Here is a 55,968-nt window from a genome sequence, read left to right on the forward strand (position 1 = left end):
TGTAGAGCCTCCTTGCTCACAGCCCTCGGAGAGCTGCCTCTCGGCGGTCTCGGTGGTGGCTTGTTCGGTTATGGCGGAGTCAGCGCACAGGCGCATGGCGGCCGATCAACCTGACTAACTTCGTCGGCCCCGTAAGCTCGCCCATCTGCCGGACGATGGGTAGTGGGTTCACCTGGGCCCACCATTCGGCGATCCTGCCGTCGACGACGGAACATCATCATCTCCTCCCATTCCACAAGCAACCCCGTCGCGGGATGACCGTAGTACTCGCCCCGATGCGTCCCCCGCGCGTGCATCCGCGCAACGGCCTTGTCACCCTCGACCACGAGGTCATCGATCGTGTAGTGCACATCTGGGAACACACCCTGAAGCCACAGGAAGAACTGCCTGGCATTCTCGGGTCCACGTACAGGCCCGTCTTCCTCCGGAGACACCTGGAACGTCTCAGTAACGAACTCGTCCAAGTGATCGAGGCTCCACCGATTGACCACATCATCAAACAGCCGGCGCACAAGAGCCCTACTGACCTCTGGCAACATCCCAGCCCCCTCCTCGAGACGCCACCACCACGACGTGCCGTCAACCGCGCGTACCCCCGGATGTCCCCTGCTTCGCCGCGTCGTCGTCGAGCACCTCGGCAACCGTGCGGCATGATCAGGGCCGGCCTGGGTTGCTGAGTGCAGCGCCGAAGGCTCCGTCTGGCTCGAGAGGTCCTTTGACTTCAATGGTGCCGGCTGAGATGGCCTTTTCGACCTGCCTCCAGTCGGGGTACTCAATCGGATCACGGGGGAACGCGCCAGACATGAAGTCGTGGAAGACACCGGCGTGGCGGACGCCGGAGACCGTCTCGCCGGGTACCCCGATGAGAAGATCCTCCCCGTCATCGGGGTAGTCGTTACTTAGGCTCACGATGGCGAGGGAGGCGCCGAACTTGTCGCCGGTCTCTGCGGCTCCCGGCACCTCGGCGGTTGCCTGGCTGACGAGTACTTCTGCGTCGTCTCCTGTGGCGCTGGGGGGACCGGTGTGGGTATTCAGGAAGATCTGGACCGCCCCGGCACTCGGCACACCGCCAGCGCGGTCGCCGGGAACACCGACAACGACGTCCTCAGCCTTAGGAGGGAATCCCGCGCCCCCACCCACGATCAGCCCTACCGCGACAGCGAAGCCGAATTGGTCCCCGGCCTCGGCAGTTCCGGTCATTCCCGGGGTGTTCTGCGACCAGTACTGGTTCCCCGCTGCCGTCAGGCCGGTCGCCGAGCCGAACAGGATCGCGATCGCCCCGCTGCTGTGGTTCTCACCCGGGATCCCGACCACCAGGTCCTCGCGGCCGTCTAGGGTGACACGACCCGCGTCGAGGGCTGTGCCGAATCCGTCATCGGGTTCGGCGGCCCCGATGACGCCGGCGCTGTTCTGCGACCAGAACCTTGACCCCGTACCAGTCAGGGCACCACCGCGTCTGCCAGGTACGACGACCACCCCGCCGGCGTTTGCGTTCTCCCCGGGGATCCCGATCGCCAGGTCGTCGATCCCATCCCCAGCGAAATCGCCCACCGTCAGGCTGGCACCGAACCGGTCGGATGCCTCGGACGCTCCCGGGATGCGCGGCGACGACTGGGCCAGGCGCACCGCATGAGTCGGTCCCGCGTTCAGCCCAGCGGCGTTGCCGTAGACAACGAACGCCGCACCAGCGGCGCCGCCCTCGCCGGGTGCGCCGATGGCCAGGTCGGTGATGCCGTCGTCGTTGAGATCACCGATCGCCAGCGCCGAACCGAACCGCTCACCCGCAGTGCGCGGACCGGGGATGGACGCGGTTCCCTCCAGCAGCATCGTGTTCCCGGTGGTGACCAGAAGCCCAGTGCCGGGAGCGCCGTAGAACACGTTGACCGCACCAGCGGAGCCGTCCTCGCCCGGGACACCGACCGCGGCGTCGGCGCAGTCGTCACCGTTGAAATCGCCGGTGACCACGGCCGCCCCGAACCGGTCGTTCGGCTCGGACCTGCCGGCGACTCCGGGCGTGTCCTGACTGGTCCACTGGTCCTCGTACCTGCCGGCCGTGTCACCGGCGGTGGCCCCGTCCGTGCCGTGGAAGACATGGATCCCACCCGCGGCGTGGTTCTCCCCAGGTGCGCCGACCACGACATCTCCGTGGTCGGAGCCAGTGGGAGTACCGTTCATGTCCTGGTTCGGCAAGGCCAAGGTCGAACACTCCGTCACCGCCGCGTCGGCTCTCCCTTCACCCACAGCCGGAGACGCAGCTCCGAACGTGAGGGATGCGGCGAGGGCAAGTAGCCCTATGGCAGAAAACGCACGCATGAGGTCTCCCCTCAGGCCAAAAGCGCGACCACTAGGTCGATGTGGGTCTCCCAGGTCGATCGGAGTTGGACCGTTGCCGTTCGCCGTATCCGATGGCCAGGACGGCGAAAACTCCGGCGATCAGGCCGGGTCGAAGGGACGTGCCCTAGAAGCCGCCGCGCCAGGTGCTTGTGTTCATCTGATCATTGACGGAGCCAGGCCCTTGTTCATGGCGCTGGCGCTTGGTGGTGATGGGTTAGTTCAGGCGACGCAGCCACGTCCTCCATCGCCGCTTGGGACCCTCTCGCTGCGGCCGTTGATCGCGCTCATAGCCGACAAGGTGACAGCGGCCGGCCCTGCCGTCAATGACGCGCGCGGCCACCCGCAGACCTGCCCCATAGGTAGTGATGCGTACGCCGACGCATGCCTGGATCCTCGCACCAAGCCAAACCATGGACCGCTGAGCACGCGGCCAACCCCAACGGCGGCTGCCCCACCGATATCGGCGGAACGACGATCGTGCGGACCGCGCCGCAGCCGTCTCGACTGGTCTCAGACGTGGTCTCATTCGCCTACGTTCGCGCAAGATCGCCGATAGTCCCGGATCGCGCTGACCTGCGCAGACGTACCCAGGCGGTAGATGGTGAACGTGGGTCCGTGGCCCTGAAAAGCGGAAGGTCGCCGTTGGACCCCGCCCCTGCCCCCCACATATCCGCAGGTCAACGGCCTGCAAAGCCTCCGACGGGTGCACGTCGGAGCCGGAACAACTGAGACCACGCGCCCCGAAAGCTGAGACCAACGGCGGCATCGCGCCTGGTCAGCGGCCTGCGCGTGGCCGACTTGGAAGCGGAAGGTCGACGCAGGTTACGTCCAATGCGTCCCGCGCACCGCCGGCAGATGCACAGCGCGACAAGCCAGCGCCCGACGATCCGGCGTAGCCCCTGCCTGCCCCGGCTGCAACTCCGCCGCATCGTCCAAAGCTAAGCCCACAACCCCTCGACCGTCGCAGGGTCTCGACGAGTTGATCCGTTTCGACGACGCCCTGAGCGTCTGCGAGCCATCATGAGATCTTGTGACGGACGACCGGATGGGTGACATGCGCGAGCGTCGCGGGTTCAGGGTTCGAGCGGCGACCTTGGAAGATGTGCCGGCGATGGCTCGGGTGGGTGTCGACACGTTCCGGGCCGCCCATCGTGGCCAGATCCCCGAGCACCTTCTGCTGGACAACACTTACGAATCGTCCGCGCAGGGGTGGGACCGGACGTTGCGCGAGATCGCCGAGGCCGAGGAGCCGCAAAAGTACGTCTGCGTCGCCGAGAACACGGCCGGTGGGATCGTCGGCATCGCCATGGGCGGTCCGCCAAGGGACTGGCCCCTCGACGATGCCAACCGTGCCGCCCACCCGACCGGTGAGTGCTACTCGCTGTACGTGGCCACCAACCGTCAGCGCAGCGGCATCGGCCGGGCGCTGCTCAGCGACCTTGCCGGCTTCTTGGTCCATCGGGGACGCAGCCGCCTGGTGATCGCCGTGCTCACCGTCAACGCGCCCGCCCGCGCCTTCTACGAAAGAATCGGCGGCACCCTGCTCGGCGAGCGAACCATCGACGACTCAGGTGTCCTCCTCGACGAGGTTGTCTATAACTGGGACAACGCCACCGCCCTGGCACGCGTCGAACCCGCGGGGGCCGTGGATGGCGTCCCAATGCCGCGACTAGCGCGGCCTGGCTGAGCATCGAAATAGCGGGATTCCGCAATCGGTGGCGCACATCCGTCGTCGGACAAGCGGAACCGCTCAGCCACGGCACAACACAGCTTGCGATCACTCCGACATCACGACGGCCGCGACCTCCTCTCGCTGCCCTGTCATACTCCAGTGCGTGGACGACATCGCCGCCTTCCCTGTCTCCGAGGTCGAACCACTTGTTTCGGCTACTGAAGTACGCCGCCTAGCGCCGGAGACGCTCCCCGAAATTTTCAGAATCGGACAGGGCGCGGACAGCACGGCTTACCGAGCGGGAGACCTCGTCATCCGAGCTTCACGTCGAAGTGAGGTGGCAGACCACATGCGATTCGAGATGAAGCTTCTCGATCGACTTCGCGGTCGGCTGCCTCTGCGGGTTCCAGCCCCGGTGTGGCTCGAGGTGCGCGATGGCGTCGCGCTCATGGCGCACCGCTATGAGCCGGGAGCGCCCTTCGAACGCTCGACGTTCGACGGGCTCTCCGGTCCAGCGCAAGGTGCTGCGCTTCAAACAGTCCGCGAGCTCTGGGGCGAGCTGCACTCCTACACGGCCGAGGCGCAGGACCTGGGAGCGGAACGGGCACGGCCCTTCGATGACGCGGAGGTCGTAGAGGCTCACGTGTTCCCACTCTTGACCAGTCACGAGCGTCAACTGTGCCTTGAGGCACTGCGATTTGGCGATAGCGGCGAAGCCGAACTCGTGCACCACGACTTCGCCCCCGATCACGTTCTGCACGCCGACGGCACTTTGGTTGCGATCATTGATTTCGGTGACGCGTGCCTAAGTGATCCAATCGCAGAGATCGGCGGCCGGTTGCTCAACGCATATGGAGAGGACTTCGCCTTGCGGATCCTCAACGGAGACCGGGACGCATTGTCAGCGGCGGTCGCCTACGAGCTTTGGGATCGCCTCGCTGGTGCTGCCAACCACATCAAGTCGACCGGTCCCGGCGGCAAGGAACTCGATTGGGTGCGTCGCCGGCTTGCCTCAAGCTGATAGGTCCTGATCTTGGGTGCCACCGTATTCGCAGCGTTGGGCACCGAGGAGGTCAGGATGGCGGGTTCAGGTCGATGTGGGTCGCAGCGATGCCGCCCGTCCACGATGTGTGCGGGCTAGGACCTGGTCTCAGACGTGGTCTCATTCACCTGCGTTCGCCGGCGTCTGGTGGGATCCGTGGGTGGCGGTGACCTGCGCAGACGTATCCGGGCGATGGCTGGTGTACGTGGGCGCTTGGCCCTGAACAGCGGAAGGTCGGCGGTTCGACCCCGCCCCTGCCCACCACATTCCCCCAGGTCAGCGACTCAGAGGCTCCCGGCAGATACCTGTCGGGAGCCGTCGTAACTGAGACCAGCAAGCCCGGAAACTGAGACCACCGGCGGCATCGCGCCTGGTCAGCGGTCTGCGAGGCTCTGCTTCGGAAGCGGACGGTCGGCACAGTGTTATGGCCATTGCGTCCAATGCGTCCGCGGTCGCAGCGTTTCCTTCATCCTGAGCGGGTCGTCGTTCGGCGCGGGCCTGCTTGTCTCGACCGCTGGGACCGATTCGGATCGCGCAAGGGCGGACACCAGCAGGCAAGGCTCGGAGATTGCCAGCGAAGACTGATCACTGCGTGGCTAGGCGTCGGCGACCGGGCATCTGATGACCATCGACTTGAGCACGTTGGCCGGGAAGGTCTCCGCGGTCTGCGCGTCCAGTTGGGTGCCGAGGCCGTCGAGCACCCGGTGAAGAAGGCGCGCGCCGCGGCAGCGAAGACGACATCGGCGATGTCCGCAGCCGACAGCCCCACGTCGTGCAGAGTGTCGACGTGGGACTGATGGACCGACGCGGCGTCCCGCGGCGACTTTGGCCGCGAACTGGTACACCGCCCAGTCCTGCGGATCAAGCGCGGACCCGTCGGGATGGTCGGCGACCGCTCGCTCCGACACCTCGTCAGCACACGTCTCGCAGGAACGACGCATGCGCAACGGTGCAGTACGTCGACCGCAACGCCCGGGCCCGACGCGATCGTGGCGATCTCGAACCGGCGGCGGTCCGTCCCCTCCCGTCCCGTCCCGAACGGTACTGTTCAGCGTGTTCCACGCTGCCGCCGCCACATCCGGGCGCGACGAGAAGCAGGCAGCGTAGTTCGGCAGGAACAGTGCTCCACCCAAGGCGTCGCGGCGGTGCTGTCGGTCAACCTCCGCACTCCCCACGAGGGAGTCGGCGTTTTCAACCTCGACACTCGTCGGCCCGATGCGTTCGGACAGGACTCCCAGACGGAATTGACGTTGGGATATCAGCCAGGACAGCGATTGCCCGGCGTGCATGGGTAGTCCTCTTGATCAAGCCAATCCCTGGAGTACACGGTTCGGCCGTGCACTCGAAGCGGTCCAGGCGTCGCGGTGGACAGTGAAAACCGTTTCGATCCGGTCGCAGTCGAGATCTCGCGCAAGACAGTTGATCAAAGGCATGATCAGTAGAGCTTGATAGGTGCCCTCCCGCGCGATACCGGGAGGGCGTGCGCCTGCAGCCGTGCCACGCCCCGACGCGCCAGGCTCAGTTATCGGTTCCTCTCGGGATCGTCGCCGCCGCATGGGTAGAGGGCTTGGGGAAGTGCCGCGAGGAGCGGTGTATACCGGCTCATGTGAGGATCAGGCGGACGGGGGCACGCCGAGTGCAGCCGCTTTGGAAGGCTCGAGCATGGACGCGCGGGGCCTTTGCGACCTTCATTGCCCAGCTCGCCGCCGTAGGGTTCGCGTACTACGCGACAGGCAGACTGGGACTTCTCGTTGGGGTACTCCGCGGCGAGATCAGTCCTCTGTGGCCCCCAAGTGGGATCGCATTAGCCGCCATGCTCGTCTTGGGGGCTCGGGTATGGCCGGGGCTCTTGGCCGGCTCCATCTTGATCAAGGCCGAGCTCATGCCGTTGGCCCCGGCACTGCTCAGCGGAGTTGGATCACTACTCGGCCCAGTGTGTGCGTACTTTCTCCTCCGCCGCATCGGCTTCAGCACCAAGTTGGAACGACAAAAGGACGCGCTCGCCCTGGTCTTCCTGGGCGCTTTGGCAGCAATGCTGGTCAGTTCGACTGTCGGCACCATCGTGATAGTGAGCGCCAACGTCATTCCGGCGCACCAGTTTCTGGTCGCCTGGTTCACGTGGTGGACCGGCGATGCGATGGGTGTCCTCGCATTCACCCCTCTACTCCTTCAATTTCGCCATCGCCGGTGGCCCCGTTACGTGTACTGGCGAAGGCTGGCAGAGGCGATAATTCTCCTATTGGGCTCTCTCGTCTGCTTCCTCGCGTCACTGCATCTACTCAACGCCGCCTTTGTCGCATTCCCGCTCATCGGTTGGGCCGCAGTACGCTTCGGGCTCGCCGGCGCAGCACCCGTCGGCTTGGTCATCTCCGTTATCGACACAGTCACAGCGGTCCACGGAGTCGGACCGTACCTGGATGAAACTCTCCTCACCCGCATGGTGGTGCTGCAACTGTTCAACAGCTCGGCCGTACTCGGCGGACTGTTCCTCGCCGTGACCATCATGGAGCGCGAGCACGCCCGATGGACCATCGAGCAGACTGCCGACAGGCTAAATGAAGTGATCAACCACCTGGAGCAGAGCAGGACCACACCCACAGTGGCGGACCGAACCCCACCTCCGAAGCGGGGAAGATCTGACTAGCCTCGGCTTCCTCTACCGGCGAAGCGAACTCCGCCACACCGCCTCCACACCCACTCCGACAACATCGCGGACATCCGTCGACCACGAAGGCCGCACACGGCGCGGCGTCAAGCACCTACCGGGCCAGGCGGTGGCCGGAGATGACACTCTGATTGGAAGGATCGGAACTGCAGCCGGGACTGGCCCGCCTGTACAGGCTGATAGCCGGCTCGTTGTGTGGCCATACGTCGAGACTGACCTTGTGAGCGCTCTGCGATCTCGCCCACCTAATGGCCGCTGCAGGGAGCGCGGTTCCCTTTCCGAGGCTCCGAGACGCAGAGTCGACGAACATTCCCAGTGCCGCTACGCCGCCGACAAGATCAATCGCGATGACGCCATCGATGGCGTCCACCGACTCGGTCACCAACACGGTGCTGTGCAGCTGACGGATCCGGGCCAGGTAAAGCCGCCGTCCCTCAAGGCGATCTTCAGGTGACGACTCAACAATCCACCTACCCTCGGCGGCAACGCACTCACGCAGAAGGACAATGGCAGAAGTGCCCTTCGCCCGACAGCACGACCCGGCGACGACGAGCGCCTGGCCGACGACCTCCGAAGCGCTGGGCGAGCTGTCCGTGATCACGGAGTCTGTCCCTACGGGTACGCCGTTCCACGCGTGCCATGAGGACGAGTCCGCACCGGTCATGAGCGGTCTGTCAGGGGTAGCCACTATGCAAGACAGAGCCCATGGCCAGGGCGCGCGCCAGTCTTCCGAGCTGGTCGCCTGAACCATGATCTGGCGCCGACTTTTCGTTTTCGGGCCGCACGTTTTTCAGGTCAGAGGCGTAGTGCCCGCCGGGCATCCCAAGGCGAGATCATTTTCCGGTGAGTTTGAACAGGCTCATGCCGGTCAGGCCGAGGGTGAACCAGATCGGCGTCAGACTGGGGCCCTTCCGTTCGAGAAACCCGATGGCATCGGGGACCATGACTTCGGCCGCGGCGGTGATCAGGAAGCCACCACTGGCTGCGACCAGTGTCAGGATGACGGTCTCCGGCTGGTTCTTCAGTACCAGGTAGCCAAGCAGGACGCCCACGGCGATGATCGCGAAGAAGACCATGATCAATGATCGACGCCGGCCGGTGGGCATGCCCTGGGCCTTGGCGGTGGCGATGGCGACGAAGGCCAGGGGTGCTTGGGCGATGGCCATCCCGACCGCCAGAAGAAGTCCAGTGCCCAGGTCCAGGGCCGCTCCGATGCCGATGACGACAGCATCGATCAGGAAGTCACCGACAATACCCACGAACAGGCTGGCCGAGCCTGTGGCCGGCTCGCCTCTCCCGTGCCGGCCCGTGTGCCATGCGGAGGCGTAGTCGAACAGCACGAATAGGGCGCTGCCAAGGAAGAACACGAGCACGACTCGGCCCAGCGCCAGGCCCCTCACCGCCGGTGGCAGCAGGTCAACGAAGACGATGGCGACCAGCACACCCGCGGCGAGCTGCAGGGCGCCGCTCACAACGCGGTTGGACAGCGTCAACAGCTCGCCCAGAACAGCACCCACACCAGTAATGGCCGCCGCCAACCCAGCGATCCCGAGGACCCGCAGCACGCTGCTCACTTGGCGTGACTACCCGCATGAGAGGTCCACGCAACAGCGGCGTGACAACCAACTGACAGGCCATGCCATGCTCGGGCTGACCTCAGCGTTCAGAACACTCGCGGCCGTCGCCGCCCGACGTGCGTGGTCTCGGACGTGGTCTCATTCGCCCACGTTCGCCGTCGTTCACCGGCCTCCTTGGATGGCGCTGACCTGCGCAGACGTACCTGGGCGGAGGCCGGTGAACGGGCGTCCTTGGCCCTGAAAAGCGGAAGGTCGGCGGTTCGACCCCGCCCCTGCCCACCACGTTCCCCCAGGTCAGCGAGTTAGAGGCTCCCGGCAGACGCCTGCGGGGAGCCGTTCAAAACTGAGACCAGCGGGCCCGGAAACCGAGACCAACGACGGCATGGTGCCTGGTCAGCGGCTTATGAGGCGCCGATTCGGGAGCGGAAGGTCGGCGCAGGGTTCTGGCCATTGCGGCCAATGCATCCATAGTCGGTGCGGCCGTTCATCCTGTCCGTCACGTGCGCCCACAGGCGACAACCACGTGCGCTGCAAGCTTCGAAGCTCTTCCCATCCAGCCGGGGCAACGCGCGCTGTGCGTGGCCCCGGCGTGTCTGGCCTCGGCAGTCAGCGGTTGATCCACTTCTGCATCTGTGGCGGGTAGCGGTCGGTGTGGACGTTGATCTGCCCGGAGGCATCGTCGAGTTGCTTGAGGTCTTCGGAAGTGAGTTCGACGTCGCCAGCGCTGGTGTTCTCCTGCAGGCGGTGGAGCTTGGTGGTGCCGGGGATGGGCACGATCGATGGGTGCTGGGCCAGCAGCCAGGCCAGTGCCACCTGCGCTGGCGTGGCTACGGTACGGGCTGCGATCACCTGCACCTGGTCGACGAGGGCCTGGTCGGCGGTACGGGCCTGTTCGCTGAATCGGGGCAGAGCGTTGCGCACATCGGTGTCGGCGAAGGAGGTGGTGTCAGTGATCGTCCCGGTGAGGAAGCCCTTGCCGAGTGGGCTGAACGGGACGAACCCGATGCCGAGCTCGATCAGGGTGGGCAGGATCTCGGTCTCGGGTTCGCGCCACCACAGGGAGTACTCGCTTTGCAGCGCGGTCACCGGTTTAACGGCGTGGGCGCGTCGGATGACGTCGACACCGGCTTCGGACAGGCCAAAGTGCTTGACCTTGCCGGCGGTGATGAGGTCCTTGACGGCGCCGGCGACCTCTTCGATCGGCACGTCGGGGTCGACCCGGTGCTGGTAGAGGAGGTCGATGCTGTCCACGCCCAGTCGGTGCAGCGATGCCTCGACGGTCGCCTTGATGTGCTCGGGCCGGCTATTGAGACCGGAGCGCTCGTCGGCGTCGAACGAGAAGCCGAACTTGGTGGCGATGACCACCTGCTCGCGCACGGGGCCCAGGGCCTTGCCGACGAGTTGTTCGTTGGTGAACGGCCCGTACACCTGAGCGGTGTCGAAGAAGGTGACACCGAGGTCCACGGCGGCGCGGATGAGAGCGATGCCGTCGCGCTCGTCGACGGCGGGACCGTAGCCGTGGCTGAGTCCCATGCAGCCGAATCCGAGCGCGGAAACCTCGAGTCCGCTGGTGCCGAGACTGCGCTTGATCATGCTGTCTGCTCCCTTGCGAGTCCGAGTACCCGGTCGACGTTAGGACTCGGCCCGGCGATGAAACAGGCACTGGCAGTACTCGTCACGCGGTGACGGCCGGGGCGTCGAGGGGTGTACTGGCAGTGCCTTCCTCGCCGCGGTGGGCGGCCCGTAGCGTCGAGGTATGGACCGCCAAGCCGTGCACGACTTCCTGGTCAGCCGCCGGGCCAAGATCACCCCGGAGCAGGCCGGGATGCCGACCTACGGGCAGAAGCGCCGGGTCCCGGGGCTTCGGCGTGAGGAGGTCGCCTCGCTGGCGGGAGTGAGTATCGACTACTACGCCCGGCTTGAGCGCGGCAACCTGGCGGGGGTCTCGGACTCGGTACTGGAAGCCCTGGCACGGGCCCTGCAACTGGACGAGGCCGAGCGGCAGCACCTGTTCGACCTCGCCAGGTCGGCGTCCGCCCCGGCAGCCCGGAAGCGCCGGCCCAGACAGCCGGTGACTGGCGTCCGTCCAGCCCTGCTCAGCATCCTGAACGGGATGACCGGCACGCCCGCATACCTGCGAAACGCGCGGATGGACCTGGTGGCCGCCAACGAGTTGTGCCTGGCCCTCTATGACGGCGTGCTCACCCGCGAGGAGATGCCGTTCAACCTTGCCCGGTTCGTGTTCCTCGCCCCTACGCCAAGGCGTTCTTCCTGGACTGGGACACCATCGCCCGGGACATGGTGGCCGCACTGCGCAGTCAGGCGGGCCGGGACCCTTCCGACCGTGGGTTGAGTGACCTGATCGGGGAGCTGACCACCCGCAGCGACGGCTTCGCCAGGCAGTGGGCCCGCCACGACGTGCGGCTGCACCGCACCGCCCGCAAACGGCTGGGAAGCCGGGTGGTCGGGGAGATCGAACTGACCGGTGACGCCTTCGAACTGCCCGGCGACGGCCTGACCATGATCGCCTACTCCGCCGAGGCCGGCAGCCAGGCCGAAGACCAGCTGAAACTCCTGGCCACCTGGAACGCCACCGCACGTTCCCAGACCAAACCCGCGGACGCAGAACCGCCAACCTGAGCCGCCCGGCCAGCGGCCGGCAGGTCATCACGCACACGAACTACCGGCCCCGGTGGGGTCGACCGGAAAGGACATGACGAATGGAGTACCGCCGACTCGGATCCTCCGGGCTGAAAGTCAGCCGGATCGCTCTTGGCTGCATGAGCTTCGGGGATAGCTCCCGGATGCCGTGGGCATTGAACGACGAGCAGGCCGAGCCGATCTTCCGACAGGCCGTCGAGCTCGGCATCACGTTCTGGGACACCGCCAACATCTACGGCTACGGCTCATCGGAGGAGATCACCGGCCGGGCCATCAAGTCCTACACCCGCCGCGAGGACGTCGTTCTGGCGACCAAGCTGTTCCAGAAGATGGGTGACGGCCCGGGCGGCTCCGGCCTGTCCCGCCGCGCCGTGATGGAACAGGTCGACGCGTCCCTGACCCGGCTCGGCACCGACTACATCGACCTCTACCAGATCCACCGCTTCGACCCCGAAACGCCGGTCGAGGAAACGATGGAGGCGCTGCACGACGTGGTGAAGGCCGGGAAGGTCCGCTACCTCGGCGCGTCGTCGATGTGGGCCTGGCGCTTCGCCACCATGCAACACGCCGCCGACCTGCACGGCTGGACACGGTTCGTGTCCATGCAGGACCAGTACAACCTGCTCCACCGCGAGGAAGAACGGGAGATGTTCGGGCTCCTCGCCCACCAGGGCGTGGGCAGCATCCCCTGGAGCCCGCTCGCCGCCGGCCGAGTGGCCCGACCGTGGGGCGAGAAGGGTACGAACCGTTCGGAGACCAACCCCGACGTCGACATGTACGGCCGACCTCTGTATCTCCCCAGCGACCAGGCGATCGTCGACGCAGTGCAACGCATCGCCGAAGTACGAGGCGTGTCCATGGCCCAGATCGGAATGGCCTGGGTGTTGAACAACCCCGTCGTCACCGCACCCATCATCGGAGCCACCAAGCCCCACCACCTCACCGATGCCGTCGCCGCACTCGACATCAAACTCGCCGACGACGAAGTAGACGCCCTCGAACACCCCTACGTGCCACGCCTGCCCACCTACTTCTAGAGGCTCCTGAAGCCCTGGGCAGCCGCCATCCGCCCCTCCGGCCAGATGGGCGGCTACAGCGGTCATCGTGGTCTCAGACGTGGTCACATTCGCCTACGTTCGCCGGCGTCGGCAAGGAACCCCGCACGCAGACGGAGCTTCATGGCCTTCGTTCTGGCAGTTACGTCCAATGAGTCCAGCATCGTTCGCGGCCAAGAACGCGACCGCCAGTAGCGATGACTCGCCTGCCGGCCACCCGGCCTAAGGGCTCGCCGCACCTGGACCACCGCCCTGATCCGCTCCCTCATGCCGAGCGGGCCCGCCCAAGGCACCACTTCCCGGTCCACCACCTCGTCGAGCTCGTCTGGACGTCCTTAGCGTTGGTGGCGAAGATGAGTGCGCTGTGGCTCGGTCACCGATTGGGGGTGGGTGGTGACTGCGATCTGGTCCGTGGGCGCCGAAGGATGGGTCCCGTTGTCACCAACCGGCTTCCCGAACGAGAAGGCGCTCCACGAGTTGGTGGCCAATGCCCCGGACCTGTTGACCTGAGCGATCAGGCCGGCAGCGGCGGCCGAGCGTACCGAAACACCTGCCGGAAACGCTGGACGTCGACCTCGAGGAGCTCGGACTCAACCAGATCGTAGGTTTCCTCGATCAGCGTGGTGAGCGTAGAGGCGGCCTGCGGTGGCTTATCGGTGAACACCGATCCCAGACGAGTAGTCAGATCCGCCGGCGCGAGCTTCAGGTTCGCCGTGATGTGGGCCTGCCATTTCTCTGGCTTCGGGCCGTAAACACCGTTGAGGGCCATGAGCATCTCCAGCAATTGCTTCGCTGCCGTGCTCAACATGTGCGCCAGCTGCATCGAATTGCCGCGCTCGTGGGCCACTTCCCACCGGGTGAAATGGTCGATCATCCCCGTGGCACCCACGACCGCGACCGCCAGCTCCCGCGGATAAGGCGTCGCCAGCCGCTGCCACCGCTCGATCACCGGCGCGCCGTCGACGGCGATCCCATCGACGATCCCGGCCACGACGTTGCGTTTCATCGAATCGGGATCGAACCGAGCCGTGACGTCCTGGACGAATGTCTCGGCATCGGCGGTGAGCATGTGTACCACCTCGGCCAGCAGGCCCTCGGGCTCCAGATCCAGGTCATCCGCCCAGCACTGCTCGGAGTCGTAGTAGTCGAACAAGCGGCAACCACGCGCTAGGTGCGCCAACTCTCGACGCCGAGCTTCCGAAGGTGGCTGTGACCAGAAGACGCCGATCTCAACATCCGACCAGCGATCAGCCTGACCACGCGCGGTCGAACCGCTAAGGATCACCGCATCGACCTCAGGAGCCGCCACGTAGGAGCGCAGCAACGGCTCCACAGCCGCGCGACGCATGCAGCTTCCACTGCTCACCTGCTGCTCCCCACCCATGCTGGACATCTCATCAGGAACCGCAGCACCGAGCCACCGGATATCCACCGCGGAGAACCGCGTCATCTCGCGCCCGTAAGGTCGCCGTGGGCACCCAGATGCTCGTAAAGCGCTGCACGAGCCGTACATGTCCACGCGGGACGACGGGACTCGCTCGGTGCCCGGTCGGCTGGCGCCCATGATCGTTCAGGTCTCCTGTTAGCAACGCCGTTGCCAAAGGAGCCCCGGCTTCTCGCCTGACTGGTCGGCTATCAATAGCCGAAGTGTGGCCGGGTCGGTGCGGTCAGCGCGGACACGAGGGCACGGTCGCGGAGATTGAGCTCACTTCGCCAGGAGGTGTCCTCGCGGACGGTTATGTGGTCTGAGCGCCACAACGCGGGATTACCGCACACCGCGTGAGTCGGGGAGAGGACGGCAGTACGGTTCGGCCTCAACGGCAGCTCGTTAGGAAGGTCGGCGAAGCCGGAAATCTCGGCGAGGCTCTCCCACGGCCGTGCTGCGAAGTCCTCATACCGAATACGCAAGGTCGGCACTCCGCGGCGGGCAAGGATTGTCAGAGCGGTATTCTCCGCGTTCCACTGCACGGCCGCGCGGCCCGGCGAGTACCGGGCCATGTCCTTTTCCTTGCTGACGCTGGTCGCCATTGGACGGGCCTGCCGTTTCGCCCACGAGTAGGCGACTGCGCGCGGATCTCGGACAACGTGCACCACCCGCAGGTCGGCGCCGTACCGATGGCTCAGGCAAGCAGCCATGGACGCGTGTTTGCTGCCATCCACCACCACCTGACTTCCATCCACCCGCGCCGTCGCGGCATACAGCCGGCCATACGTCACTGTGTACCGATCCACCCGCTCCGCAAGATCCGCCGGTAGGTCACGCCGAAGGAGACGCGGCAGGAAGCGCAGGCGGTCTACCGACCCCTTCAGTCGCAAAATGTCCGACGCCCGGACTCTGGACCACCCACCGAACGCCTCCTCACCGACCTCCCGCCAGAACGCGCAGCGCAGGAATGGCTCCCCGCACCCGCAGGCTTCGCCATCGATCAACATCCGCTGCCACAGATGCGTCACTTCACCCACAGAGCAGACGCCGGGAAGTTCACCCAAGAGTCGTTCGATCACCGTTGAGCCGGAGCGGCCCAGTCCACCGATATAGACAAGCCGAAAGTCCGACACATCCCACGACTACCCCTGTTCTACCCGTCCACTCGCATTCACGATCTACGAACTCTGCCTCACCCTTGACAAGGGTTGGTAAGTGTCGCCTCATGCAGTCGATGTGAAAGTCGCGACCGATCCTGGTGACAGGGCGGATATCCGGTCCGGGCCCGGTCGCGACCATAGATCGCACCACTGCCACCGAGCTAGTTTCAGGCTCGAAACGAGGGCTCTTGAGCATCCGAGACCCGCAAGGACCCACCGGCATCTGGCCCGCGTATGGCCCGCAAACACCGAGAACTGGCCGGATGCAGCAAGCCACACCGAGCCTTGCCGAGCATGATCGAAAAGGCGTCTCAGAACCACGTTTCCGCTGGTCAGGACGACTAAGAGGCAGGTGAGCGCGGAGGGCATGGGATTCGAACCCATGACCGAGAGGGGTCCCTCGGTAGCGGTTTTCAAGTGCGCGAACCTTGATGTCCTCCTGGTCATCCTTTCGAGTCCGTCGCGCTGGCGCAGACCACCAGCTAGGTCGGTCAAGCTAGGTTGACCGACGAGCGGAGTCAAGCTAGGTTGACTGCCATGACGGAGGTCCTTCCGAGCGAGGTGACCAAGTTGGCGGACGCGACGCGCAGCCAAGATCCAGAAGTCGGCCTCGCCGCCGTCGCGGCGCTCCGCGGGCTTGTCGACGTGCTCGAGGCGCTCCAGGTCGACAACGCCCGAACCAAGGGCTGGACCTGGAAGACCATCTCCGAGCAACTCGGCGTCACCAAGCAGGCCGTGCACCAGAAGTACGCCAGCGGCCGGCTGTTCGGACGCGGGAAGTAGGCCACCATGCTTGACCACTGGCCCCCGCCGGCCCGCCAGGTCATGGAACTGGCGAACCAGGAATCGGACCAGATGCGGCACAGCTACGTGGGCTGCGAACACATCCTGGCCGCCCTCGCCACCTACCCGGCACACGCCACCGACGTGCTGATCAGGAACGGGCTCGACGTCGCCTCCATCCGCAGCGAGCTCGACCGCCTGGTCGACGAAGGCGTCCTGCCGCCGCCATGGCGCAACGACGCCGATCTCCTCCGAACCCTCGGCGTCGACCTGGACGCTGTACGCCACAACCTGGAGGCAGCTTTCGGCGCCGACGCCATGGAACGAGCAACCCGCCGCGCATCGCGTCGAACCGGCTGGCACGGACTCGCCGGCAAACCGCTCCTGATCAAACGAGCTTTCCAGTTCGCCGGCGAGGAGCGACGGCGGCTTGGGCACACGCAGATGACGTCCGAGCACATCCTCCTCGGACTCCTCAAAGACGCCCAGGACCCTCTGCAGAAGCCGCGCTGCTTCAACAACCCCTGGGCGCGTCGCCGCCGCACCAACCTCGGCCTTCCCCACCGCGGACCAAGCCCCGTCCGACGCATCGTCCAAGCACGAGGCGCCAGCCTCAGCGACCTGTACCAAGCCGTCGAGGCGCAGCTGCGCGCAACTGCATAGAAGTCGACCGTCGATCCTCGACCGACCACCGCACGACAGTGGCCGACGCCACTCGTGACACCATCAGCCCCGGACGAGGACGGTCGACCGCCAGCCGAGCATGATCATCGCAAGGGTCAGACTGTCCCGCTGCCCCGTCTGCCTAGACCTGAAAAGCGGAAGGTCGGCGGTTCGACCCCGCCCCTGCCCACCGTATTCCCCAAAGGTCAGCGGCTCAGAGGCTCCCGGCAGACGTCTGTCGGGAACCGTTGCAACTGAGACCAGCAGGCCGGAAAACTAAGACCCCCGGGCGGTATCGTGCCTGGTCAGCGACCTGTGAGGCTCCGCTTCGGAAGCGGACGGTCGGCAGCAATGAGGTGCCGGCCCCTCGGCGATGCGCGGTTTCTGTAGTGCAGCACGGTCTACAGTTGAGTCCATGACAGCGCAGCCGGTCTTCGACGAGCCGGGTCCCGACGACCCGGCGCAGATCTTGCGCGTCCTCCCGGAGCAGTACCACGCCGGGTTCCTGGCCGAGTACGCCGACGCGGTGGACAAGGCCCGCCGTCCAGAGGGGTACGCCGCGCTCGCTGCACTGCTTCGCCTGTGGCGGCTACGTGCTGAGGCCTATGCGGATCCAGGTTTCCGCGAGCGCCTCGTGGCCGTGCAAACGGGAAACACCAACGACGACGTGCCAGTCGAGCAACTGGCTGCGGAGTGGCCGCCAGCGTGACGTATCGCGTCGCATTCGCCGCCGGCGCAGCCGCACAGTTCCATAACCTCCCAGAGCCCGCGCGCGATGCCGTTGTTCGCCGGGCCGCGGGCCTCGCCGAGCGTTCCTGGGATGACCGCGTTCGCCGACGCCGGCAACGCACCCGGCGCATGGACAGACCTGCGCCGCCCTCTCGGCCAGGGCTACCTGACGGGCGTGCATGCCTACTCAAGAAACGAGCAGCTCCAGCCGTCCGAGCCTCGCTCTGGCAGTTGCGTCCAATGAGTCCAGCACCGCTCGCAGCGAAGAACACGGCGCACTCGCGTCATCACCCTGCCGCGACTGTTACCCGAGAGGTCCGGCCTTCTCACGCGGTGGGCGGACATCAGGCGGCATCCGATCGACCAGATGTGGCGTTTCGGTTTTTGAACGCCGAGCACGCGGGGCGCTGGTCCGGGACCGGCCAGCCGAGCCGATCGCGTCCTCGCATGCTTGACCAGGCCGGGCATACCTGCAAGCTTTCTTCGGCGCCCGCACGGTGGCGGGAACGGGGAGGGACACGTGCACCGACACACCGAGGCGATCCGGCGCTACGTACTGCACGCCCGGTTGTTGTGGCGGGCCGCGCCGGTGCATTCCGTGCTGAGCCTTTTCCTTGTGGTGGCCGGCGCGGCGTCGAGCACGTTCGCCATCATCGCAACCGGACACCTGGTCGGCGCGCTGCCGGCGGCGGTGAAGGCCGGCGTCGGTTCACAGGCCGCGGACCGTGCGTGGTGGTGGCTGGCGATGGCTGCCGCGGCGTACGTCCTCGGCCCGCTTGTGAAGGCGGCGCAGAACGCGGTCGCGCAGGTGGTCTCCGCCCGCTACCTGCGGCTGGTCTTCGGCATGGTCGCCGACGTGGGAACGGCGCCGCACGGGATCGCACATCTGGAAAACCCGGAGGTCGCCGGCCGCCTGGATGCGATCAAGCGGGCCATGCGGGACTGGACGTTCGTCAGCGGAGTGGACTGGACCTGGAGCCTCCTGTCCATCCGCCTGGGCGGGGTCGGTTCGCTGATCGTGGTGGCGACCTGGAACTGGTGGGCCGCGCTGCTCGCCGCCGGGTCGCACGCCCTGCTGGCAAAGGTGTACGGCGCCTGGATCGGGACCATCTTCGACGACCTGCTGGAGGTGACGGGCAACCAGCGGCGGCAGGCGAGCTACGTACGTGACCTGATGACGGGCGCACCGGCGGCGAAAGAGCTCCGGTTGTTCGGGTTGGCCGACTGGCTGGTGCACCGCTACTCGACCGCCTGGCGGGACGCGATGACGGTCGTGTGGCGCAACCGCTACCGCAACCTGCGGCCGATCCTCGCGGCGTGCGCGATCATGCTGGTGGTGAACGCTGGCGTGTTCGCGCTGCTGGCCCGGGACGCGTCGGCGGGCACGGTCTCGCTGGCCTCGCTGGTCACGGTGGTGCAGGCACTGCTCGCGCTGGAGGCGTTCGGGTCGCTTGGTGACGGTCAGAGCGCGCTGGCCCGCAACACCTCCGCCACCAGCATGCTGGTCGCATTGCGCGGCCGGATCGGGTTGTCCGGTCTCCCCCCGCGCTCCCCCGCCGAGCCGGTCGGTGCCGATCCCGAACCTCTCCGGACCGCGCGCACCGGCGCGGCGGAGATCGACCTGCGTGACGTCGCCTTCCACTACCCGACCCGCACCGAGCCGACGCTCGATCGGCTGTCCCTGCACGTTCCGGCCGGGCAGTCGGTCGCGATCGTCGGGGTCAACGGCGCTGGCAAGTCCACGTTGATCAAACTGCTGTGCGGGCTCTACCCGCCCGACTCCGGGACCATCCGCATCGACGGCGGCGACCCGTCGGCCGACGAGGCGACCCGCAACCGGGTCGCGGTCATCTTCCAGGACTTCGTGCGCTACCAGCTTCCCCTGCGCGACAACGTGGGGTTCGGTGCGCACACCCGACACGACGACGAGGCGGTGCTTGCCCGTGCGCTGGGCGACGCCGGCGGCACCACGTTGCTGGACCGGCTCGACCACGGCTGGGACACCGTGCTCAGCGCGGAGTACGCCGAAGGCACCGACCTGTCCGGCGGCCAGTGGCAACGAGTGGCGCTGGCCCGCGCACTGGCCGCGGTCGCCGGTGGCGCCGGCGTCCTGGTGCTGGACGAACCCACCGCCGCCCTCGACGTCCGGGCCGAGGCGGCCTTGTTCGACCGGTTCCTGGAGGTCACCCGCGGGATGACCACCCTGCTGGTCAGCCACCGGCTGTCCAGCGTGCGCCACGCCGACCGGATCGTGGTGATCGGTCCCACCGACGACCCGGCACGAACCGGCACCGGCATCATCGAGGACGGCAGCCACGAGGAACTCATGGCCGCAGGCGGCGCGTACGCCCGGATGTTCTCACTGCAGGCCGCACGGTTCGCCGCGGCCGGCGCGAGCGAGACGGCGGTGGACCCGCGATGAGAAAGTCACTGCGCGGCATCTGGCTGGTCCTGTCCATGTCGGTCCGGGTCAGCCGGCGTCTCCGCGTGGAGCGCTGGACCGGTTCAGTCGCGCGTGCTCGGGGCCACCTCGCGCACCATCACGCAGTTGCCCTGGCCCTTGGGCCGGTCGTAGGTGAAGCCCTCGCGCTCGTACATCGTGCGGGTGCCGTTGTAGAGGAACGACGAGTTCTTCTTCCGGACCCCGCCGGTGTCGTGCGGGTAGCCCTCGACCAGGCCACCGCCGGCCTGCGCGATCAGCTCAACGGCTCCGCGCAGGGCGATCGCCGCCAGGCCCTGACCGCGAAGGCCGCGCTCGACCAGGATGCAGGTCACCCGGTAGTCGGGCAGTCGCTCGGCAGTGGCGAGGTACTCCTTGCGGTGATGGATGTCAGGCAGCTCCTCAGGTGATCCGTACTCCGCCCAGGCGACGGCCCGGTCGCCGTCGTAGACCAGCGCCGCGTGCGCGATCCCGTCGGCCACCAGACGTTGCTTGAACGCCCGGTTCCCCTCGGCGCTCTGGCCCTTCTCCGCGCAGTCGGGATGGAACTTCGTGCACCAGCAGCCGGCGAACATGCCCTTGTTCCGCTCGACGAGAGCAGCGAAGTCGTCGAACGTCTCCGGCGTGAGCGCCTTGATCGTGAAGTCGGACATGCCTGGGAACGTACACCGGAATGCGGACGTTCAGCGTCCGGAAGCTCACGCTGCCAGAGCGGCGTGCGCGTCCACCGGGCCGTCGACTGCCGTCTCCTGATGTCGCCGGCTCCTGGTCGTTCGGCCTTTTGCTGGGAAGGATCAGGCCGTGCAGCAAAGCGGTAAGGACGGTCCACGGGACCGACGAACTGAGCGGCCGATGCGGACGATTGGGGATGTACTGGCCCGCCGGGTCGAAGCCGGACACGAGATACCGTCGCGTTGGGCCGAGACGATGCGGCAGCTGGGTTCGATGGATCATGCTCTCTACGAGACCGTGGCTCGTACGACGACACCGAATCTCGACGTTCCTGTGCGCCGGCTCTCCGATGCGGCGAACTATTCGCGGATCTGGCTCGTGATCGCAACCGGCGTAGCCATCGTCGGGGGAAAGCGAGGCCGTCGTGCAGCCTTGGAGGGGTTGCTGTCGATCGGGGTGACCTCGGCAGTGGTCAACCTCGGAGCCAAACCACTCCTTCGTAGAAGGCGTCCGGATCGCAGCCGTCGGGACCTCTTCGGGGCCCGTCACACTCGGATGCCCACATCGGCAACATTTCCGTCCGGCCACGCGGCCTCAGCGTTCGCGTTCGCGCACACTGTCGGCCGGACCATCCCCGGGCTGGCTCTGCCACTGGGCCTCCTTGCCGGTGCCGTGGCCTACTCGCGGGTTCATACCGGCGTGCACTATCCCGGTGATGTGGTGGTGGGCTCCATCGTTGGAGCGGGAACGGCAGCGATGGTCACGGGCGCACTCGAGCGCGAACGAACTCGTCACGGCCGTCGGTAGCCGGCAACTCCGGGCGGGTTGTGTACGAGCGGCCGCGTGAGCCGGCTCGCTCGTACCACTGTTGAAGGTGGCGAAGGAGCGGGTCAGCCCGTGCCCGCCGATGCGGGGTGGAATGAGGCCAGTTGCCGCAGCGTCGGCCAGTCGAGTTGAGGCTTGGCGCTGCGGACTCCGGGACGGTTGCGTGGCACCCGGACCCGCAGCGCCCGAGGCTGGATGGTGCAGCGGACCGGGGTGGGCATCGTGACGGTTTCCCCGTCGATCCCGACCGGGATCTTCGGCGCGTCGGCGTTCACGACAACTTCGTCGGCGGTGAGGACGGTCACCCCGCGGCCTCTGAGCAACTCGGCTGCCTGCGCGGCGCTGTCCACTGTCACCGCGATCACGCCGAGTCCCCCGGTATCGAGGCGCGGGCGGCGGCCGAGCCCGGCGATGTCAGACGTCGCGTAGGCGTTGTTACTGACCAGCAGCGCCTGGGGAGCGGTAACCGCGACATCGCCGGCGTGGGCGGACAGCTTCGCTCCACGATGGCCGGTCAGCAGGTCCGGCAGCATCGCCAGGGTTGTGCCACGTTTGTCGTCCCGGTAGGCGGGGCTCTCCACCACTTCGGCGTAGGCGCCGAACGAGGCGTTGTTCACGAACGTCCGCTCGCCGGCCAGGCCGAGGTCGATCCGCTGTTCGACGCCATCGATGAGTGCGTCCAGGCACGCGGCCGGATTGTCCCGGTCCAGACCTAGATCGAGTGCGAGGTGGTTGCGGGTACCCGCACTGATCACCAGGAACGGCAGATCGTGCGCGGCGGCGACCCCCGCGACCAGCGCCTGCGTCCCGTCCCCTCCGGCCACACCGAGGAGGTCCGCCCCGGCAGCGACCGCCTGCCGGGCCAACGCCGCCACGTCCACGGTGCCCGAGTCTTCCAGCAGCGCCACTTCGGCCCCGAGCGCCTCGGCCTTGTCCTTCAGCCCGAACCTGGTCACCTTGCCGCCCCCGGACCTCGGGTTCATGATCAGGAACGCGTGCTCGGGGGGCGGAACGTCACGGGCGGGGATACCCGGATCGCCGACCGCCGGAACCAGCGCCAGCCGGGCGGTAGCAACGGCCGACAGGACGAGCGCGACCGCCACCACAGCCACCCAGAGGAGATGGTGCCGGGCGAAGATCCCCAACACCGCAAAGGGTGCCATGATCACCACGGCAAACCCCAGCCACCGCAGCACCCGCCGGTGGGCGAGAAACACGTACCCACCAGCCAGCACCAGGCACGCCCCGGTCGCCCCAATGATGACCATCGCCGGGCCTGCCCGTCCGGCGAAGCCAATCATCATCGCTGCCGCGGCGAACACGAGCAGAAAACTGATGCGGGCAAGCCAGCGAGCGGAGGGCACCGCCATCCCGCTCTCCATGGAGTTCGACTCCCCACCGTCTGGCCGTTCGCGTCAGCGTCCAGTTCGGGCGGACCGAATCTCTCCGGCACGCTTGAAATGCGCGTTCAGGAAAGAACCTTCGACCTGGCCTGCTGGTATTCGGCTTCGGAGCTGTCGCCGCGGTCTCTCAACTTGGTAAGCCCGGTCAACTCGTCTGCCTGGGAGGGGATCCGTGCGGTCTTTTGGGCGTAGTCCTGGAGGGCGGCCTGTTGCTGCTCCTGGCGAGCCAGGTGGTGCTCACTCAGGACGTGACCGCGTGCCAGGAAGATCCACAAAATGGGCAAGAAGACACCCACGAGTGGATAGTTAATTGTTCCCCGGATGTTTGTGCGACGCGAATGATGGTGTTCGTGTGTACTTGCCCCTCAATATTTGCCGGCGTCGGCACTGCAACTCTAACGCGCGGCACCGCCTCGGTAACGGCGCAGATTGACGACTCGTTGGATGGAGAGGAGTCAGGCCGGCGCACCGATCGGGAGGCGTTGTGGGCATGGGTGACAGACGATGGGAACGCCGCGAGCCGCGGAGCGGTGGCGGCGGCGCGAAGTACCGAATGCGGCAGCAGTTGATCTCGCTCGGTCACGACTTCTGGATCGAGGACGAGCGAGGCGAAAGAGCCTTCAAGGTCAACGCAAAGGCCGTGCGTATCCGCGCCACGATGGTGCTCGAAGACGCGTCAGGCCGAGAGCTGCTCAAGATTCAGGAGCGCAAGCTACGGCTCCGCAACACCATGGAGATCGAGGACCCCGACGGCAACACCATCGCGACCCTGAAGAAGGCCATGATCACCCCGCTGCGGGAGCGGTTCGACGTCCTTGTCGAAGCCGGCGAGAATCTAGAGGTGCAGGGCAACATCGTCGACCACGAGTACCGCATCACCCGGGGCGATGCAAAGGTCGCCGAGGTGTCGAAGGACTGGTTCCGCGTCGCCGACACCTACGGCGTCCAGATCGCCGAGGGCCAGGACTCCGTGCTGATCCTGGCCGTTGCCGCAGCGTTGGACAGCATGAGCCATGAAGGTCGCTGACCCGACCGCGGTGACGGGCGGCCGGATGGGTGAGACGCGCGAGCGCCGCGGGTTCAAGGTCCGAGCAGCGACCGTGGCGGACGTGCCGGCGATGGCTCGAGTGTTCGTCGACACGTTCCGCACCGCCCACCGTGGCCAGATCCCCGAGCACCTTCTGCTGAAGCGTACGTACGAGTCGTCTGCACAGGGGTGGGACCAGACGTTGCGCGAGATCGCCGGCGTTGCAGAGTCAGAACACATCAGGCACATCTAACGACGCGTTGGCGCCACAGCCGTGGATGGCGCCCCCTCTGCTGCGACCAGTGCGGTCGGGCAGCATCGGCCCTGCCGCAAGGGCAGATTCGCACCGAGGCCTTCTCCTGGGACATCCTCACCGGTCACTCGCCTCGATCGGCGTGACCACCACGCGGCCGGGTCCGTACCGAGCGCTCGGGTCGCTGTCGTCGCGGAGCCGGTCCAGGACGTACTCCGCCGCCTCCTGGTAGCTCGACCACCCAGGATCGTCGCGTTCTGTCACACCGTTCCCGCGAGAGAGCCGAGGACTAGCCAGGCACTTGGTAACCGTGGTTACAATCCCTACATGATTGATCGGGATTCGGGTTCAGGTGAGTGGGTGTTGCTCACCTACCGGCTGCCTCGGGAACCGTCGGCGCCGCGGTTGGCGTTGTGGCGGAAGCTGAAGCGGCTGGGTGCCGAGCAGCTGGCGGACGGACTGGTGGCGCTACCCGCCGACGCCCGCACCCGCGAGCAGTTGGAGTGGGCAGCGGCGGAGGTCGAGGAGGCCGGCGGGTCAGCGGGCGTGTGGCTGGCGCGGCCCGCAACCGGGGCTCTGGAGCGCGAAGTGGCCGGAAGCATGAACGAGGCCCGCGCCCAGGAGTACGTGGAAATCACCACCCAGGCCCGCGAAGCGCTGAACGCGCCACCGGTGGACCGGCTGCAGGTGCTGCGTCGGCTGCGAGCACAGATGCGCAGGGTAGAGCGTCGCGACTTCTTCCGGCCGCCGGAGCGTGAGCAGGCGCGTCGGGCGCTGCGTGACCTGACACAGCAGGCGACCTCCGACGACCAGGAGGTGCGGGCATGAGGTGGGCAACCCGGGCCGGCGTGCACATCGACCGAAGCGCGTGTGCGTGGCTGATCCGGCGCCACGTGGACACAGACGCGGAGTTCGTGTTTGTCACCGACCCCGACCAGGTGCCCGAAGACGCGACCCCGTTCGACATGCGCGGTGTGGACCTGGGCCACCACGGCAGCGACTGCACGTTCGAGACCATCCTGCGCCGCTATCACCTCGCCGACCCCGTGTTGTGGCGCATCGCCGGCATCGTGCACGAGGCCGACCTCGAAGACGACCACTACGACGCCCCCGAGGCCCCCGGGTTCGACGTACTCCTCCGCGCCCTGTCACTCGCCCACGACGACACCACGGTCCTCGCCATGACCGCGCCCATCTTCGACGCCCTGTACGGGTACCTGCGCCGCGAAGTCCTCACCCCCGGAAGGACCCCCGGATGAGCCTGATCAGCCGGGAACACGACCTGGTGCCCCTGCGAGCCGCCACCAAAGCCTGGTTCAAGATCTCGCTACAGACCTTCGGCGGACCCGCCGGGCAGATCGCGGTGATGCAGCGAAGCCTGGTTGATGAGCACCGCTGGATCGGTGAACGACGGTTCCTGCACGCGCTGTCGTACTGCATGCTGCTGCCCGGCCCCGAGGCCCAGCAGCTCGCTGTCTACGTCGGCTGGCTGCTCAACGGCACCGCCGGCGGACTCATCGCCGGAGTCCTCTTCGTCCTCCCCGGCCTGCTTGCGCTGCTGGTGCTGTCCGCGCTCTACGTGGGGCTGGGCGACACAGCGCTCATCACAGCGCTGTTCGCCGGGCTTGCCCCCGCGGTGCTGGCGATCGTGACCCAGGCCGTGATCAAAGTCGCCGGGCGGGCCCTGCACCACCGTGTCCTGATCGGCCTGGCGGTCGCCGCGTTCATCGCACTCGCCGTCTTCGCGGTGCCCTTCCCTCTCGTGGTGCTCGCCGCGGGCATCCTCGGCTGGGTGATCGGCCGCGCACGCCCGCAGATCATGGCCAAGCCTCAACAAGCCAAGCAGGACGACGGACCGGAGCCGCTGATCTCCGACGACGCCCTTCACCATGCCGCACCCACACCATGGCGCGCGGGCATCATCCTCGCCATCGGCATCCCGCTCTGGCTTGTCCCGGTCGCCATCGCGTTCGCGCTGACCGGCGCCGAGTCGGCGTTCACCCAGCAAGGCCTGTTCTTCTCCGGCACCGCCCTGGTGACCTTCGGCGGTGCGTACGCCGTACTCTCCTACGTCGCGCAGAAGGCTGTCGAGACCTACCACTGGCTGGCACCCGGGGAAATGGTCCGCGGCCTCGCCCTGGCCGAGACCACACCCGGCCCACTGATCATGGTCGTGCAGTTCGTCGCCTTCCTCGGCGCCTTCCGCGACCCCGCCGGCCTCAGCCCCTGGACCGCCGCCGTCATCGCATCGCTGCTGACCACCTGGGTCACCTTCGTGCCCTGCTTCTTGTTCATCTTCGTCGGCGCTCCCTACGTCGAACGCCTGCGCGGCAACAAGTCCCTGTCCGCCGCACTCACCGGCATCACCGCCGCTGTTGTTGGCGTCATCGCCAACCTGGCCATCTACTTCGCCACTGCGACCCTGTTCGCCAGCTCACACCACTACGACCAGGGCCCGCTACACCTCAACCTCCCCGTGGTGACCACCCTGAAGCCGGCCGCCCTCATCATCGGCGCCATCGCCATGGTCCTCACCTTCAAACGCAGATGGCCCGTGTTACGCACCCTCGGCACCTGCGCACTCCTCGGACTCGCGGCCGAATTCCTCATCTAGACGTTGCCCACCCGACACCGAGGCCGTGAACGACGAGCGAGGGCGGTCCGGGCTCGGGTTGCCACGACCGCTCGAGGACATGCGCGGGGAGGCACAGCCCGAAGGGCGCAGCGAGACCGCGATGATGTTCGTCGAGACGGATCGAGATTGGTGGAAACGACATGACCAGCAGCCCTGCGACCGAGCTCTCCACTGCGTACACGCTGCCCACGGACGCTCGGACCCGATTCGCCGAAGACGGCTTCGTCCGGCTGCGGGGCGTGCTCAGTCCGGACACCATCGCGGCGTACGAGCCCGAGATCACCGGCAAGGTGATCGAGCTGAACACGATGCATCTGCCGATGGCGGAACGCTCGACGTACAGCAAGGCGTTTCTGCAGGTCGGCGGCCTGTGGAAGCACAGCCGTCCCGTCGCGGAGTTCGTGTTCTCGAGCCGCCTGGCCAAGATCGCCGCGGATCTGATGGGCGTGGACGGTGTGCGCCTGTATCACGACCAGGCGCTGTACAAGGAGGTCGGCGGCGGCATCACGCCGTTCCACGCCGACCAGTACTACTGGCCCTTCTCGTCCGACAAGACATGCACCGTCTGGGTGCCGCTGCAGGACACCCCACTGGGGATGGGCCCGCTGTCGTTCAGCGTGGGCAGCCAACGCTTCTCCCATGGCCGCGACCTGCCCATCAGCGACCACTCCGAGGAGGAACTGCAGAAGGTACTGGGCGAGCAGGGGCTGCCACTGTCGCAGGAGCCGTACGCCCTCGGCGACGTCAGCTTCCACTCGGGCTGGACGTTTCACCGTGCCGAGCCCAACACCACCGACGTACCCCGGCGGGTCATGACCATCATCTACATGGACGCCGACATCGTCATCCACCAGCCGGTGAACGACGCCCAGAGGAACGACCTCGCCGAGGTGATGCCCGGCAAGAAGCCCGGCGACGTCCCCGACACGCCGGTGAACCCCGTCCTCTACCGCCGGTAGTCGACGGCACGAACACCAGCCGACGGTGTGCTCGATGCACCCACCGAGCACACCATGTTCGAACGCGACGCCGAGGCGTCCCCACCCGCGGTACGGCCACCCATGTGGTCTCAGACGTGGTCTCATTCGCCCACGTTCGGCGCCGTTCGGAGTTCCGGGTCGGCGCTTAGGTGCCGGGAGTGAGGATCTCCATGAGGTGCCGGTTGGGGTCGCGGAAGTAGGTGCCCCTGCGGCCTTTGTAGCTCTTGCTGCGATAGATCTGCCCTTCCTCCTGGCAGGCGGGATCGCCGTAGTAGGTGATCCCGCCGTCTTGGATGCGGGCGAGGGCGGCGTCGAATTCCTGCTCGCTGACCATGAACGCGTAATGGTGTGGCTCGAAGGCGTCTACATGGTCGTAGTCCAGGGTGACTTGGTTCGCCAGCGTGACGGGCGTGAAGTGGGCCACCGGCGGATCGACAGTCAGTCCCAGGATTTCGGCCAGGAACTTGGCCGAGGTTTGCGGGTCGTGGGCGGGGACGATGGTGTGGTTCAGTTCGACAGCCACGGCGAGTCCTTTCCAGTGTTCGGGTGCTACGAAAAGCATCAGCCCAGCCTGACAACACCACGTTCGGCCACGCGTCGTCCCGTCGAAGACAGTCACCGTACGCCTCCTGCAGTACACCCAGCCGGTGTCAGCCTCGGCGGACCGGACGTCACCGCCGTGACCATGACACCGAGGCGGATGCGGCGCAGCATCAGACCGCGCCTTCCAGGTGCCGCTGTGGCCACGACCCAGGCCGGCGCCATCCTCGCCCGCTCCCTCCCCCGCCTCTTCAGCCCATGATGCGATCCGGGTCGTGTTCACCGCTTCTCGACTGAAGGCAACGGCAGGCGACACAACGCCAGAGGAATCCTTGATCCAACGAGTCCTGCCGTTCCGAAGTGGTCTCGACCCATAGGTCCGCGGTCTCACCCAGAACGGGTGATGCGCCGCCGCCGACGCCGCCCAGATTCTGATCCTGTGAAACCAGATAGGCGAAGGGCGATCTACGCAGGAGCGGCTCCGAGGTGACGACATGACCATGTCCGCGGTCCTACCGCTGGCGTTCGTCATGATCGCCGGCCCACAAATCGTGTCCGCCTTCTTCTTGGCCACCAGAAGCGACTGGGGCAAGACCTCGCTCGCCTACCTGGCCGGCGCCGCGATCGCCATCACCGCCGTGGTCTCGCTGGCCTATCTCATCGCGAGGGGTGCAACCAGCGCAGCAGGCCCCGCCGAGGCAAGCACTGTCGGACGCGTCATCGACGTGATCGTCCTCGCCCTGGTCCTCGTCCTCATGGCTCACGTCTACCTGACCCGGCACACCAGCAAGCCCCCGAAATGGATGAGCCATCTGCAACAGGCCCGACCACGCTTCGCGTTCATGCTCGGCCTGGCGTTGCTCGGACTCTTCCCCACCGACATCATCAGCTCGATCACCGTCGGCCTGCACGTCGCACGTCACGGAGGCGCCTGGTGGCAGTGCCTGCCGTTCGTGGCACTGACCCTGCTCCTGCTGGCACTTCCGGCCATCGGTGTCGCCGTACTCGGCGGCCGAGCAGAAAGGCTCCTGCCGCGCATCCGGGACTGGATGACCCAGAAGTCATGGGTCGTCAGCGAGATCGTCCTGGTGTTCTTCGCACTCATCACCATCAAGAGCCTGATAACCGGCTAGCCGGGCCAGGTGTCCACCGCCATCATGAGTAGCGGCATCCACACCCGGTCAGTCGCTGCCCCTGTCGATGCGGGCGGCCGGCACCCCTGCCCGGCAGGTGACCTGGACGTGGACGTCGGTCCTGTCGTTCTCGAACGTCAGGCGGGCTGTGGTGGCGGGACCGCGCCAGACGTCATCGGTGTCGTACCCCTGGGCGGGGCTCCAGGAGATCAACGTCGCCTGGTCGTCCGAGCAGCGTGCGATCACGCTCCCGCCGGGGGTCCCGAGCGCGCGCGTGGTGCCCTGGCCGGGAGCTGAAGCTGACGTGGTCGAGGGCACGGTCGGGTTCGCGGTCGCGGTCGCTGCCGCGAGGGCGCGGGCGACCTGGTCCTGGCTGAGGGCATCATTGGCCCCACCAAGGATGCCTGAGCTGGCCGCGTCGACCACGAACGTGCCCATTGTCGCGGCGCCGGCCGCTGTGGCCAGCCAGCCGACGACGGCGAGCAAGGAACGGGCACGACCGGACCGTACGTTCACGTTCGTCAGTCTGGCAGCCGGGACGCTAACGGTTGGCTAAACGAATGGTAGGAACAGGCGTGGGCGAATGGCCTTGGCCGGCCGGTCGGTTAGCGTGCTGGCGTGGCGCAGGTGCTGTTGGTCGAGGACGACGCGACGATCCGGGTCGCGCTCGTTCGCGCGCTGTCCGAGAGGGGTCACGCGGTGGCCTCGGCCGCCGATGCGATGTCCGGGTTGCGGGCCGCGCTGGACGATCGCCTGGATCTCGTGGTTCTCGATCTCGGGCTCCCGGACATCGACGGCGCGGAGATGCTTCGCATGCTGCGTGCGGTCAGTCGTACCCCTGTGATCGTCGCGACCGCCCGGGACACGGAGAGCGAGATCGTCCGACTGCTCGACCGTGGCGCCGACGATTACCTGGTCAAACCGTTCAGCGCGGGACAACTCGACGCTCGGATCCGAGCGGTGTTGCGACGCGCGCCCGGGCCGGACACCGAGGACCGGGCGGTCGAGGTCGGCGGCCTGCGGGTCGACCCGCGATCCCGTGAGGTCTCGTTGGACGGGCGGGCGTTGACGTTGAGGCCACGAGAATTCGATCTGCTCCTCTACCTGGCCATCCGTGCCGGGACAGTGGTGAGCAAACGCGAACTGCTCACCGAGGTATGGCAAATTCCCTACGGCGGGGCGGACAAGACCGTCGATGTCCACGTGGCCTGGCTGCGCCGGAAGCTCGGTGAGACGGCGGCCTCGGCGCGATACCTGCACACGATGCGCGGCGTCGGAGTGAAGCTTGCGGCTCCCGAGCGCTAGGGTCCGGTTCCCCACTCCCGCCTGACTCTCGGTTCGTAGCCCAGGTACGGGTCGAAGGGTCCGCCTGCATTCGGCAAGCCACCCGCGTGGGGGATTTCAGCGAGCAGGTCTGGGGAGATTCACATGAGTGCCGACAGCCAGCCATGCGCGGATGAACCGCTCGCTCCACCGGCGCCACTTGTGAAACAGACCTAACCTCCGCGCTGATCGTCGCGCGGGAGCAGCCGATCGGACCGGGTGACATGAGACGACGACTGGCGCTGTTGGCCGCGGCCATCACCTCGCTCGTGCTCGTGGCCTTCCTGGTGCCTTTGGCGCTTCTGGTCCGGACGGTGGCGGCCGACCGCGCCCTGGAAGCCGCGACCTCCCAGGTACAGTCCCTGACCTCGGCCGTCGCGACCGCCACAAGCACGGACGCGCTCAGGCTCACCGCCGAGCAGGTGAACGCAACGACGGCGCACCCTGTCACCGTGTTTCTCGGGGACGGAACCGTCCTCGGCGCACCCGCGGCCCGTACGCCCGCGGTCGAACTGGCCGCACGCGGTCGGAGCCTCGCGGTCGACGTGCCCGCGGGCCAGCAGATCCTGGTGTCGGTGCAGGGCGCGCCGACCGGGCCGGCCGTGGTCGCCACGGTCGTCCCCGAGTCCGACCTGTACCGCGGCGTGACCACGATCTGGCTGATCCTGCTGGGTCTGGGGATCATGCTGGTCGCTGTCGGTGTCGTGGTAGCCGACCGATTGGCGGTGAGCATGGTCCGGCCGATCGCGGAGGCCGCCCGGGTCTCGCACCGCCTCGCCCGCGGCGACCTCGAGGCCCGAGCCCGGGCGGCCGGTCCTCCGGAGATCCGCGACGTCGCGACCGCCCTCAACCACCTGGCCTCGCGGATCCGTGAGCTGCTCCGAGCCGAACGCGAAAGCGCCGCCGACCTGTCGCACCGGCTACGGACGCCCTTGACCGCCCTGCGCCTGGACGCCGAGTCTCTTCGCGATCCGCAGGAGGCCGAGCGGATCGGGAGCGACCTCGACGCGCTCGAGCGCGCGGTCGACCAGGCAATCCGTGACGCCCGCCGGTCGGAATCCGACTCGGCCGGTACGCCTGGCAGCGCTCCCAGGACGTGCGACGCCGCCGCGGTCGTCCGTGAACGCGTGGAATTCTGGTCGGCCCTCGCCGACGACACCGACCGGACAGTCGAGCTCGACCTACCCGGCCTTCACGACGGTCCCTTACGCGTCGCGTTGCCGGCGACCGATCTCGCGGCGGTCGCAGATGCCGTACTGGGCAACGTCTTCGCGCACACCCCGGATGGAACACCGTTCGCCGTACAGCTGTCTGCTCGGCCGTCCGGCGGCGCCCGACTGGTCGTACGCGATGCCGGACCCGGACTCTCATCCAGCACCGGCGATCCAACCACCCGCGGCGCCAGCGGTGCCGGCTCGACCGGACTCGGCCTCGACATCGTGCGGCGCGCCGCGAGCGCCAGCGGCGGCACGCTCCGGCTCGGCCAAGCCCCGGCCGGCGGCGCCGAGATCACCATCGACCTCGGGCCCCCTCGGCGTCATCACGCGGACATGGCAGCAGCCACGGCAAGGTTCTGGCCGCTGCGTCCGATGCGTCCGCGGTCGGAGCGGGCCGTTCATCCTGAGTGGGCGTCGTTCGAACCGGACGGCGATCAGGCTTATCGAGGTGCTGAGCACGGAAGCCCGCCCGGTCGGCATGGGCGAACTTCGTCGTGATGCCGTCTACTCCTCTATGCCGCCGATCTGGCGCCACATCAGGTGGGTCATTTCGGCGCGAGGAGCGAGTGTCACGTGGCGCGGACCAGGATGAACGGCGTTCCGCGTCGGAGTTGGCCCATGGGATTGTCGGCAAGTACACGCTTGAGCGTCGTTGCCGGCAAAGACCTGCTGGACACAGCCCGGATCGAGCCGCCGAAGTCGTTGATGTCGGCGATGGCGACGCCGTTGCCAAGTTTTGTCTGGAGTTCGTTGCACAGTTCGGCCGCTGCGGCTGGGTGGAATGGCGGGAGCAGTCGGTCCTGATACGGCGGGCATCCGCCGTCGATCTGCCGTGCCGGGTCGCCGGCTATCCGGTAGAAGGTGCCCTGGACACCGAACAGTCTGGTCACCGCCGCCGCGACCGCCGCGGAGTAGATTCGAGGTCTGCCGACCGTGTCCAGCACCCACTGCATCTTGGGCGGGATGGAGAGTCCAAGCGTGTCCTGGTGGGGCCGGACGAACCGGGCAAGCAGCCTGGCATCCCACCGCGGTTGGAAATTCTCCACCGGTAGCGACCGACCGGTGAGGAGAAGAGAAACCGTCTCGCTCACCACGACCGTGTCCCCGGGGTGGCGGTCGCAGCCGTACTCGAGGAGTACTGCGACCAGGTCGTCGTGCTCGTCGAGCCAGCGAGTCCGAACGAGGTTTCGCAGGTAGCGACGACCGTCCACGGTGACCGCGCTCGATTGAACTGCTTCTTGGCCGACTGCCATTTGTTACACCTCATACAAGGAGTAGTCGTTTCCAGCGGCAGCCTAAGTACTGCACGTTACATGGGGCCGGAGAGTCCAATGAATCGGCGATTTCGTAATCTCCAGCGACTCTTTTTGCATGGCCGACGTCGGCAAATATGCAGAGCATTATTGGGCCCGGTCCCTTACTTTCGCGTCAGATACACGGCGCGAATTGGCACGACGTTAATCGACATAAAGACCATCCACGGCGGCCCACAGCGCCGCGCCGAGTTCGCATCTCGGCAGTTTGAGTCAGGCGCTATCGGAAAGTGCATAGAGGTGACATCGATGGCGGCGGCGTTGCGGGTCGGCGTACCGGGACCTGCGGGCGGGTTCGCGCGTGACCTGGCATGCGTTCAGGTCGAATCGGAATGACGACAACCCGCAGAGCCGTGGTCCGCGCTACCGCGCTCATCGTCGTACTGACCGGCCTCAGTCAGATGCTCGGCTTCGCCCGCGACGCTGTGATGGCGGCAGTGTTCGGCACATCAGCTTCGGTCGACGCCTTCCTGGTGGCGCAGGGCCTCATGAACCTTGTCCTCGGGCTGATAACGGGCGCCATGTCGCGCGCCATCATTCCCACCGTGTCCCGGGCCGCGGACACGAGCGACTCTCGCGGCGCCCAGCAGACCGTCCAGGTGGCCTTGACCGTCACCATGTCGGTGCTGCTCGCGGGGTCCGTCATCATGTTCGTCGCGGCAAGGCCTCTGCTGACGGTTCTCGCATCGGGATTCGACTCGGCGGCCATGGACGAAGGGGTCCGGCTCACCAGGATCGTGCTGCTCGCGACGTTGTTCATCGCCGCCACGAACCTCCTGGCGGGAGTCGCCCAGGCACACGGCCGGTTCTTCTGGGCGGGCCTTCAGGGCATTCCGTTCAACGCCGTCATGATCGCCGCTGCGGCTCTCTTCGGTGCGAGGTTCGGGGGTGCCGCGCTCGCGGTCGGGTTCGTGGCCGGCTCGGCGGTCAGGTTGGCCTTCCAGCTGCCTGCCGTCCGCGGCATCGGGCTGTCCCTGCGGCCGTCGCTGCGCATCCGCGACCCTGGTTTCCGCGAGATGTTGGTGCTCATGCCCCCGCTTGTGGTGGGCAACGCTCTCCTGAACTTCAACACGATCGTGGACCGCGCGGTCGGATCGACCCAGGGCGCCGGGACGATCGCAGCGCTCAGCTACGGGTGGCGGGTGGTCACCCTGGTCGAGGTGGTGGTCGTCACCGCGTTCACGACCACGTTGTTCCCGGCTTTCAGCACGCTCGGGACGCCGGAGCGGAGGAAGCAGCTCCGTCGGGCAACCGACCGCGTCCTCGGTGTGGTCATCGTCCTCGTCAGCCCGGGCGTGATCCTGCTCGCGGTCGCGGCAAAACCCATCGTCGTCCTGCTTTTCGCTCGCGGGAACTTCGACGCGCGTGCGGTCTCCCTCACCACCATCGCCGTCGCGACGTACTCGGTCTCCCTCGCCGCCCTCGCTGTGCGCGAGGTCGTCGCGCGAACCTGCCTCGCGATCGGCGACAGTCGCACCCCCGTATGGACGGGTTTCTGCGCGATGGCAGTCAACGTGGTGGGTGACCTCACACTCGGCCTCCACTTCGGCGTTACAGGTCTGGCGTTCTCGACCTCGGCGTCGATGCTCCTGGCCGCGACGGTGCTGAGCGTGCTGACCGCCCGCCGGCACCGGGCGGTCGGGATGCGTGTGCTGGGACGAACGACACGCGATGTCCTCGCCGCTTCCGCAGTCTCAACCGCCGTCTGCTGGCTTGTCATACGGGAGATGCCGGTGCGCGATGCCGTACATGCTCTCCTCGCCCTGGGGACCATGAGCTCGGTCTGCCTGGCGTCGTACATCGGGATCCTGTATCTCCTCCGGACACCGGCTCTGGCCGATATCCGGGACAGCCTGTCCCACCTTCAGATCAAGTTGCCATCCAGGTGATCGGCAGGCGCAGCCCGGTGACCGAGCCAGTGGCATCACACCCGAGGCAGGAAGATGTCTCGACTAGCGCTGGTGCTGGTCCGGATCGCGTTTGAGGCGGTCCTCGATCCAGCCGAGCAGAATCAACAAGGCCGCAACGCCAACGGTGAAGCCGACGAGCAGCTCGAGGATGTTGTCGAAATCGTTCCACATCTCAGCGACCCTTCAGCCGGCCCGACCGCCTGAGTTCGACACCGGAACCTGGGCGGGCGGACGGGGGCCACCCAGCAACCCTGGCACGCTGTCGAGCATCCGCCCCTGGTTCCCGGAGCTCGGCCGCCACGTCGATCGGGTCTGACACGATCGGGTCTGACACGCTCAGGTCCGACACCCTGGATCTCCTGTGCCTGTGATGGTGAAGGTCCCCGTCGGTCCACTGCCGCCGGCCAGCGTAACAGCCAACTGTTACGTTCGTTACATGCAGGCCGACGCGAGTGAGCAGAGCTGGCTCCTGGTCAGCGTGTCCACAGGCAAGATCGCGAGCCTACGGGTCCACGTCTGGCGCAACCTCCGCAAGCTCGGCGCGGTCTACCTCCAACAGTCGGTGTGCTTGCTGCCCGACCTCCCCCACGTCGCGAAGGTGGTCGCCCGCCTGGAAGCCAGAGTCCGCGCGCAGGGCGGACACGCCCGCGTCCTCCGAGTCCACCTCGACGATCCGGCCGAGCACGCGGGACTGGTCGAGGAACAACGCTCCGGCCGCGACGACGAATACGCAGAGGTCCTCCAGCGCGTACCCCAGTTCCTCACCGAGATCGAGAACGAGACGGCGCGAGGCAGAGCCACCTACACCGAGGTCGAGGAGTCCGAGGCCGACCTCGAACGATTCGAACGCTGGCTCGCCGCCATCCAGACTCGTGACTACTTCGACGCGCCGGCCGGCACCAAGGCGCGCGCGGCAGTCGAGCAGTGTCGACAGGCACTCGCCGACTTCGAAACCGCCGCCCTCCGGGCCGACACCGACGACACCGACGACACCGACGACACCGCCCCAACCGCAAGCCGCGACCGGGCCGAGGCCACACACCAGCAGCCGGCCGCGGCGACCCACGATTGACCAGGACGGAATCTCACGTGTGGATCAACATCGCCATCGGGATCGGCATCGCCCTACTCGTCACCTGGTTGCTCCTCATCGCCGCACTCGCCGTCATGCGCCCGAAGGGCTCACTGCTGACCGAAGCGCTGCGCATCCTGCCCGACCTGCTCCGCCTGCTTCGCCGACTGACCACTGACCCCGACCTGCCACGCGGCGTCCGGATCCGGCTCACCCTGCTGATGGCCTACCTGGCCCTGCCCATCGACCTCATCCCCGACTTCATCCCCGTCCTCGGCTACGCGGATGACGCCATCATCGTCGCCGCCGTACTCCGCTCTGTCGTTCGTCGCGCCGGCATCGACGCCGTACGCCGACACTGGCCCGGCACCGACGACGGCTTCACCGCCCTGTGCCGCCTCACCGGAATCCCAACCCAGTCCAACGCGGCCAACCCGCCCCACCCGACCGACCGCCGGGTTAGCCTGGACAACGAACCCACCTGACCAACCACCCAGCGCGCATCAGTGCGGGTGGGCTCATTCGTCTGCGTCCAACGCCTCCTATTCGGACGGCAGCGGCGCGTCCTGGTTGGTCATGGCGTCCTGAGCCTCGGGATAGCGGGCGCCGACGATCTGGATCTGGTCGGCCGCAGCACGCAACTCGGCGAGCTGTGCCTCACTCAACTCGACTGCCGCCGCGCCCACGTTCTCCTCCAGTCGCGGCATGCGCTTGGTTCCCGGGATGGGCACGATCCACGGTTGCTGATGAAGCAGCCAGGTCAGCGCAAGCTGGGCCGGGGTGGCGCCGGTTTCCGCGGCGATCTTGTTGAGGACGTCGACGAGCGCGAGGTTGGCCTTGAGGGCCTCGCCCTGGAAACGCGGCGTCCTACCCCGGAAGTCGCTGTCGGCAAAGGTCGTGGTGCCATCGATGCTGCCGGTGAGAAATCCCTTGCCCAGCGGGCTGTACGGCACCAGGCCGATCCCGAGCTCGGCCAGCACGGGAATCGTGTCATGCTCGCGCTCGCGCCACCACATCGAGTATTCGCTCTGCACCGCGGCGACCGGGTACACGGCATGGGCGCGACGCACGGTGGCAGCCGCCGCCTCCGACAGCCCGAAGTGCGACACCTTGCCGGCGTCGACCAGTTCCTTCACGGTGCCGGCAACATCCTCGATCGGCACCTCGGGGTCGACCCGGTGCTGGTAGTACAGGTCGATGTGGTCGGTACGCAGCCGAGCCAGCGAGTTGTCGACCGCCCGCCGAATGCTTTCCGGCCGGCTGCACAGACCGCCCGGCTCCACGCCGTTCTCGGCAAAAGCGAAACCGAACTTCGTGGCGATCTTCACCCGGTCCCGCACCGGTTCGAGAGCCTCGCCGACAATGTCCTCGTTCGCGAACGGTCCGTACACCTCAGCGGTGTCGAAGAACGTCACGCCGAGGTCCACCGCGCGCCGGATCAGCGCGATCGAGTCCTCTCGTGACGGGCCGCCGGCATTTCCGTAGGCGCCGGTGAGGCTCATACAGCCCAGCCCGATCTCGGAGACCGTCAGGCCGGCGCCGAGTGTTCGTAGATCCATGGGAATTCCCTTCGAGTCAGTCATGCAAGCGGGAGGCGCCGAGTCGGCTGCAGTTCACGACTGCTCATCCTTCACCGGTTCGGCGGATGGTTCGGCGGTTGTTGGTGGGGTGATCTCGTTGATCGCGGCGATGGCGTTCAGCGATCGTGGGTAGCCGATGAACGGCAGCAACTGGGTGACGACCTCGATCAGCCGAGCCCGGTCGTTGCCCACGTTCCGGTTGCCGCGGACGTGTCCCTTGACCTGCTCGTCGCAGCCACCCATGGAGATCAGGAAGGAGAAGGTGACCAGCTCCCGGGTGGGCAGGTCCAGCCCGGTTCGGGTGAGGTGATCTCCGAAGCAGTTTCCGGACAGGTAGCGCTGGATGTGGGCCAGGTCGGCCGGCGCGTTGGCATACATGGCGTCCACCGCGTCGTGGCCGACGATCTCGCCCTGCACGTGGCGGCCTTTTGCCAGCCGATCCTCGGGTGTGGTCGTCGACTGCCCCGGCAGGGGCAGCTCGATCCCGCGCTCGGTGAACACCTCGTTGGTCGCGTGCAGGAAGTCGAACACCTTGCCCATCCCCACGTAGGGGACGGCCTGGTAGACGATCTCCTTGATCTGCACCGGCGTCACCCCGACCGTCAACGCAGCACCGGCCATGACGCGGTACTCGCGCACCGCCTGCCCCGCGATCAGCGCGGCGAGTTGCACGATCAGGCGGATGCCGACGTCGAGGGTGCCGTGGTGGACCACCTCGTCGAAGGCGAAGTTGTCGAAGTACTCGACCAGCTCCGGATCGGTGGTCGCCAACGTGGAGACGTGGCCGGGGAACAGCTGCTCGTGGTTGCGGCGGGCGGCCTCACTGATGGCCATCTGCACAGTCCTCCTCAGCTCAGAATCCGGCCGGCTGCTGTGGCACGTACGGCTCCTCGAGGGCGGCGATCTCCTTCTCGGACAGCTGCACGTCAAGCGCCGCGGCCGCGTCGGTCAGGTGATGCGGCTTGGTGGCGCCCACGATCGGAGCGGTGACCACCGGGTTCCTCAGCACCCAGGCCAACGCGACCTGCGCCATCGGGATCCCCCGCGCCTCGGCGATGCGCTGCACGCCGCCGATGATCTCTTCGTTGCCGTCGCCGAAGAACCGCTTCCCGACCGGATCGACCTCGCCGCGGGTGGTGCGGTGCTCCCCGTACGGGCGCGCCAGCCGCCCCTTGGCCAGCGGCGACCAGGGAATGGAGCCGACTCCCTGGTCGGCGAGCAGGCCGAACATCTCCCGCTCCTCCTCCCGCTGGAGCAGGTTGTACAGGTCCTGCATCGCCACGAACCTGGTCCAGCCGTTGAGCTCGGCGGCGTACTGCATCTTGGCGAACTGCCATGCCCACATCGAGGAGGCGCCGAGGTAGCGGGCCTTGCCGGCCTTGACCACGTCGTGCAGGGCCTCCATCGTCTCCTCGACCGGAGTGCTCGGGTCGAAGCGGTGGATCTGGTAGAGGTCGACGTAGTCGGTGCCCAGCCGGCTGAGGGATGCGTCGATCTGCTCCATGATCGCCTTCCGTGACAGCCCGGAGCCGCCGGGACCGTCGTGCATCCGGAAGTGGACCTTGGTGGCCAGCACGACGTCCTCGCGGCGGGAGTACGTACGGATCGCCTTGCCGGTGATCTCCTCCGAGCTGCCGAGCTGGTAGACGTTGGCGGTGTCCCAGAAGGTGATGCCGAGCTCGACGGCCTGACGGAAGAACGGCCCCGCTTCCTCCTCACCGAGGGACCACTCGCTGAAGCCGCGGTGCTCACCGAAGCTCATGCAGCCCAGGGCGATGCGGCTGACCTTCAGCCCCGAAGTGCCGAGGCGGGTGTATTCCATGAGGCGTCCTTCCGGTCCGGTGTAAAGCCGGTATTGACATGTCGTACTCGATCAGGGTCGGAGCAGGGCCTTGATGGCGCGCCGTTCGTCCATCGCGGCGTACGCATCAGCGACCTGCTTCAGGGGCAGCTCAAGGTCGAACACCTTGCCCGGCTCGATCTTTCGGGTGAGCACCCGGTCGAGCAGATCGGGCAGGTACTGCGGCACCGACGCCGGCCCGCCCTTGACGCCGACATTGCGGAAGAACGTCTCGGGGACGGGCAGCTCGACACCGTGCGGGACGCCGACGACGCCGACCATCCCGCCGGGCCGGACGGAGCTGGCCGCCTGGGTCATCGACTCCGCAGTGCCGACGGCCTCGCAGACGGCGTCCGCGCCGATTCCGCCGGTGAGGTCCATGATCGCCGCCACGCCGTCGTCGCCGCGGTCGGCGACGATGTCGGTGGCGCCGAACTCGGTGGCGAGCTTCTGCCGGGACTCGTGCCGGCTCATCGCGATGATCCGGTCGGCACCGAGTTCACGGGCGGCGAGCACCGCGGACAACCCGACGGCGCCGTCGCCCACCACCGCGACCGTCGACCCCGGACTCACCCCGGCGGTGACGGCCGCGTGCCAGCCGGTGCTCATCACATCCGACAGCGCCAGCAGGGAGGGGATCAGATCGTCGTCGGGCTGGTCTGGGGTGGCGAACAGGGTGCCGTCTGCCTGCGGGATGCGGATGAACTCCGACTGGCAGCCGTCGAAGCCGGTGGAGTTCACGCAGGAGAACTGGAACCCGGCGCGGCAGTGCGGGCAGGTGCCGTCGGAGGCGTAGAACCCACCGACGACGAACTGGCCCGGGCGCAGAGTCGACACCTGTCCGCCGACCTCTTCCACGATCCCGACGTACTCGTGACCGTAGGCACGGGGCCCGCCCAACTGGTCGATGCCGCGGTAGGGCCACAGATCCGACCCGCACACACACGTCGCCACCGTGCGGATGATCGCGTCGGTCGGCTCAATGATCACCGGATCAGGCCGGTCCTCGAACCGGACGTCCCCGGCGCCGTACAGGATCGTTCCACGCATGAGCAGTCATCTCTTTTCATCTCAGGCGGCCGACAGGGCCGCCGCTCGGTTCTCGTCCACCCGTTCATCGGCGTCGTCCACACAACCTCATCGAGGCTGTCTCAAAGGGCCCTGGCACTTCTCAGCGAACCTGCCCAGGCATTGCAGTCGTGCTTCTTCACCAGCGGGGCGATGTCCACACCACCGAGCCGGTGGGGCCGAGGAGCGGTTGGAGTTCATGGCCGGCCGCTGGGCGGCCGACCTCGGCGAACCGGCCCAGGATTCGGCGGAGTCCGGCGGTCCGCCGATGGATTCGGACGGCCGCATCGGTGCCGGCCCGCACGGGCGCCGGCACCGCCACATCGGCCCCACGCCTGGATACCGGGGCGGCCAGAACGTCGTTGTCGATCATGAGTTCCTTGTGCGTCGTTCGTCGCTGTCTCCGGGCGGACATCTGTCGACGCGGACAATCACGTCGGTCTACCCGGTTGACGCCAAGCAAACCCGGAGCGCACCCAACGAGGGAGATCCTGGCTATCCAGGTACTGACAGGGCCCCTCACCCACATTTGCGGCCTGTAGCTTCGCGCAGTTGACCGGTCGCCCTGCGCGACGGGTGCCTGCAGCGCGCATGCAGCCTCTTTGCGGTCGGATCCCCAGTCGACGGCGGCGAAGACCGGGCTGGAAGTGCCCGTCGTTCGGGGTAACGGCGGTACCTCCTTGACTGCGGGGAAGCCGCCTACCCTGGGGCCATGGGCGAGATCGACCACCGCGCGGAGGTCCGCGAGTTTCTGAGCACGCGCCGGGCGCGCATCACCCCCGAACAGGCAGGACTGCCCGCCTACGGCGGCAACCGCCGGGTCAAGGGGCTACGCCGCGAAGAGGTCGCGATGCTCGCCGGCGTCTCCATCGACTACTACGTTCGGATGGAACGGGGCAACCTGTCCGGGGCGTCCGAGGGCGTACTGGACGCCCTGAGTCGCGCACTGCAACTGGACGAGGCCGAGCGAGAGCACCTCTACGCCCTCGCCCGCACCGCGGAGCCCGGCCCTCGCCCCCGCCGGTCACCGCCCACCACGGTGCGGCCGGCCGTACAGCTGGTGCTCGACGCGATCAGCGACGCGCCGGCGTGGGTGCGCAACGGCCGGCACGACATCGTGGCGATGAACCGTCTCGGCCGCGCCCTCTACGCCCCCGTCCTGGCCGACCCGCGCCGCCCGGCCAACACGACCAGGTTCCTCTACCTCGACCCAGCCGCACGGGACTTCTTCGTCGACTGGGACCGCGTCGCCAACGACGCCGCCGCGATGCTGCGCCTGGAGGCCGGGCGAAACCCGCACGACCGCAAACTCATCGAACTGGTCGGCGAGCTCTCCACCCGCAGCGAGATCTTCCGCAGGCGATGGGCCTCCCACGACGTGCAGTACCACCGCAGCGGCCAGAAGCGGCTACGGCACCCGGTCGTGGGGCAACTGGACCTGAACTTCGAGTCGATGGAACTGCCGTCCGAACCCGGCCTGACCCTCAACGTCTACACCGCCGCACCGGGCACCCCCACCGCCGACGGCCTGAAAGTCCTTGCCAGCTGGGCCGCCACCCAGGACCTTGACCAGCCGCAGTCGACGACACCTCAAACGTGACGGATCATTCGTACGGAACATCCTCGTTCTGCGACGTTGCCCAGTTGGTCACGACGCCAGGCCCAACCGCCCGCACCTTGAAGTACAACTCCGCTGAACCTTCCCAGACCGGTTCAGAGTCTTCCACCTTGCTGTGCTTGACGACAGCATTCAAGCCAATTGTGTTCGGCCCGACCTGACTGAGTGCCGGCCCTACCTGAAAACTGTCGTCGGCATACACGGTATCGTCGCCGAACGTGTCATCGTCCATAACTCGGACCTGCAACTTCATGGAGTTGTCGCCGAGCTTGCGCCTATCCGCTTCCGTCATGATGAGCGTTGTGGCGCCTACAAGGTTGACGTCGTCTTCGACCTTTCGGGGCTCGACATACTCCCAGGTCCCGACAAGCTTGGCCATGAGTTATGTCTCCTGTCGTCTCGGCGCAACCCGCGATGGGCTGAAGAACAAGCCTCTTGACGAAATCGATTCGTACGTACGCGATGTCGCCACCGTATTCAGGGTCTCCGGCCAACTACGCGGCCGTGAATCATTTCAGGTTACGCCTGCCTCAGCACAGGGAGTACCCCCGAATTGACTACCCCATAAGTATCCTTCGGTGGACCACCGGACCACCGAAGTGACGATTGTCGGGTGCGGGCCGAGCACTCGGACCCTGAACTCTGCACCAGACCAGCTACTTGACCTTCTTGAGGTAGCCGCGCGGGTTCAGCGTCATCAGGAACTTGTGCTTCGACTCGTCGATCTCGAAGTCGCCGTTCTTCTTCATGAACTCGTCGATGGCTTCCCAGGGACCTGGGCCGTACGTGGTGTCGACGGGATGGCCGTTGATATTGGAGTCCTCGACGATGAGGTAGGAGCCCGTGCTCACCACGTCGTGCCACAACCGCATCTCGTCGAGGACATGCCGTTGGGAGTGGTCGGAGTCGAGGATGATCAGCGTCTTGCCGCCCTCGGGCAGCATGGCGAGCACTTCTTTCTTGAGCGCAGGGTCGGTCGACGACCCGATCAGGAAAGTCAGGCGTGGGTGCACGAGGCCGCCGGTGCGGGACTTGATGTCGATGGAGACGACGCGGCCGCGGCCCATGGTCTCGCACATGTCGGCCAGGAAGTAGCCGCTGCCACCGAACGCCGTGCCCGTCTCGATGATCAGGTCGGGCTGGACCTCGTGCATGATCTCCTGGTAGAGCCACACGTCGAGGGGGCACTTCCAGATCTTGACCCCGCGGTAGTACGTGTTGTGCCAGGTCGTCCCCTTCGCGCCGTAGTAGATCCGGTGAAACTGGTCGATCACGGCCCGGCGAAGTCGCTTCGACGGGCGAATTCTCCCGGTGCTGCGGTCCCACAACTGTTCGAGCGCAGCGGCCACGGCTTCGATGTGCTCTGGCGATGGGCTGTCGTCGACCGGACCGCCGGCGACCCGGGAGATCGCCTCGAGCGCCTGACGCCCGGTCTCGGCTCCCTTTCCGCGCTTGGCCCGACGGGCCAACGTCTGGACTCTGTTGATGGCCAACGAGTCGACTCGGGCGATCACGGTCCGGCGTAGAACTGAAGCACTCCGTCCGCTGCTCACTTTGTCGTTCCTGATCAGTCCGCGCATCCCGTGCCTCCCACAAGCCTGTTGATTGATCGCACACGGTAGATGCGACAGGTCTCTGGTGAAAAGCCCAATGTGGGAGAGACCGCGACCCACCGGCTGACATGCCGATCTGCAGCCCGCCGGTCGGCGACCGGTCGGCAGCATCCGCCCGGCCGCGGAGACCAAGGGCACACCGGCGGGGACGCGTATGACGGTGCGAGACGAGCATGGGTGGGGTGGGGTGTATTGGGTGACGGTTATGCACGAGCACCGCAGAGCTGGCGTGGGAGGAACCTTGATGCGCTCGGTGCTGAGTGAACTGGCAGGCTTGCCCGTCGTGTTGTGCGCCACCGCGGCAGGTCCCGTCACCACGCCGTCGTGCCGATGAGCACTCCGGCCAGCGAGGAGAAGAGCCGTGAACCATCAGCTGCGCAGGGGCTCGGACCTTGGGTGTGCCGACGGTACGTCGAGCGGGCAAGGAGCGCTGCGCGTGACACGCGAGCCCGCCAGGTGGCGGGACAAGTGGCGCGCGTACCGGATCCTGGTCGACGGGGTCCAGGTCGGAAAGGTGCGACGGGGCGAGTCGACCACTGTCACGTTGACTCCGGGAACCCACCACGTCCGGCTCCGTATCGACTGGTGCACGAGCCCGGAAGTGTCGGTCGACATCACCGCCGGCGAGCAGTCCGAGCTGGAGTGCGGTCCCGCGCGTAGCGAACTGGGCAACGCACGGCAGATGCGCGAGGCCCCGGACACCTACCTGTGGCTTCGTCCGGCGGCGGTGTGACGCCTGACACCTGATCAGCCGCTCACGCTGGTACGGCACGCTGTGGCGTACGCTCCAGCGTCCACCGCCGGTCGCCACCCTGATCAGGCGTCGTGACTCTCTAGCACTCGGTGAGGAGGTCGTGTGGGGAGAGTCCCGTGTAGCGGCGTACGGTGCGGTAGCACTGGGCGTAGCTGCCGAACCCCGCGGCGAAACCGGCTTCTGTCATTGGCATGCCCACGGGGTGGGCGATCAGCTCGCGAAAACGCCGCAGGCGTTGCTTGTTGCGAAAGTCGGTCATCGACTCGCCGAGTTGTTGCTGGAACAGCGTGCTCAGCCACGGACGGCTGACACCGCAGCGGCCGGCCAGCGCCTCCAGGTCGTTGGCCTCGGCGTCGCCGGAATGGTCGAACAGCCATCGCGCTGCGAACTCGACAGCCGGATGCAGGTGTTCGCCGGTGAGTGCGAGATCGGCACTCTGGAACGCTCGCCAGCACTCCGACAGCAGCCATGCCAGCCCGATCCGATGCCGCTTCGTGGACATGCCTGGATCGTCCAGTTGCGCGAAAAGCCTCGCCAGCTCACGGGTTTCGGACCTGCCGGGTACGCGGACCAGCGTCTCCTCCGGCGACTCGTGCAGCCACGCGGCCGGAGGGCCGGCGCCGTCGGCCGCAGGTGTGGCGTTCGAGGTGACCAGCGCGGGACAGAACACACCGATCCACATCTGCAGGTCGGCCGACCGGTTGATCAGCCGATGCGGCTGGCTGGGCAGCAACCAGCACAGGCCATGCCGCGGAAGGTGAACCCGGAGCCCGGCGACGAGGTACTCCGCCCACCCATCCAGGACGAGGTTGACTTCGAGCTCGTCGTGCCGATGATCCCGGCGCATGGCGGGTACCGCCCATGCCTGGTGCAGGCTCGTCCAGCCCTCCCGGTCCGGCGCGATCCGCAGATCGGTGGCGGGTTGGAGCTCGGCCGCTGCGCGTACCGGCATAGTGAGCTCACCTGACCAGATGCAATAAAAGCAGAACGAGCGGTAATGCGGAGAGGCCTTGGAGCATGTCAACCTGTTGCGGAAGCCAAGCGGCTCCATCCGTTCGGAGGTTACCAGATGACCACAGTGGCCAACGCCGACGTCGTCTCGCCCAGCGGCCAAGAGCTCACGCGGCAGGAACGCGACTACCTCTTCGACGTCAACGGTTACCGCGTCCTACCTGGTGCGCTCAGCGGAGAACAGCTGCAGGCGATCAACGCCTGGGTCGACGCACAAGACCCCAGCACCCTGCGTCCAGGCGAATGGATCGGCGACGTCGAGGTGCACACCTACGGCGCCGAGGATGGCGTCAACTTCCAGAACATCATCGAGGGGGGACCGGCCTTCGAGGAGCTGATCGACCACCCGTCATGGATCGACGAGGTACGGCGCTACATCATCTCCGGCGCGCACCAGCAGTTGCGGATCGACGAGTGCTTCCTGAACGTCCGGCGCAGCGGCGGCTACATCCCGATCCATTCCGGCGGCGACAACGTACGGTTCACCGGGCTGTTCCGCTGGCACAACGGCAACTGGGCGGTCGGCCAGATCAACATCCTGATGGCGCTGACCGACATCGGTTACGACGACGGCGCGACGACGATCGTGCCGGGCAGCCACAAGGCGCACAGCGTGCATCCGCACAGCAACTGGACTGCCGGACACAGCGCGGACCAGGCGATCGGCATGCGGGAGGTGCACCTGCGCGCCGGTGACGCACTGATGTTCACCGACGGGATCTGCCACGGTTCGATGCCGCGTACGAATCCGGGCGAGCGGCGGGTGCTGATCTACCGGTACGCACCGCAGCTGCTCGCGCCCCGCATGAACTATCTGCCGACGGAGGAGCTGATGGCCCGCCTGACTCCGGTCCGCCGCGCGATCGTGATGCCGACGGCACCCCGGATGCGCCCTGGACGGACGTTGGCCGCCGAAGCTTTCCCGCACAACGCGGTCGGCGGCTGAGCGTCAACCATCTGCGGCACAGTTTCGTGACCCTGCTCCGGTAGTCCAAAGCAGCTCCAAACCATCTCGCGAAGTGGGATGATCACGCGATGAAGGCACCGCGTAGTGGCGCATCCCAGGCGACCTGGATCGTCCGGGCCGTAGCTGTGGCAGTGATCGGCTGGGTCGTCGTCTTCGCCGTCGCAGGCAGGTGGGCATTGCGCGGTGGTGAGTTCCGCGAGGACCGCGAGTCGTTCCGTGGCAACCTGATGCTCGAGGACGGTATGCCGGTGGCGCTTCCCGTGAACCTGCCCGCGGGCTACCAGGTGCCCGACGGCTACGGGAACGGCGGGCCCGCCGACGGGCCACCTGACAGCACATCGCTCAGCTTCCCTCCCACCGACAAGGCAAAGGCCAAGGACCACCTCCGAGACGTCGAACTGTGCGCTGAGCACGCGGCCGAACACAGCGGCGGCTGCCCCACCGATATCGGTGGAACGACGATCGTGCGGACGGTCGACGGGGTACGGGTGCGCATCACCCTGCGAGACCACAACGAGGCCAACCGGATCGCCTGGCAGAAGGTGCCACTCACCACAGATCTCGACATGGTGTCCTGGCTCTACTAGCGCGGGCCCGCTGGGAGACCAGCGCTCCCGCGTGGGAACGCGGCGAAACGCAGGTGGCGGCGAAGGCGTTCGAGGCGGGCGACGTCGTAGTTGGAGACTGTCAGGTCGACGCCGGCGGATCGAGGCTGAGCCGTCCCCGTCGCTGCAACACCGCGACGGCGACCGCCGCCCCGACCGCGAGAGTTCCCAACATGACGGAGCTGATCCAGGGTGTCGACCACTGCCGACCGAGGTCGTCGGCGTAGCCGATGGCGGTGTTGCCGAGCGCTGTGGTGACGCCCGCCGCGGTCGTCGCGAGCCCGATGTAGGTCCCGGTGAGGCCAACAGGCGCGAAGCCACTCACGAGGTCCAGTGCGTAGGGCTGCGCGACGTCGAGACCCAACGTCAACAGCAGTGTCGCCACCAGAATCGGCACCGCCGCTACGAGGATGCCGACGACCCACCCTGTGGACAGACTGCCCGAACTGTCCGCCGGCGTCGAGGTGGTACTCCACGCCAACGGGACGAACGACGCCGCGATGGCGACGAGACCGCAGACGATCGCCAGCCCCGGCGCGAAGTGTCGATGGAGCCACTTGATCATCCGGAGCTGGGTTCCCAGGGTGACGAGCGTGGACACGAGGAACACGCATCCAGCCGCCCCTGCCCATCCCGTGACGCGGGTGGCCTCCAGCGGAAGCGACAGATAGAACTGGTTGTAGAGCAGGAAGAGTACGGACGTCGCTACGGCGAAACCGAGGAACGAACGGTTGTGCAGGGCATCGCGCACCGCCACACCAAGCGCTCTGGTGGCCAGCGGTTCGACCGGGCGGTACGGCAGCGCGAAGCACTGCCACACCGTGAGGACGGCGAAGATGCCCGCCGAGACGCCGGCCGTCCACTTGAAGTCCACCGCGACGAGCACGCTGCCCAACAACGGGCCGGTGAGCGCACCGACAGTGCTCGCGATGTTCTGCAAGGCGAAGGCGTCGAGGCGCCGCTCTCCCGCCTCGACCGCTATGTAGGCCCGCGCCGCCGGACTGAAGAAGGCGCCGGCGAGGCCGACCAGCATGGACGCCGCGACGAGTCCGACCACCTGGTCGGCGACAGCGAACATGGCGAACGCCACACAACGCAACGCGCATCCGACGATGATCACCGGCCGCGCGCCGAACCGGTCAGCCGCTATGCCACCGACCAGAGTCAGGCCCTGTTGACAGAACACGCGGATGCCGAGGATGGCACCGACGGCGGCCGCGGAGAGGTGATGCGCGTCGCGAAGGTACGTAGCAAGAAAGGGGATGAGAATGAAGAAGCCGAACGCGATGCCGAACGAGTTGACCAGCAGCACCTGCACCGCCGGAGAGAGTGATCGCGCCAACCGGAAGGTTCTCATCGGGCGACCACGAGCCCAGGCTAACCGGCTGCGCGGGACTGGCGTGCGTCCAGGGGTGGCCGGCTCCGCCCTTGTCACGACCCGGCCAGATGGTCCTCGCTACGCAATCGTTCGCGTTCGCCGAAGGTCGAGCGATCGGCGGCGCGATCGACTTTCGTTCACCCTTCGCCATCACTTGTAGTCGGCGGCCAGTGTGTTCTCGCGGCCAACGGCCGGAGATTGGTGAGTCGCCCGTCGGTCACCTCGTGCGGAGGACACCAATGCGCCGCCGATCAGCACGGGCAGGCCGTACTCCAGGATCGACGCGCTGCCCATTCCCGGGATCATGGCGAGAAGGTAGATCACGAAGAGACCGGCGGTCGCCTTGCCGGTCCAACGCTGCCAGGGGCCTACGACCAGCAGGACGCCAAGCACCACCTCAGCTACCGTCGCGGCCACTGCGGCTGGGACGACGAGCCGGTCCCACGGAACGAGTTGGGCTGCCTCTGCCTGAAAGTGCGACCAGTCGCCCCATGAGACGGCCGGCGAACCGGGCCGCCCGAAGGCGCCGAACCGGTCTCCGACGGCCCCCACAAGCTCCAACCCGACCACGCCACCGCACAGTCGGCCACCCCACCAGCGCAGCGAGCCGGTCACGGCCTGTGCAGCCGTGCCGAGCGCGACGAGGATTGCCGCTGCCCAGGTTATGAAGCCGGCTGGATGTGCCGGCTCGGTGAGGGTCCAACCCGCCATCGCGAGTACGCCGACAGCCACCCAGACCTCACCTGCGATACGTCGCGGCCTGTCCATGCGTTCCATCCCGGCAGCCCCCATTGGTAAGGTACCTGACGAGTTCACACGCTAACGCGAGGAGACCATATGGTCAAGCGCCTTACTAACCCGTTACAGGAGCTGGACCTTCCACTCGGCACCCTGATGAACTCGGCAGGTGCACGTCTCGCGGCCAGCCTCGACGCGGCGTTGCGGGCAGCCGGTTTCGCCGACCTCCGCTCCTCGCACGCAGCGCCGTTCATGGTGCTCGACGCCGAGGGCACCCGGCCGAGCGAACTGGCCACTCGTGCGCACATGTCCAAGCAAGCCATGGGAGAGCTGGTGGCCTACCTCGTCGACCACGGCTACCTGGAGGTGCTGCCGGACCCCGCCGATCGACGCGCGCGCCTGGTCCGGCCCACGGCTCGCGGCTGGCGAGCCGTGGACACCGGGCACAAAGTGATCACCGACTTCGACCAATGGCTGGAAGAACAGCTTGGCGCCGAAGAGGTCGCCCAACTCCGTCGGGCCCTACGGCTGATCCTCCAGGCGCCGACGCTCCTGAACAACAAGGATCACTGACGTGCTCCTGACGGCCGGCTCGTCGACATCCAGGCTTTCCTCGAACAAGATCTGCCCACATGACCCGTTCGACCTACCCGAAAGGACCAATCACCCATGAGCAAGATCGTGCTGCATATGGCGATGTCGGTGGACGGGTTCATCACCGGCCCGGACGACGGAATGGATCACGGACTCGGCATCAACGGTGAGCGGCTGCACGACTGGCTGCGCGCCGGCGGCGTCGATCCGGGCTCGCACCGACCTGTCGACGAGACCAACGCCACCGTGTTCGACGAGACGATGGCCACGGGAGCGGTGATCACCGGTCGGCGTACCTTCGACCACGCGCGCGGCTGGGCCGGCGACCACCACGACGGAGTTCCGATCTTCGTGCTGACCCATGCCGCACCCGAGGAGCCCGCGCCCGGATCGGCGCGCTACGTCACCGACGGCATCGAGTCCTGCGTCGCGCAGGCCAAGGCCGCGGCCCGCGGCCGCGACATCATGCTGCACGGCGCCGCGACCGCGCAGGCGTGTCTTCGGGCCGGTCTGCTGGACGAGCTGGAGCTGCAGCTGGTCCCCGTCCTGCTCGGGCAGGGACGTCGGCTCTTCGAAGACCTGCCGCCCGACCACGTCGAGCTGGAACTGCTGCGTTCCCTGGAAGGACCTGGCGTGCTGCACCTGCGCTACCGCGTGCGGACGGAGGGCTGAGGCGATGGGAAGCATCCGGCTGTACATGACCATGTCCCTGGACGGTTACGTCGTCGGGCCGCAGGACAGCATGGACGCACCGATGGGCATCGGCGGGTTCCGGCTCTTCAACTGGCTCGACCGGCGCAACGATCCCGGACCGAGCGGCCAGGTGATGAGCGAGGCGAACGCCACCCGTGCCGTGATCTCCGGGCGCCGCACGTACGAACACGCGCGTCGATGGCAGGGTGACCACCACGACGGCGTACCAGTCTTCGTCCTGACCCACGACGTCCCGCACGATCCGCCGCCGGGCAGCGTCCGCTACGTCACCGACGTGCGGGAGTGCGCCGCGCAGGCCCGTGAGGCGGCCGGGGGCGGTGACGTGATGGTGCACGGTGCCGGCGCGGCCCAGGCCCTGCTGCGCACAGGGGAGCTCGACGGAATGGAGCTGCACGTCGTACCTGTTCTGCTCGGACAGGGACGACGGCCGTTCGACAACCTTCCGGCAGAGCACATCGAGCTCACCCTGGACCGCGTACTGACCACTCCCGACGAGGAGGACCTCGCCCGCCGCGTCACCCACCTGCGCTACCACGTCCGCCGCCCCTGACGCGGCAAGCGTCGCGGATGGCACTGACCCCACGGGGGCAGCTCCGATTTACCGGTGGAGGTAGATCGACGTGGCGGCTATGCTGCCCGCGTCTCATGGAGTGGCTCAGCGGCAGAGCGCCCGGCTGCGGACCGGGAAGGCGCGGGTTCGAGTCCCGCCTCCATGTCGAAGCTGTGGTCAGCTTGGAGTAGATCAGCGGCAGATCACCCGGCTTCTCACCGGGAGGGCGCGGGTTCGAGTCCCGCCTCCAAGTCCGTCGGTGCGGTGGAGGTCGTGTGTCGTACGAGTCGCGGTTCACGGCCTCCCCTGCCTATGCCCTCGGGCGATTGCAACGCGCCCTTGACACTGTTGCGAACTCCGACGACCCACTGGTTCGGGCCCGCGCCCAGCAGAAGGCCACCAAATGGCAGGCGGTCATTGCCGGAATCGCCTCGGGCCAGTTGGACATCGGTTCACGCACTCCCGTGGCGGACACCCCGGCCTGGGTGACGCTGGAGGTGGTACACGGCGGTTTCGCGACCGGCCGTTACCTGGCCGAGGCGCCGCTGAGTAACGATGAGGTGGATCAGGTGCGGTCCCTGCCCGCTGCCGTACCGGGAACAACCGACCGGGAGCGGCTGAACCTGTGGTACCTCGGCGACGAGGGTCAGGAGACTCTGCTGCAGGCACTACGGACCGAGCAATACCGGGTTGACGTGCCCGAGGAGTCGGCCCTGCTGGTGATCGCCTGGCTGCTCGACCGGGGGCACGTCGAGAAGGCGCTCGACCTGGTGGCGGAGCTGCGGCCGCTGATGCACCGGCTGCGGTTCACGCCACGCCCGGCGAGGGATGCAGCCCCGTCTGGTGCGGTGGTACGGCTGGAGTCCGTCGCCACCGTCGAGGCCGCCCTCCGCAGTACTCGGGTGCCACCAGCGATTGCCCGGATGCGGGAAACCCTGCTGGTCTGGGACCCGCTGTACGACCGGCTCGTCGCGTTGTGGTGCGACACAGTGGACGGTGACCTGCCGTCACTGGCCACCACGGCAGAGAAGGCAGATGGTCAGGTGGTCGGTGGCTGGCCGTGCAGGATATGGCCGGCGGACTGGTCAGAGCGCCGCCGCGCCCTGCTGAACGACGTCGAGACCGCCGCCCGCGCGGAGGGACGCATCGCGCCCGAGCGGCATCCCAGGAGCAACTTCGCTCGCCTGCATCGCGCCCTGCAGTCCTGCCCCGAAGACAGCCGGTCGCTGTCCGCGCGTGAGGTCGGCTGGATCCGCCGGGCCCTGGCCAACACCCTTGCCAAGCACGGGGCGCCGGGATCACAGACCCGCACCACGCTGCGATCGGCCCAGGCTGCCAGCGTCGCGCGGCCGACGCACGCAGCGCTCGCCCAGGTGGTTGCCAGGCGGCTGGACCTGTACCCGCAGGAGGGTGGACTTCCGTCGATCGCCTTGGTCACCGAGGACGCCGCCGACGGCGAGTCGCCCGATGTGCACGCCGGTTCACCGATCCCGCCGCACCTGGTCGCCAAGGCGACCCGAGCCCTCGAGGCACCGATCTCGGAACTCGTGAGCCGTGGTGTCATCACCTCGGGTGAGATGCTGGCGAGAGTGTTGCCGCAGGTGACCTCGCAACTGCTCGCCGCCAACTTCACAGACACCGGACTCGCCACCGCCTACGCCCACACCTACGCGGCGTTCCGGCGCCGCCGCAGCCTGTTGCTGCTGAACCTCGAGCACCAGGTCCGGTTCGAAGAACTGCCCTGGATGGCGACGCTCGCGCGGTTCCGGACCGACCGAGACAAGGTGGCCCGCGCTTCCAGACAGACTCTGCGGCACATCGTCCTCGTGACGCTGACCGCGTTTCCGCAGTCGATCCTGCCGAACCCGCTCGTCCGTGAACTCGGCGCGCTGGCCACTGAGGCGGGCATGCGGATACCGCTGGTGGAAGAGGTTGCCGCCGACATCTTCATGGGCACCTTCACCACAAAGTGGCGTGATGCCGCCGAGATCGCCGGTCGTGCCCTCGCGGGAACGCTGTATGCCCGTTACTACGACCTTCCGGAGCCCACTGTCTGGTCCGAGCCTCGGCCTCGTACCTCCCTGATACGTCGCTGGGGCAAGCAGACCGCACAGGATTTCGCCAAGATCTGCGCCGAACGCGCGAAGGAGGCGAAGGGAGCGCAGCCCGCTGGGCCCGGTAATCGGGTGGCCGGCAACGGCACCGTGCTCGAGCAGAGCCAGATCCTCACCACGCACAACCTGGTGACTCTCGTAGAGGCCCTCGACCTGGACGAGGAGATCCGGCAGCTCGCCCCCGACCTCACCGATCACATCCTTGACTGGGTGATCCGCCGTCAGGCCCAACCGGTCCCCGACCGCCACGGGGCCCTGCAGATGATCAAGAACACGGCGTACGCCTGGCGGCAGGCAGTCTTCTTCCTGAGCCTGTGCGACGAACAGGCACAGCGCGCCGCCGTCACGCGTCTGCGGCAGCAGGTGTCCGACGCCGGAATCCAGGACCGGTTCGCGCCCGCCGTGGACGGACTGGCACATGTGATCGCCGGTGGCAGGTTCACCGACAACGGCATGGTCGACGGCAACGACGGGCGCCGGTTCCTCGGCTGGACCATCGGCCCTCACTGGTGCATGCCGAGCCGGCCCGAGCCCAAGCGCTCACCGCGCCGACCCTAGCTCGGGCGTTCAGACTCCTGACAGGCCCTGCGGTTCGCGGGGCGGTCGGGCGATGAACTCGATCACGGCCAGCGCGACCAGGACGAGCAGCGCCAGCAGCAGCACGACCGCGACAGTGGGGTTGTTCCAGGCGATGAACCCGATCCCGGCGACGATGATGACCACCACTCGCAGGAGCGTTCGGTGGTCGTACGTCCAACTGCCCACCCGGCCGGTCCGCAGGCCGATCGACTCGCCACCGTGCCGGAGCCTGGCAATCCCCGACGACAGCGCCGACCGCGTGCGCACGGCGGCGGTGGACGGCCCGGTCGCCGCCGCACCCAGAGCCACGACGATCCCGACGACCGCGAGGGTGCGCAGCTGAGCCTGCAGGAACCGCGCCAGGGTGTCGAAGATCGCGGCCGCGGCGTTCGGCGGCATGCCGTCCGGCGGAAGGGAGTTGAGGTAGTACGCCCGGGCGATCACCAGGGCCAGGCCGAGCACCACCATCGACGCCGCCAGACCGAGGCCACCTGCGAGGAGCATCCGGCGGTGCCGCCGGGCAAGGACCACCGCCGCGCCGAGGAGCGCCAGCGTGAGGATGGGCAGGATGATCGCCAGCCGGTTGAGCCACGTGTACGCGGCCTGCAGCCGCAGCAGGTCCTTCGCCGGGAAGAGCGCGACGCTCGGATTGATCTGCGGGATGCTCGCCGCCGGCGCGAACCCCGCCTTGGCCAGCTTCTGTTTCGCGACGTCGATGAACGGCCCAAGCTGCAGGTTTGCGGTGTTGCCCTGGACGGTGATCGCCCGGCTTTCGCCCGACAGGACCTTGACCATCGTCTGGTGAGCGATCCGGTTCCCCTGTACCCAGGCGGTGGCGAACTGGTCGCTCTTCACCAGAGCGCCGATCTTGGACCGGACGAACTCCTCGATCCCGTTCGAAATCGTCCCCACCAGGCTTCGCAGCCGTTCCTCCACCAGCGGCGGTAGATGGGTCGACGCGAGGATTCCGTTGACGCCCTGGCTCAGCAGGCCGCGTAGGTCCAGTCTCTTGAAGATCTCCTCAGTGGTGCGGGAGGCGACCGCGTTCTGGACCGCCGGATCCTTGGCCAGGGGCGCCACGGTCTGCACGTACCGGTTCGTGTCGGAAACAGTCGTACTGCTCCAGATCGCCACCACCGAGATCGGAGCCAACAGGCAACCGAGCACGAGGACCAGCACAGCCACCGGCGTGCGCCAGAGCCTGCGTGGCCTCTCGGCGGCGCCGGCAGCCGCTTCCTCCGGCGCCGCGGGGGCAGCGGCGTGCAGTTCGGCCGTCAGCCGCTCGGTCTCGGCCCGCGCCGTACCCACCTCCGCGCGAAGCCGCTCGAGCTCCGCGCGTTCGTCCTCGTTCAGTGGGCCACTCACGACGCACAGCCCTCCCCGAGCGCCCGACGGACGCCTGGGAGCAATGCTTGCCCACCGGTAGATGGCGAGGCTCACCCTGACCGGGTGAAACTCGTGGGCACACCGCTCACCTGACGGCACCCTGCAATCGGGCTGATCCGGCGGCGCGATGCGCGCAGGATGCTTGTGTGGCTGAGGACGAGCTCCCCGCACTGCCTGCCGTGAGCCGCAGGGTGCCGCGGTGACACCCTCGTCCGGGCGCTCCGCGTCGGGCGCGGGAGCGATCCTCCTGACCCTGGCGTCGGCGCAGTTCCTGATGACGTTGGACACGTCGGTGATGAACGTGTCGATCGCGACGGTGGCGAAGGACATCGGGACGACGGTCACCGGG

Annotated in this window: 57 protein-coding genes, 2 tRNA genes and 1 pseudogene (1 of these 60 running past the window's edge); 34 read left to right on the top strand and 26 right to left on the bottom strand. The window is 67.2% G+C overall.

Annotation, left to right across the window (positions count from 1 at the left end):
• Positions 1-68: 68 nt before the first annotated feature.
• Entirely contained in the window at positions 69-539 is a 471-nt protein-coding gene (locus F4554_RS34190) for an ester cyclase (protein ID WP_179790842.1), read from the bottom strand.
• Between the two features lie 115 nt (positions 540-654).
• Positions 655-2,313 carry an FG-GAP repeat protein gene (locus tag F4554_RS29350; protein ID WP_179790843.1) on the bottom strand — a complete coding sequence of 553 codons (1,659 nt, stop codon included), beginning with the start codon at positions 2,311-2,313 and terminating at the stop codon, positions 655-657.
• 1,051 nt (positions 2,314-3,364) lie between these two features.
• Here F4554_RS29350 and F4554_RS29355 point away from each other — a divergent pair.
• The 3 genes from F4554_RS29355 to F4554_RS29365 all read left to right on the top strand — a co-directional run bounded on the left by F4554_RS29355 (position 3,365) and on the right by F4554_RS29365 (position 7,692).
• The gene (locus tag F4554_RS29355) at positions 3,365-4,021 is read left to right on the top strand and encodes a GNAT family N-acetyltransferase (protein WP_179790844.1); all 657 of its coding nucleotides are present in this window, start codon (positions 3,365-3,367) and stop codon (positions 4,019-4,021) included.
• Positions 4,022-4,169: 148 nt separating this feature from the next.
• A complete protein-coding gene (locus tag F4554_RS29360; protein ID WP_179790845.1) occupies positions 4,170-5,027 on the top strand; it encodes a phosphotransferase in 858 nt (285 codons plus the stop codon).
• A gap of 1,657 nt (positions 5,028-6,684) precedes the next feature.
• Positions 6,685-7,692, top strand: a complete 1,008-nt coding sequence (locus F4554_RS29365; RefSeq protein WP_337796314.1) for an MASE1 domain-containing protein — start codon at positions 6,685-6,687, stop codon at positions 7,690-7,692.
• 115 nt (positions 7,693-7,807) lie between these two features.
• On the opposite strand, the gene F4554_RS34195 is transcribed toward F4554_RS29365, so the two are convergent.
• From F4554_RS34195 to F4554_RS29380, 3 genes are all read right to left on the bottom strand, one after another.
• On the bottom strand, positions 7,808-8,464 hold the full coding sequence (locus tag F4554_RS34195; protein ID WP_420360738.1) for a GNAT family N-acetyltransferase: 657 nt from the start codon (positions 8,462-8,464) through the stop codon (positions 7,808-7,810).
• Between the two features lie 82 nt (positions 8,465-8,546).
• Positions 8,547-9,287: a ZIP family metal transporter gene (locus F4554_RS29375; RefSeq protein ID WP_179790848.1), complete on the bottom strand. Its 741-nt coding sequence runs from the start codon at positions 9,285-9,287 to the stop codon at positions 8,547-8,549.
• Between the two features lie 609 nt (positions 9,288-9,896).
• Positions 9,897-10,883, bottom strand: coding sequence for an aldo/keto reductase (locus tag F4554_RS29380; protein WP_179790849.1), 987 nt, complete (start codon positions 10,881-10,883; stop codon positions 9,897-9,899).
• 232 nt (positions 10,884-11,115) lie between these two features.
• On the opposite strand from F4554_RS29380, the pseudogene F4554_RS29385 reads away from it, so the two are divergent.
• Together F4554_RS29385 and F4554_RS29390 are read left to right on the top strand one after the other, a co-directional pair.
• A pseudogene (locus F4554_RS29385) lies at positions 11,116-11,930 on the top strand (helix-turn-helix transcriptional regulator).
• Between the two features lie 80 nt (positions 11,931-12,010).
• Positions 12,011-12,988 carry an aldo/keto reductase gene (locus F4554_RS29390; protein WP_179790850.1) on the top strand — a complete coding sequence of 326 codons (978 nt, stop codon included), beginning with the start codon at positions 12,011-12,013 and terminating at the stop codon, positions 12,986-12,988.
• Between the two features lie 532 nt (positions 12,989-13,520).
• On the opposite strand, the gene F4554_RS29395 is transcribed toward F4554_RS29390, so the two are convergent.
• Both F4554_RS29395 and F4554_RS29400 read right to left on the bottom strand, forming a co-directional pair.
• Entirely contained in the window at positions 13,521-14,456 is a 936-nt protein-coding gene (locus F4554_RS29395) for a nucleotidyltransferase domain-containing protein (protein WP_179790851.1), read from the bottom strand.
• Between the two features lie 185 nt (positions 14,457-14,641).
• Positions 14,642-15,511 (bottom strand): sulfotransferase, encoded by an 870-nt coding sequence (locus F4554_RS29400; RefSeq protein ID WP_337796246.1) that lies wholly within the window; start codon positions 15,509-15,511, stop codon positions 14,642-14,644.
• 618 nt (positions 15,512-16,129) lie between these two features.
• Here F4554_RS29400 and F4554_RS29405 point away from each other — a divergent pair.
• The 4 genes from F4554_RS29405 to F4554_RS29420 all read left to right on the top strand — a co-directional run bounded on the left by F4554_RS29405 (position 16,130) and on the right by F4554_RS29420 (position 20,189).
• The gene (locus F4554_RS29405; RefSeq protein ID WP_179790852.1) at positions 16,130-16,375 is read left to right on the top strand and encodes a hypothetical protein; all 246 of its coding nucleotides are present in this window, start codon (positions 16,130-16,132) and stop codon (positions 16,373-16,375) included.
• A gap of 6 nt (positions 16,376-16,381) precedes the next feature.
• Positions 16,382-17,038, top strand: coding sequence for a Clp protease N-terminal domain-containing protein (locus F4554_RS29410; protein WP_179790853.1), 657 nt, complete (start codon positions 16,382-16,384; stop codon positions 17,036-17,038).
• Positions 17,039-17,453: 415 nt separating this feature from the next.
• Complete coding sequence (locus F4554_RS29415) at positions 17,454-17,747, top strand: DUF6247 family protein (RefSeq protein WP_179790854.1); 294 nt, start codon at positions 17,454-17,456, stop codon at positions 17,745-17,747.
• 540 nt (positions 17,748-18,287) lie between these two features.
• On the top strand, positions 18,288-20,189 hold the full coding sequence (locus F4554_RS29420) for an ATP-binding cassette domain-containing protein (protein WP_179790855.1): 1,902 nt from the start codon (positions 18,288-18,290) through the stop codon (positions 20,187-20,189).
• An 83-nt stretch (positions 20,190-20,272) separates the two neighbouring features.
• On the opposite strand, the gene F4554_RS29425 is transcribed toward F4554_RS29420, so the two are convergent.
• On the bottom strand, positions 20,273-20,860 hold the full coding sequence (locus F4554_RS29425; protein WP_179790856.1) for a GNAT family N-acetyltransferase: 588 nt from the start codon (positions 20,858-20,860) through the stop codon (positions 20,273-20,275).
• Between the two features lie 292 nt (positions 20,861-21,152).
• On the opposite strand from F4554_RS29425, the gene F4554_RS34200 reads away from it, so the two are divergent.
• Positions 21,153-21,686 (top strand): phosphatase PAP2 family protein, encoded by a 534-nt coding sequence (locus F4554_RS34200; RefSeq protein WP_420360765.1) that lies wholly within the window; start codon positions 21,153-21,155, stop codon positions 21,684-21,686.
• Between the two features lie 83 nt (positions 21,687-21,769).
• Here the strand turns inward: F4554_RS34200 and F4554_RS29435 are convergent, their stop codons facing one another.
• Positions 21,770-23,074, bottom strand: coding sequence for a diacylglycerol/lipid kinase family protein (locus F4554_RS29435; protein ID WP_202889517.1), 1,305 nt, complete (start codon positions 23,072-23,074; stop codon positions 21,770-21,772).
• Positions 23,075-23,172: 98 nt separating this feature from the next.
• Positions 23,173-23,403: a hypothetical protein gene (locus F4554_RS29440; protein ID WP_337796247.1), complete on the bottom strand. Its 231-nt coding sequence runs from the start codon at positions 23,401-23,403 to the stop codon at positions 23,173-23,175.
• Between the two features lie 194 nt (positions 23,404-23,597).
• Here F4554_RS29440 and F4554_RS29445 point away from each other — a divergent pair, with 194 nt between their 5' ends.
• Both F4554_RS29445 and F4554_RS29450 read left to right on the top strand, forming a co-directional pair.
• Positions 23,598-24,134: an LURP-one-related/scramblase family protein gene (locus F4554_RS29445; protein WP_179790858.1), complete on the top strand. Its 537-nt coding sequence runs from the start codon at positions 23,598-23,600 to the stop codon at positions 24,132-24,134.
• Positions 24,121-24,387, top strand: a complete 267-nt coding sequence (locus F4554_RS29450; protein WP_179790859.1) for a hypothetical protein — start codon at positions 24,121-24,123, stop codon at positions 24,385-24,387. Before F4554_RS29445 ends, F4554_RS29450 begins: the two co-directional genes overlap by 14 nt.
• 117 nt (positions 24,388-24,504) lie before the next feature.
• Here the strand turns inward: F4554_RS29450 and F4554_RS29455 are convergent, their stop codons facing one another.
• Entirely contained in the window at positions 24,505-24,651 is a 147-nt protein-coding gene (locus F4554_RS29455; RefSeq protein ID WP_179790860.1) for a hypothetical protein, read from the bottom strand.
• 63 nt (positions 24,652-24,714) lie between these two features.
• Between F4554_RS29455 and F4554_RS29460 the strand changes: the two genes are divergently transcribed.
• From F4554_RS29460 to F4554_RS29475, 4 genes are all read left to right on the top strand, one after another.
• Positions 24,715-25,215, top strand: coding sequence for a Chromate resistance protein ChrB (locus F4554_RS29460; RefSeq protein WP_179790861.1), 501 nt, complete (start codon positions 24,715-24,717; stop codon positions 25,213-25,215).
• Positions 25,212-25,646, top strand: a complete 435-nt coding sequence (locus F4554_RS29465; RefSeq protein ID WP_179790862.1) for a chromate resistance protein ChrB domain-containing protein — start codon at positions 25,212-25,214, stop codon at positions 25,644-25,646. The genes F4554_RS29460 and F4554_RS29465 overlap by 4 nt, the downstream gene beginning before the upstream one ends.
• On the top strand, positions 25,643-27,001 hold the full coding sequence (gene chrA, locus F4554_RS29470) for a chromate efflux transporter (RefSeq protein WP_179790863.1): 1,359 nt from the start codon (positions 25,643-25,645) through the stop codon (positions 26,999-27,001). The genes F4554_RS29465 and chrA overlap by 4 nt, the downstream gene beginning before the upstream one ends.
• Before the next feature lie 161 nt (positions 27,002-27,162).
• Complete coding sequence (locus F4554_RS29475; RefSeq protein ID WP_179790864.1) at positions 27,163-27,981, top strand: phytanoyl-CoA dioxygenase family protein; 819 nt, start codon at positions 27,163-27,165, stop codon at positions 27,979-27,981.
• Between the two features lie 166 nt (positions 27,982-28,147).
• Here F4554_RS29475 and F4554_RS29480 read toward each other — a convergent pair whose 3' ends face one another.
• Positions 28,148-28,525, bottom strand: coding sequence for a VOC family protein (locus F4554_RS29480; protein ID WP_179790865.1), 378 nt, complete (start codon positions 28,523-28,525; stop codon positions 28,148-28,150).
• Positions 28,526-29,036: 511 nt separating this feature from the next.
• Between F4554_RS29480 and F4554_RS29485 the strand changes: the two genes are divergently transcribed.
• Positions 29,037-29,675: a GAP family protein gene (locus tag F4554_RS29485; RefSeq protein WP_179790866.1), complete on the top strand. Its 639-nt coding sequence runs from the start codon at positions 29,037-29,039 to the stop codon at positions 29,673-29,675.
• Between the two features lie 48 nt (positions 29,676-29,723).
• Here F4554_RS29485 and F4554_RS29490 read toward each other — a convergent pair whose 3' ends face one another.
• The gene (locus F4554_RS29490; protein ID WP_179790867.1) at positions 29,724-30,191 is read right to left on the bottom strand and encodes a hypothetical protein; all 468 of its coding nucleotides are present in this window, start codon (positions 30,189-30,191) and stop codon (positions 29,724-29,726) included.
• 102 nt (positions 30,192-30,293) lie between these two features.
• On the opposite strand from F4554_RS29490, the gene F4554_RS29495 reads away from it, so the two are divergent.
• Entirely contained in the window at positions 30,294-30,980 is a 687-nt protein-coding gene (locus tag F4554_RS29495; protein WP_179790868.1) for a response regulator, read from the top strand.
• A 242-nt stretch (positions 30,981-31,222) separates the two neighbouring features.
• A complete protein-coding gene (locus F4554_RS29500) occupies positions 31,223-32,713 on the top strand; it encodes a sensor histidine kinase (RefSeq protein ID WP_179790869.1) in 1,491 nt (496 codons plus the stop codon).
• Between the two features lie 71 nt (positions 32,714-32,784).
• On the opposite strand, the gene F4554_RS29505 is transcribed toward F4554_RS29500, so the two are convergent.
• The gene (locus F4554_RS29505; RefSeq protein ID WP_337796248.1) at positions 32,785-33,309 is read right to left on the bottom strand and encodes a hypothetical protein; all 525 of its coding nucleotides are present in this window, start codon (positions 33,307-33,309) and stop codon (positions 32,785-32,787) included.
• 551 nt (positions 33,310-33,860) lie between these two features.
• On the opposite strand from F4554_RS29505, the gene murJ reads away from it, so the two are divergent.
• Positions 33,861-35,417, top strand: a complete 1,557-nt coding sequence (gene murJ / locus F4554_RS29510; protein ID WP_179790871.1) for a murein biosynthesis integral membrane protein MurJ — start codon at positions 33,861-33,863, stop codon at positions 35,415-35,417.
• Positions 35,418-35,480: 63 nt separating this feature from the next.
• On the opposite strand, the gene F4554_RS33315 is transcribed toward murJ, so the two are convergent.
• Positions 35,481-35,609: a hypothetical protein gene (locus tag F4554_RS33315; protein WP_272955921.1), complete on the bottom strand. Its 129-nt coding sequence runs from the start codon at positions 35,607-35,609 to the stop codon at positions 35,481-35,483.
• Between the two features lie 265 nt (positions 35,610-35,874).
• Here F4554_RS33315 and F4554_RS29515 point away from each other — a divergent pair, with 265 nt between their 5' ends.
• Both F4554_RS29515 and F4554_RS29520 read left to right on the top strand, forming a co-directional pair.
• On the top strand, positions 35,875-36,510 hold the full coding sequence (locus tag F4554_RS29515; protein WP_179790872.1) for a Chromate resistance protein ChrB: 636 nt from the start codon (positions 35,875-35,877) through the stop codon (positions 36,508-36,510).
• A 17-nt stretch (positions 36,511-36,527) separates the two neighbouring features.
• Positions 36,528-36,995 (top strand): YkvA family protein, encoded by a 468-nt coding sequence (locus F4554_RS29520; protein WP_337796249.1) that lies wholly within the window; start codon positions 36,528-36,530, stop codon positions 36,993-36,995.
• A 57-nt stretch (positions 36,996-37,052) separates the two neighbouring features.
• Here the strand turns inward: F4554_RS29520 and F4554_RS29525 are convergent, their stop codons facing one another.
• The 5 genes from F4554_RS29525 to F4554_RS29545 form a co-directional block, all read right to left on the bottom strand.
• Positions 37,053-38,093, bottom strand: a complete 1,041-nt coding sequence (locus tag F4554_RS29525; protein ID WP_337796250.1) for an aldo/keto reductase — start codon at positions 38,091-38,093, stop codon at positions 37,053-37,055.
• A 30-nt stretch (positions 38,094-38,123) separates the two neighbouring features.
• Positions 38,124-38,924 (bottom strand): carboxymuconolactone decarboxylase family protein, encoded by an 801-nt coding sequence (locus tag F4554_RS29530; RefSeq protein WP_179790874.1) that lies wholly within the window; start codon positions 38,922-38,924, stop codon positions 38,124-38,126.
• 19 nt (positions 38,925-38,943) lie between these two features.
• The gene (locus tag F4554_RS29535) at positions 38,944-39,912 is read right to left on the bottom strand and encodes an aldo/keto reductase (RefSeq protein ID WP_179790875.1); all 969 of its coding nucleotides are present in this window, start codon (positions 39,910-39,912) and stop codon (positions 38,944-38,946) included.
• 51 nt (positions 39,913-39,963) lie between these two features.
• Positions 39,964-40,980: a zinc-dependent alcohol dehydrogenase family protein gene (locus F4554_RS29540; protein WP_179790876.1), complete on the bottom strand. Its 1,017-nt coding sequence runs from the start codon at positions 40,978-40,980 to the stop codon at positions 39,964-39,966.
• A 157-nt stretch (positions 40,981-41,137) separates the two neighbouring features.
• Positions 41,138-41,371 (bottom strand): hypothetical protein, encoded by a 234-nt coding sequence (locus F4554_RS29545; RefSeq protein WP_179790877.1) that lies wholly within the window; start codon positions 41,369-41,371, stop codon positions 41,138-41,140.
• 339 nt (positions 41,372-41,710) lie between these two features.
• Here F4554_RS29545 and F4554_RS29550 point away from each other — a divergent pair, with 339 nt between their 5' ends.
• A complete protein-coding gene (locus F4554_RS29550; RefSeq protein WP_179790878.1) occupies positions 41,711-42,598 on the top strand; it encodes a helix-turn-helix transcriptional regulator in 888 nt (295 codons plus the stop codon).
• A 4-nt stretch (positions 42,599-42,602) separates the two neighbouring features.
• Here F4554_RS29550 and F4554_RS29555 read toward each other — a convergent pair whose 3' ends face one another.
• Together F4554_RS29555 and F4554_RS29560 are read right to left on the bottom strand one after the other, a co-directional pair.
• Complete coding sequence (locus F4554_RS29555; RefSeq protein ID WP_179790879.1) at positions 42,603-42,995, bottom strand: hypothetical protein; 393 nt, start codon at positions 42,993-42,995, stop codon at positions 42,603-42,605.
• 277 nt (positions 42,996-43,272) lie between these two features.
• Positions 43,273-44,085 carry a CmcI family methyltransferase gene (locus F4554_RS29560; protein WP_202889519.1) on the bottom strand — a complete coding sequence of 271 codons (813 nt, stop codon included), beginning with the start codon at positions 44,083-44,085 and terminating at the stop codon, positions 43,273-43,275.
• 253 nt (positions 44,086-44,338) lie between these two features.
• Between F4554_RS29560 and F4554_RS34205 the strand changes: the two genes are divergently transcribed.
• Both F4554_RS34205 and F4554_RS29565 read left to right on the top strand, forming a co-directional pair.
• Positions 44,339-44,563: a GNAT family N-acetyltransferase gene (locus F4554_RS34205; protein WP_420360766.1), complete on the top strand. Its 225-nt coding sequence runs from the start codon at positions 44,339-44,341 to the stop codon at positions 44,561-44,563.
• Positions 44,564-44,665: 102 nt separating this feature from the next.
• The gene (locus tag F4554_RS29565) at positions 44,666-44,962 is read left to right on the top strand and encodes a hypothetical protein (RefSeq protein ID WP_179790880.1); all 297 of its coding nucleotides are present in this window, start codon (positions 44,666-44,668) and stop codon (positions 44,960-44,962) included.
• A 100-nt stretch (positions 44,963-45,062) separates the two neighbouring features.
• Here F4554_RS29565 and F4554_RS29570 read toward each other — a convergent pair whose 3' ends face one another.
• Entirely contained in the window at positions 45,063-45,935 is an 873-nt protein-coding gene (locus F4554_RS29570; protein WP_179790881.1) for a helix-turn-helix transcriptional regulator, read from the bottom strand.
• A gap of 117 nt (positions 45,936-46,052) precedes the next feature.
• Between F4554_RS29570 and F4554_RS29575 the strand changes: the two genes are divergently transcribed.
• Positions 46,053-46,940 (top strand): phytanoyl-CoA dioxygenase family protein, encoded by an 888-nt coding sequence (locus tag F4554_RS29575; RefSeq protein ID WP_179790882.1) that lies wholly within the window; start codon positions 46,053-46,055, stop codon positions 46,938-46,940.
• An 89-nt stretch (positions 46,941-47,029) separates the two neighbouring features.
• Positions 47,030-47,548 carry a hypothetical protein gene (locus tag F4554_RS29580; RefSeq protein ID WP_179790883.1) on the top strand — a complete coding sequence of 173 codons (519 nt, stop codon included), beginning with the start codon at positions 47,030-47,032 and terminating at the stop codon, positions 47,546-47,548.
• A 100-nt stretch (positions 47,549-47,648) separates the two neighbouring features.
• On the opposite strand, the gene F4554_RS29585 is transcribed toward F4554_RS29580, so the two are convergent.
• Together F4554_RS29585 and F4554_RS29590 are read right to left on the bottom strand one after the other, a co-directional pair.
• Entirely contained in the window at positions 47,649-48,923 is a 1,275-nt protein-coding gene (locus tag F4554_RS29585) for an MFS transporter (RefSeq protein ID WP_179790884.1), read from the bottom strand.
• A gap of 171 nt (positions 48,924-49,094) precedes the next feature.
• Positions 49,095-49,712 carry a MauE/DoxX family redox-associated membrane protein gene (locus F4554_RS29590; RefSeq protein ID WP_179790885.1) on the bottom strand — a complete coding sequence of 206 codons (618 nt, stop codon included), beginning with the start codon at positions 49,710-49,712 and terminating at the stop codon, positions 49,095-49,097.
• Positions 49,713-49,781: 69 nt separating this feature from the next.
• Between F4554_RS29590 and F4554_RS29595 the strand changes: the two genes are divergently transcribed.
• The 6 genes from F4554_RS29595 to F4554_RS29620 all read left to right on the top strand — a co-directional run bounded on the left by F4554_RS29595 (position 49,782) and on the right by F4554_RS29620 (position 54,212).
• On the top strand, positions 49,782-50,255 hold the full coding sequence (locus tag F4554_RS29595; RefSeq protein ID WP_179790886.1) for a MarR family winged helix-turn-helix transcriptional regulator: 474 nt from the start codon (positions 49,782-49,784) through the stop codon (positions 50,253-50,255).
• 96 nt (positions 50,256-50,351) lie between these two features.
• A complete protein-coding gene (locus F4554_RS29600; protein WP_179790887.1) occupies positions 50,352-50,948 on the top strand; it encodes a dihydrofolate reductase family protein in 597 nt (198 codons plus the stop codon).
• Positions 50,949-50,952: 4 nt separating this feature from the next.
• Positions 50,953-51,540: a dihydrofolate reductase family protein gene (locus F4554_RS29605; protein ID WP_179790888.1), complete on the top strand. Its 588-nt coding sequence runs from the start codon at positions 50,953-50,955 to the stop codon at positions 51,538-51,540.
• Between the two features lie 94 nt (positions 51,541-51,634).
• Positions 51,635-51,706 (top strand) — tRNA-Arg (locus F4554_RS29610).
• Positions 51,707-51,721: 15 nt separating this feature from the next.
• Positions 51,722-51,793 (top strand) — tRNA-Arg (locus F4554_RS29615).
• A gap of 22 nt (positions 51,794-51,815) precedes the next feature.
• The gene (locus F4554_RS29620) at positions 51,816-54,212 is read left to right on the top strand and encodes a hypothetical protein (protein WP_179790889.1); all 2,397 of its coding nucleotides are present in this window, start codon (positions 51,816-51,818) and stop codon (positions 54,210-54,212) included.
• 9 nt (positions 54,213-54,221) lie between these two features.
• Here the strand turns inward: F4554_RS29620 and F4554_RS29625 are convergent, their stop codons facing one another.
• The gene (locus tag F4554_RS29625; protein ID WP_179790890.1) at positions 54,222-55,598 is read right to left on the bottom strand and encodes a hypothetical protein; all 1,377 of its coding nucleotides are present in this window, start codon (positions 55,596-55,598) and stop codon (positions 54,222-54,224) included.
• Positions 55,599-55,818: 220 nt separating this feature from the next.
• Between F4554_RS29625 and F4554_RS29630 the strand changes: the two genes are divergently transcribed.
• On the top strand, positions 55,819-55,968 hold the 5' end (the start) of the coding sequence (locus F4554_RS29630; protein ID WP_179790891.1) for an MFS transporter. 1,473 nt of this gene lie beyond the right edge of the window; the window shows 150 of its 1,623 coding nt (coding positions 1-150); its start codon is at positions 55,819-55,821; its stop codon lies off the right edge, out of view.

It is taken from the genome of Actinopolymorpha rutila (genome assembly GCF_013407855.1).
GTDB classification, from domain to species: Bacteria; Actinomycetota; Actinomycetes; order Propionibacteriales; family Actinopolymorphaceae; genus Actinopolymorpha; species Actinopolymorpha rutila.

What these genes read in the sequence shown, in the direction of transcription:
- F4554_RS34190 (WP_179790842.1), bottom strand. Translation starts at nt 539, where the DNA reads ATGTTGCCAGAGGTCAGTAGGGCTCTTGTGCGCCGGCTGTTTGATGAT.
- F4554_RS29350 (WP_179790843.1), bottom strand. Translation starts at nt 2,313, where the DNA reads ATGCGTGCGTTTTCTGCCATAGGGCTACTTGCCCTCGCCGCATCCCTC.
- F4554_RS34195 (WP_420360738.1), bottom strand. Translation starts at nt 8,464, where the DNA reads ATGGTTCAGGCGACCAGCTCGGAAGACTGGCGCGCGCCCTGGCCATGG.
- F4554_RS29380 (WP_179790849.1), bottom strand. Translation starts at nt 10,883, where the DNA reads ATGATCAAGCGCAGTCTCGGCACCAGCGGACTCGAGGTTTCCGCGCTC.
- F4554_RS29390 (WP_179790850.1), top strand. Translation starts at nt 12,011, where the DNA reads ATGGAGTACCGCCGACTCGGATCCTCCGGGCTGAAAGTCAGCCGGATC.
- F4554_RS29395 (WP_179790851.1), bottom strand. Translation starts at nt 14,456, where the DNA reads ATGACGCGGTTCTCCGCGGTGGATATCCGGTGGCTCGGTGCTGCGGTT.
- F4554_RS29405 (WP_179790852.1), top strand. Translation starts at nt 16,130, where the DNA reads ATGACGGAGGTCCTTCCGAGCGAGGTGACCAAGTTGGCGGACGCGACG.
- F4554_RS29410 (WP_179790853.1), top strand. Translation starts at nt 16,382, where the DNA reads ATGCTTGACCACTGGCCCCCGCCGGCCCGCCAGGTCATGGAACTGGCG.
- F4554_RS29415 (WP_179790854.1), top strand. Translation starts at nt 17,454, where the DNA reads ATGACAGCGCAGCCGGTCTTCGACGAGCCGGGTCCCGACGACCCGGCG.
- F4554_RS29425 (WP_179790856.1), bottom strand. Translation starts at nt 20,860, where the DNA reads ATGTCCGACTTCACGATCAAGGCGCTCACGCCGGAGACGTTCGACGAC.
- F4554_RS34200 (WP_420360765.1), top strand. Translation starts at nt 21,153, where the DNA reads ATGGATCATGCTCTCTACGAGACCGTGGCTCGTACGACGACACCGAAT.
- F4554_RS29435 (WP_202889517.1), bottom strand. Translation starts at nt 23,074, where the DNA reads ATGGCGGTGCCCTCCGCTCGCTGGCTTGCCCGCATCAGTTTTCTGCTC.
- F4554_RS29445 (WP_179790858.1), top strand. Translation starts at nt 23,598, where the DNA reads ATGGGTGACAGACGATGGGAACGCCGCGAGCCGCGGAGCGGTGGCGGC.
- F4554_RS29450 (WP_179790859.1), top strand. Translation starts at nt 24,121, where the DNA reads ATGAAGGTCGCTGACCCGACCGCGGTGACGGGCGGCCGGATGGGTGAG.
- F4554_RS29460 (WP_179790861.1), top strand. Translation starts at nt 24,715, where the DNA reads ATGATTGATCGGGATTCGGGTTCAGGTGAGTGGGTGTTGCTCACCTAC.
- F4554_RS29465 (WP_179790862.1), top strand. Translation starts at nt 25,212, where the DNA reads ATGAGGTGGGCAACCCGGGCCGGCGTGCACATCGACCGAAGCGCGTGT.
- chrA (WP_179790863.1), top strand. Translation starts at nt 25,643, where the DNA reads ATGAGCCTGATCAGCCGGGAACACGACCTGGTGCCCCTGCGAGCCGCC.
- F4554_RS29475 (WP_179790864.1), top strand. Translation starts at nt 27,163, where the DNA reads ATGACCAGCAGCCCTGCGACCGAGCTCTCCACTGCGTACACGCTGCCC.
- F4554_RS29485 (WP_179790866.1), top strand. Translation starts at nt 29,037, where the DNA reads ATGACCATGTCCGCGGTCCTACCGCTGGCGTTCGTCATGATCGCCGGC.
- F4554_RS29500 (WP_179790869.1), top strand. Translation starts at nt 31,223, where the DNA reads ATGAGACGACGACTGGCGCTGTTGGCCGCGGCCATCACCTCGCTCGTG.
- murJ (WP_179790871.1), top strand. Translation starts at nt 33,861, where the DNA reads ATGACGACAACCCGCAGAGCCGTGGTCCGCGCTACCGCGCTCATCGTC.
- F4554_RS33315 (WP_272955921.1), bottom strand. Translation starts at nt 35,609, where the DNA reads ATGTGGAACGATTTCGACAACATCCTCGAGCTGCTCGTCGGCTTCACC.
- F4554_RS29515 (WP_179790872.1), top strand. Translation starts at nt 35,875, where the DNA reads ATGCAGGCCGACGCGAGTGAGCAGAGCTGGCTCCTGGTCAGCGTGTCC.
- F4554_RS29525 (WP_337796250.1), bottom strand. Translation starts at nt 38,093, where the DNA reads ATGACTGACTCGAAGGGAATTCCCATGGATCTACGAACACTCGGCGCC.
- F4554_RS29530 (WP_179790874.1), bottom strand. Translation starts at nt 38,924, where the DNA reads ATGGCCATCAGTGAGGCCGCCCGCCGCAACCACGAGCAGCTGTTCCCC.
- F4554_RS29535 (WP_179790875.1), bottom strand. Translation starts at nt 39,912, where the DNA reads ATGGAATACACCCGCCTCGGCACTTCGGGGCTGAAGGTCAGCCGCATC.
- F4554_RS29540 (WP_179790876.1), bottom strand. Translation starts at nt 40,980, where the DNA reads ATGCGTGGAACGATCCTGTACGGCGCCGGGGACGTCCGGTTCGAGGAC.
- F4554_RS29545 (WP_179790877.1), bottom strand. Translation starts at nt 41,371, where the DNA reads ATGATCGACAACGACGTTCTGGCCGCCCCGGTATCCAGGCGTGGGGCC.
- F4554_RS29550 (WP_179790878.1), top strand. Translation starts at nt 41,711, where the DNA reads ATGGGCGAGATCGACCACCGCGCGGAGGTCCGCGAGTTTCTGAGCACG.
- F4554_RS29555 (WP_179790879.1), bottom strand. Translation starts at nt 42,995, where the DNA reads ATGGCCAAGCTTGTCGGGACCTGGGAGTATGTCGAGCCCCGAAAGGTC.
- F4554_RS29570 (WP_179790881.1), bottom strand. Translation starts at nt 45,935, where the DNA reads ATGCCGGTACGCGCAGCGGCCGAGCTCCAACCCGCCACCGATCTGCGG.
- F4554_RS29575 (WP_179790882.1), top strand. Translation starts at nt 46,053, where the DNA reads ATGACCACAGTGGCCAACGCCGACGTCGTCTCGCCCAGCGGCCAAGAG.
- F4554_RS29580 (WP_179790883.1), top strand. Translation starts at nt 47,030, where the DNA reads ATGAAGGCACCGCGTAGTGGCGCATCCCAGGCGACCTGGATCGTCCGG.
- F4554_RS29585 (WP_179790884.1), bottom strand. Translation starts at nt 48,923, where the DNA reads ATGAGAACCTTCCGGTTGGCGCGATCACTCTCTCCGGCGGTGCAGGTG.
- F4554_RS29590 (WP_179790885.1), bottom strand. Translation starts at nt 49,712, where the DNA reads ATGGACAGGCCGCGACGTATCGCAGGTGAGGTCTGGGTGGCTGTCGGC.
- F4554_RS29595 (WP_179790886.1), top strand. Translation starts at nt 49,782, where the DNA reads ATGGTCAAGCGCCTTACTAACCCGTTACAGGAGCTGGACCTTCCACTC.
- F4554_RS29600 (WP_179790887.1), top strand. Translation starts at nt 50,352, where the DNA reads ATGAGCAAGATCGTGCTGCATATGGCGATGTCGGTGGACGGGTTCATC.
- F4554_RS29605 (WP_179790888.1), top strand. Translation starts at nt 50,953, where the DNA reads ATGGGAAGCATCCGGCTGTACATGACCATGTCCCTGGACGGTTACGTC.